The organism is Streptomyces nymphaeiformis (genome assembly GCF_014203895.1).
GTDB lineage: Bacteria > Actinomycetota > Actinomycetes > Streptomycetales > Streptomycetaceae > Streptomyces > Streptomyces nymphaeiformis.
In genome coordinates, this window is the sequence record NZ_JACHJY010000013.1 from 1 (window position 1) to 57,671 (window position 57,671).

The following is a 57,671-nucleotide window of genomic DNA, read 5'->3' on the forward strand; positions in this document are numbered from 1 at the left end:
CTGGGTTTCTGGCGGGGAGCCCTGGAGAGCCTGCCGGAGGAGCACGGGCTGAATCTTGACCGTCCGAGGCCGGCCAGGGCCTCGCATCAGGGCGGTCAGGTCGAGCTCGACCTCGGTGCGGACCTGTTCGAGCGGATCGCGGTCCTGGCTCGCTCGGAGGGGTGCACGCCGTTCATGGTGGTGCACGCGGCGTTGGTCGCGGCGCTGACGCGGCTGGGTGCGGGGTCCGATCTGGCGATCGGTACGCCGGTGGCGGGTCGTGGTGAGCGGTCGTTGCAGGATCTGGTCGGGTTCTTCGTGAACACGCTGGTCCTGAGGACGAGCAGTGCGGGTGACCCGAGCTTCCGCGAGTTGCTGGGACGGGTGCGTACGGCGGACCTGGATGCTTTCGCGCACCAGGAGGCGCCCTTCGATCTGGTCCTCGAAGCGGTCAACCCGACCCGGAGCCTCTCGCGCCACCCCCTCTTCCAGATCTGCCTCGGCCTCGAAGTGGGCGCCGTTCCGGAGCTTCGCCTGCCCGGCGTCCGTACCGCCGAGGTTTCCGGACTGGTGAACGGGGCCGCGAAGTTCGACCTCGAGTTCCTGCTCCGCTCGGACGACAGCCGGCGTCTGCACGGCGCGATCCTCTTCGCGTCCGAGCTGTTCGACGAGGACTCGGTACGCCGCATGGCGTCGGTGCTCGGCCAGGTGCTGGCCCAGGTGCTCGACGATCCCGCCCTTCCGCTCTCCTCCCTGGAGGTCCTTTCGGGCTCGGAACGCGAGCTGCTGACCGGACCCTGGGCGGGGACCGTCGCCGAGGCAGGCGATGCCTCCCTCGTCGAGCGGTTCGAGGAGCAGGTGGCCCTCCGTCCGGAGAAGACGGCCCTGCTCGACGGCGACCGCGAGGTGTCGTACGCGGAGCTGAACGCGATGGCCAACCGGTGGGCCCACCACCTGCGGGCCCACGGCCTGGGCCGAGGCGACATGGCGGGCGTACTGCTGGAGCGCGGGGTGGAGTTCGCGGCGGCGTTGATCGCCGTGGTCAAGGCCGGGGCGGGGTACACACTCCTGGACCCGGACTTCCCGGACGAGCGTCTGCGCTCTGCGGCCGCCGACGCCGGCATCAGCCACCTCGTCACCGCGCCCGCCCTCGCGGGACGCGTCGACGGACCGTGGCAGACGCACACCGAGGCCCCGGGCGAACTCCTGTCCCGCAACCCCGGCAACCTCGGCCTGCCGCTCGGCCCCGACGACCCCGCCTGCTTGATGTTCACGTCGGGTTCGACGGGTCGGCCGAAGGCGATTCTGTCGTCGCACCGGAATCTGGTGTCGACGGTGTCGGGTCAGTCGTACGGTCACTTCGGTCCGGACGAGGTGTTCCTGCAGTGCTCGCCGGTGTCGTGGGATGCGTTCAGCCTGGAGTTCTGGGGTGCGCTGTTGCACGGCGGTGCGACGGTGTTGCAGCCGGGGCAGCGGCCGGAGCCGGTGCTGATCGGTGAGTTGTCCCGTAAGCACGGGGTGACGATGCTTCAGTTGTCGGCGAGTCTGTTCAACTTCCTGGTCGACGAGCACCCGGAGGCCTTCGACTCGGTGACGGTCGCCTTCACCGGCGGCGAGGCGGCCTCCCCGGCGCATGTGCACAAGCTTCAGCAGCTCAAGCCGGGCATCAGGGTCGTCAACGGTTACGGGCCGGCCGAGTCGATGGGATTCACGACCACGCACACGGTCGAGCCCGGTGGCGAGCCCCATGCGGTGATTCCGGTCGGCGCGCCGCTGGTGAACAAGGCCGCCTACGTCCTCGACGCCCACCTCAACCTGTGCGCGCCGGGAGTGACCGGCGAGCTGTATCTGGCGGGTGAGGGTCTGGCTCACGGATACCTGGGCCGCTCGGACCTGACCGCCACCCGGTTCGTACCGAACCCGTTCGCGTCGGATGCCGACCGGCTGTATCGAACGGGGGACCTGGCCCACTTCGACCGGCACGGTCAGCTTCACTACGACGGTCGGGCCGACGATCAGATCAAGATCCGTGGTTTCCGTGTCGAGCCCGGTGAGACCGAGGCCGCGCTTCTGACCCATCCGGCCGTGACCCAGGCCGTCGTCACCGTCCACCACGAGCAGCTCGCCGCCTACGTGGTCACCAGCCGCCAGACGGATTCGGACGAGATCCGCCGGCACGTGGCCGACCGGCTGCCCGATCACCTCGTCCCGACGCACGTGATCGTCCTGGAGCGGCTGCCCCTGACCCCCAACGGCAAGGTCGACAAGCGCGCCCTGCCCACCCCTGGCCCCCTCGTCTCCACCGGCCGTGCCCCGCGCACGCCGCTGGAAGAGACCCTGCTCGCCCTCTTCGCCCGCACCCTCGACACCACCGCCGACCTCACCATCGACGACGACTTCTTCCACCACGGCGGCCACTCCCTCCTGGGTGCCCGCCTCACCAACCACATCGCCGGGGCACTCGACATCCGGCTCACCATCCGCGACGTCTTCCAGCACCCCACCCCGGCCCGGCTCGCCGAGCACATCGAGTCCCTGAAGGCCGCGCCGGCGAAGAAGGCCCGTCCGGCCCTCCGCCGCCGGAGCAGGACCGAGCCGGCCACCAAGACCGAGCCGGTCGCCTAGGCCGAGCCCGGCGCCGACGCCGACGCCGACACCCAGATCATCACCGCCACCGCGACAGAACGGATCAGCTGATGACCACCTCCCCGACCCCCGCCCCCGAGGACGTCGTCTGGGACCTGCCCGGCGACCTGCCGCACCGCCTGTCGCTGCTCGTGCTCCCGCACGCCGGAGGCAACGCGCACGCGTACAGCGCCTGGCGCGAGCACCTCCCGGCCGACGTGCGACTGCTCATCGGGCAGTACCCGGGCCGAGGCGCCCGTTTCAGCGAGGACCTGCCCGAGTCCGTCGACGACCTGGCGCTGCCCGTGGTCGAGGCCCTGCCCGCGGACACGGGTGACCTGGTGGTGCTCGGGCACAGCATGGGCTCCCTGGTCGCCTTCGAGGTGACCCGCGCCCTCCAGGCCGTCGGCCGCGCCCCGCAGGGCCTGATCGCCTCGGCCTGCCGGGCGCCGGTGCTGCCGAACCAGTGCCCGGTGCACCCGGAGCGGCTCGACGACGACGAGCTGGTCGCGGCCATCAAGGAGCGCGGCGGCACCGATGACGGAATCCTCGACGACGAGGAGCTCCGCGAGATCGTCCTGCCGTCCATCCGGGCCGACTTCGCCATCGACGACGCCTACCGGTGCACCGCCCCGGCCGTGCGGCTCGACTGCCCGGTCGCGGTGTTCGGCGGGGACGTCGACCCGATCGTCCCGGTCGACATGCTCGACGGCTGGTCCCTCGTGGCCGGGCACCCGGTCGTGCCCCAGGTGCTGACCGGCGACCACTTCTACTTCCAGCAGGACCTCCCCGGCTTCTTCGCCCGCCTGAACCCGGTCCTGGAGACCCTGCACGCCTCCGCCCCCAGCAACGCCTGACCGACCGTCAACAGACCTGCCCCCCGAGGGATCACGAGGAGAGCCCACCATGACCACGTACGCTCAGCGCCCGGCCGCCGCCGGCCTCACCGTCGTCCGGGAGCCCGGCAAGCCGGCCCTCGTCGAGACGCCCGCCTTCGACACCATGGCGGAGGCCACCGCCTGGCTGTCGGCCCGGCTCCCGGCCATCCAGGCCGAACTGCACCGCTCAGGAGCGGTCATGCTGCGCGGGCTTCCGATGACGGACGCGGCGACGTTCGCCGAGGCGCGTGACGCGCTGATCGCCCAGCGCGCCGGATACAAGGAGAAGGCCACCCCCCGCACCGACTTCGGCGAAGGGGTGTTCTCCTCCACGGACCTTCCGGCCGCCCAGCCGATCCGCCTCCACAACGAGAACAGTTACACCCTCGACTTCCCCGGCGTGCTGCTCTTCGGCTGCGTCACCGCCCCGCAGACCGGCGGCGCGACCACCGTCGGCGACATGCGCAGGGCCCTCGCCATGCTGCCGGAGGACCTGGTCGCCCGCTTCGCCGAGGCCGGCTGGCTCCTCGTGCGCAACTACTCCGACCTCGCGGGCATGCCGTGGCGCAAGGCCTTCTCCTCGGAGGACCCCGCGGGCGCGGAGGAGTACTGCGACGCCCACGCCATCGGCTACGAGTGGCTCGACGAGGACACCCTGCGCACCCGCCAGCGCCGTTCCGCGATCATCACCCACCCGGTGACCGGCGAGCGGTCCTGGTTCAACCACTTCGCCTTCTGGAACGCCCGCAGCCTCGACGAGGACGTCCGCGAGGTCCTCACCGAGACGTTCGGCGCCGACGGACTGCCCTTCGACACCCGCCTGGGCGACGGCACCGCCCTCACCGACGCCGAGGTGGACGCGATCAACGACGTGTACCAGGCGGTCACGCTGCGGGAGAGCTGGCAGGCGGGCGACCTGATGCTCGTCGACAACATCCTCTGCGCGCACGGCCGGGAGTCGTACACCGGCGACCGGAAGATCCTCGTCGCCATGGGCGAGCCGGTACGGCTCGCCGACTGCTCCCCGACCACCGCCCCCTCCACCACCCTGTACGGAAGGTGAGCCCCGCCATGACCGCCGTCCTCCCCGAGCGCACCGCCTCCCCCCTCGCCTGCTCCACGGCAGCCTGCGTCTGCGGCGCCTGCGCCGCCGCCGGTACCGGTCCGGCCGACCTCCTCGCCCGGCTCGCCGCCGCCCCCGGCGGGCGCACCGCCGTCGTCTCCGGCGACGAGCGCCTCACCTTCGACGAGCTGCGTGCCCGGGCCGCCGTGATCGCCGGGCGCCTCGACGCCCTCGGCGTCGGACCGGAGAGCGTCGTGGCGCTCTGCCTGCCGCGCAGCGCCGCCCTCGTCACCGCGATCATCGGCACGCTCACCGCCGGTGCCGCCTACCTGCCGGTCGACCCCGCCCTGCCCGCCGACCGCCGCCGCTACCTCGTCGAGGACTCCGGCGCCGACCTGGTGGTCGTGGACGGCACGGACGGCTCCCCGGCCCCCGGCGCCCGCGCCGTGACCGTCGCCGAGCTGACCGCCGCCGCCCCGGGTGCCCCGGCCCCGTACTCTCCCGTCCCCGTCACCGGGGACACCCTCGCCTACGTCATCTACACCTCGGGCTCCACCGGTCGCCCGAAGGGCGTGGAGATCGGACGCGCCTCCGCCTCCCTGCTCCTGGAGGAGCTGGAGGCGGCGGGCGCCGCCACCGGCGAGGGACGCCGGGTCGGCTGGAACGCCTCCCCGTCGTTCGACGCCTCCGTGCAGCAGTGGACGCGGCTCTGCCGGGGCGACACCCTCGTCATGATCGACGAGGAGACCCGCCGCGACCCGTCCCTGCTCGCCGCCTTCGTCGACGAGCAGGCCCTCACCGACCTGGACATCACGCCCTCGCACGCCGACCCGCTCCTCGACCTGCTGACGGAGGGCGGCGGCCCGCGCCCCCTGACCCTCCTCGTCGGAGGCGAGGCGATCAGCCCGGCGCTGTGGGACCGGTTCGTCGCCGCCCACCGGTCCGGACTGCTGCGCGCGCTCAACGTGTACGGGCCGACCGAGTGCACCGTCGACGCCACCGCCGGCTGGATCGACGAGCCGGGGGAGCCGCACATCGGCACGGTCCTGCCGGGGCTCCGGATGCGCCTGCTCGACGAGAACCTCGCGCCGGTCGGGCCGGGGGAGTCGGGCGAGCTGTACCTCGCGGGGCCGCGCGTCGGCCGCGGCTACCGGCGCCGGCCCGGACTGACGGCCGAGCGGTTCGTCGCCGACGTCGCCGACTCCACGGGCGCGCGGATGTACCGCACCGGCGACCGCTGCCGGCTGCTGCCCGACGGCCGGCTCGTCTACCTCGGCCGCGCCGACGGCCAGGTCAAGCTGCGCGGACACCGCATCGAACTCCCGGAGATCGAGGCCGCCCTCACCCGGATCGACGGTGTCGCCGAGGCGGCGGTCGTCCTCGGCGAGGACGCCGGCGGCACGGCCTGCCTGATCGCCTACCACCGGGGCGGCGACACCGCGGCCCTGCGGGCCGCGCTCTCCGACGGCCTGCCCGCCTACATGGTGCCGAGCGCGTTCGTCGCGGTGGAGCGGTTCGCCACGACGCCCAGCGGCAAGCTCGACCGGTCCGCGCTGCCCACCCGCCTCGAAGCGTCGCCGGATACCGAGCCCCAGACCCCCGGCGGCGAAGGCACCGACGGCCTGAACGGCCGTGCCGAGGAGCTCATCGCCCGCGTCTGGACGCAGGTCCTCGGCACCGCTGCCATCGGCCCGGACGACAACTTCTTCAAGCTCGGCGGCCACTCCCTCCTCGCCATCAAGCTCGTCTCCCGCGTGCGGATCGAGCTGTCCGTGGCACTCCCGGTCAAGGCCGTGTACTCCCACCCGCGGCTGCGCGACCTCGCCGCCCACATCGAGGAGCTGCTGGCCGCGAAGGATGCCTGACCGCGGTCCGCGCCACGAGCACCGCGCGCCACGCCGGCGCCGCCGTCCCCACCACGACCGCCGTGCCTGCCGCCGGTCCACCCGCCCGCCCCCGCCACACACGAGGAGCAGCAACCGTGATCCCCCTGTCCTACGCCCAGCGCCGCCTGTGGTTCATGAACCGGCTCGAGGGTTCCTCCTCGGCCTACAACGCCCCCGTGGTGCTCCGCCTTGCATCGATGCCCGACCCGGTGGCGCTCGAAGCGGCGGTACGGGACGTGGTGGAGCGGCATGAGGTGCTCCGGACCGTGTACCCGGCCCGGGACGAGGAGCCGTACCAGGAGATCCTCGACGACGCCGACGTGCGCTTCGAGGTGGAGGAGTGCGGCGCGGGCGGGGACGTGACGGCCCGGACGACGGTCTTCGCCCGGATCCCCGTGGACGTCACGCGCGAACTGCCCCTCCAGACGCGGTTGTTCAAGGTGGACGACGGGACGGCCGTCCTCGTGCTCCTCGTGCACCACATCGCCACGGACGGCTGGTCGGTGGGCTGCCTGCTCGCCGACCTCGACGCCGCCTACCGTGCCCGCGTCGAGGGCCGCGCCCCCGGCTGGGAGCCGCTGCCCGTCCAGTACGCGGACTACGCCGAGTGGCAGCGGGACATGCTCGGAGACCCCGAGGACCCCGACAGCACCGCGTACGAGCAGCTCGCCCACTGGCGCAAGGCCCTGGACGGCATCCCGGCCGAGACGCGGCTGCCCGCCGACCGGCCCCGGCCCACGGAGCCCGGCCACCGGGGCGCGGTGGTCTCGGCGGAGCTGGACGCCCGGGCCCACCGGGCCCTCACCTCCCTCGCGCGCGCCCGGCGGGGCACGTTCTTCCTGGTGGCCCGGGCCGCCCTGGCCCTCGCCCTGCGGGCGGCGGGCGCGGGCGACGACGTGGTGGTCGGCACACCGGTCGCGGGCCGGCCCGAGGAGGACCTGCACGACCTCGTCGGGTTCTTCGTCAACACCCTGGCCCTGCGCACCGACCTGTCGGGCGACCCCGGCCTCGGCGCGCTCGTGGACCGCGTCCGCGAGACGGACCTGGTCGCGTTCGCGCACGAGGACCTGCCCTTCGACCTCCTCGTCGAGGACCTCAACCCCGAACGCTCCCTCGGCCGCCACCCGTTCTTCCAGGTCATGCTGAGCACGCAGTCGAGGCAGTCGGACGAGGCCGTCCGGCTCGGGCCCGTCCCCGCCGTCCTCGACGACGCGGACCTGGCCACCGCCAAGTTCGACCTGAGCTTCCACTGCCAGGAGACCCCCGACGAGGGCGGCGAGCCCGGCGGGGTGCTGCTCGGGCTGCAGTACGCGACGGACCTGTACGACGAGGACACCGCGCGCCTCCTGCTCACGCTGTTCCGGCGCGCGCTGACGGCCTTCGCCGAAGAACGGGCGGACACCCCCCTCAGCCGGATCCAGCTCCTCACGGACGACGAGCGCACCGCCCTCGACCGCCGGCACCGGGCCCTCTCCGAGGCGGCACGGACCCGCACCGCGAACCGGCAGGAGAGCGCAGGGTCCCGTTCCGTGACGGACCCCCGCGAGGAGATCCTGAACGGCCTGTTCGCCGAGATCCTCGACCGCGACGACGTGCGCTCCGGCGACAACTTCTTCAAGCTCGGCGGGCATTCCCTGCTCGCCGGCAAGCTCACCAACCGCATCCGGGGAGCCCTCGGCCTCCAGGCCGCGATCCGGGACGTCTTCCTCGCCCCGACTCCCCGGCAGCTGCTCCGCCGCCTCGGCGAGTCGGGCGGCGGCCTCCGCCGCCCGGCCCTGCGGCCGGTGCCGGACGCCCACCGCCCCGACCCGGTCCCCCTGTCGTACGCCCAGCGCCGGCTGTGGTTCCTCAACCGGCTCGAAGGCTCCTCGTCGGCGTACAACGCACCCATGGTGCTCACCCTGGACGCCCAGCCCGCGACGGCCGTCCTGGAGGCGGCCGTACGGGATGTGATGCGCCGTCACGAGGTGCTGCGGACGGTCTATCCGGTACGGGACGGAGAGCCGTACCAGTGTGTCCTCGACGCTCCGGAGGTGCGGGTCGAGGTCGAGGAGTGCGCCGCACCGGAGGACGCGCAGGCGCGGGCGACCGAGTTCGCCGGGACTCCGCTGGACGTGACCCGCGAACTGCCCATGAGGGTCAGGCTGTTCAGGGTCGCGGACGGGACGGCGGTGCTCGTCCTCTCGATCCATCACATCGCGACCGACGGCTGGTCCGTGGGCGCCCTGCTCGCCGACCTCGACCGCGCCTACCGCGCCCGCGCCGAGGGCCGCGCACCCGACTGGGAGCCGCTGCCCGTCCAGTACGCCGACTACGCCCTCTGGCAGCGCGAGCTCCTCGACGGCGAACACGGCATCCTGGACGGCCAGTTGGGCTACTGGCGCAAGGCCCTCGACGGGATCCCGGACGAGACCCGACTGCCCGCCGACCGGCCCCGGCTGACCGAACCCAGCCACCGGGGCGCGGTGGTGACGGCCGAGCTCGACGCCCAGGTCCACAAGGCGATCGCCGCGGTCGCCCGCGGCCGGCGGGTCACGTTCTTCATGGTCGTCCGGGCCGCCCTGGCCGTCGCCCTGCGGGCGGCGGGCGCGGGCGACGACGTGGTGGTCGGCACGGCGGTCGCGGGCCGGCCCGAGGAGGACCTGCACGACCTCGTCGGGTTCTTCGTCAACACCCTGGCCCTGCGCACCGACCTGTCCGGGGACCCCACCCTCGCCGAACTGGTGCGGCGCGTGCGGGACGGGGACCTGGCGGCCTTCGCCCACGACGACCTGCCCTTCGACCTCCTCGTCGAGGACCTCAACCCCGAACGCTCCCTCGGCCGCCACCCCTTCTTCCAGGTGATGGTCAGCGCGCAGACCGCCCAGGACACGGCCGTCCGCCTCGGCGGCATCACCGGCACGGCCGACGGCGCCGACCTCGCCGGAGCCAAGTTCGACCTCGCCTTCCACTGCGTCGAGACGCACGACACCGGCGGCGAACCCGGGGGAGTGCTGCTCGGGCTGCAGTACGCGACGGACCTGTACGACGAGGACACCGCGCGCATCCTCCTCGCCCTCTTCCAGCGCGCCCTGACGGCCTTCGCCGAGCGGGCCGACGACACACCGCTGAGCGGGGTCGACCTGCTCACCGTCGAGGAGCGCCGGGGGCTCGACCGCCGCCACGACGCGCTCGCCGGCGCCCTCGCCGAGGGGCGGCGCGCCGCCTCCGGGGACGGGCGGGGGACGGGGGCGGGTGCGGGTGCCGCGGCGGATCCCCGCGAGGAGATCCTCCGCGGCCTGTACGCCGAGGTCCTCGACCGGGACGAGGTGCTGCCCGAGGACAACTTCTTCAAGCTCGGCGGACACTCCCTGCTCGCCGGCAAGCTCACCAACCGCATCCGGGGAGCCCTCGGCCTCCAGGCCGCGATCCGTGACGTCTTCCTCGCCCCGACTCCCCGGCAGCTGCTCCGCCGCCTCGGCGAGCACGGCGACGGGCCCGCCCGGCCCCCGCTGCGGCCCGTCCCCGACGCCCTGCGCCCCGCCCGCGTCCCGCTGTCCGCCGCGCAGCTCCGGCTCTGGTTCGTGGGCCGGCTCGAAGGTCCCAGCGCCACGTACAACATCCCCGTCGTGACCCGGCTGCACCGCCCCGTCGAGCCCGCCGTCCTGGCCGCCGCCCTGGCGGACGTCGCCGACCGGCACGAAGTGCTGCGCACCGTCTACCGGACGGCGGACGGCGAGCCGTACCAGCAGGTGCTGACCGGTGAGGCGCCCGTCCTCCAGGAGGTCACGGCAGACGGCCCGGAGGCCGTGCGCGCGGCCGTCGACGCCGCCGCCGGGTACGTCTTCGACCTCGCCGCCGAGATCCCCTTCCGGGCCTGGCTGGTGACGGACGGCGGCGGCGGGCAGACCATGGTGCTCCTCGTCCACCACATCGCCGGCGACGGCTGGTCCACGAACTGCCTCCTCGCCGACCTGGACACCGCCTACCGCGCCCGCGCCGAGGGCCGCGCACCCGACTGGGAGCCGCTGCCCGTCCAGTACACCGACTACACCCTCTGGCAGAACGACCTCCTCGACGGCGAACACGGCGTCGCCGGCGAACAGCTCGCCCACTGGCGCGAGGCCCTCGACGGGCTGCCGCCGCTCCTCGCCCTGCCCACCGACCGGCCGCGGCCCGCCGAGAGCGACGGAGCCGGCGCCCTCACCGCCTTCGAGGTGAGCGCCGCCACCCACCAGGCCCTGCTGCGCCGCGCCCGGGGCGGCGGCGCCACCCTCTTCATGGTCGTGCAGGCCGCCCTCGCCGCCCTCCTCACCCGGCACGGCGCGGGCACCGACATCGCCATCGGCACCACCGTCGCCGGCCGCGCGGACGACGCCCTGCACCCGCTCGTCGGCTTCTTCGTCAACACGCTCGTCCTGCGCGCCGACACCTCGGGCGACCCCGACTTCACCGAACTGGTCCGCCGGGTCCGCACGTCCGGGCTCGCTGCCTACAGCCACCAGGACCTCCCCTTCGACCGCCTCGTCGAACACCTCAGCCCGCACCGCTCCGCCGCCCACGCGCCGCTCGTCCAGGTGATGCTCCAGGTCCACGCGGCGGCCACCGGGACCGGGGCCCCGTCCGTCCTCGACGGCGAACCGGTCGCGTTCAGCGCGGTGGGCGCCAAGTCCGACCTCACGTTCGCGCTCACCGAACTCGTCGACGCGGACGGTGCGCCGGCCGGTCTGCGGGGGGCCCTGGAGTACGCCACGGCCCTGTACGACGCGGACACCGCGGCGCTCCTGGCCGAGCGTCTGACGGAGACCCTCGACACACTCGCCGCAGACCCGTCGACGGCGATCTCCGCGACGCCGTACGGTCGCCCGGCGGCTCCCGGCAGCCGCGAAGTCGTCCTCGACGAGCGGGGGTTGCCCGCGCCGGTACGGGTACCCGGCGAGGTCCACCGGCGGACCCCCGGCGGCGGCCTGCGTGCCGGCGGGCGCAGGGCCTACGCCTCGGCCGACGGGACGTTGCGCCCCGTCGCCACCCTCACCGCGGGCGGCTACCCGGTGGAGCCCGGCCGGGTCGAGGACGTGCTCGGCCGGCATCCCGACGTGACCGGGGCGGCCGTCGCCGTCCGCGACGACCGGCTGTACGCCTACGTCACCCGGCTGCCCGGCGGCGCCGAGGAGACGACGCTGCGGCGCTGGGCCGCGGAGCGGCTGCCCGAGTACCTGGCGCCCGTCCGCGTCGTCGCCGTGCCGCGGCTGCCGGCGCCCGGCGAGCACGCCGAGGCTCCTGCCGAGGCGGAGGCGGCGGGCCGCCCGGACAGCCGCGAGGAACAGCTCCTCGGGGTCTTCCGGGACGTCCTCGGCGGACGTCCCGTCGGCCGCGACGACAACTTCTTCAAGTCGGGCGGGCACTCGCTGCTCGCGGTCAGGCTCCTCAACCGCATCCGCACCGAGTTCGGCCAGGACCTCACGCTCCGGGACGTCTTCCGCAACCCGACGGCGTCGACCCTCGCCCGCCGCCTGTCCGAGACGGCCGCGCCCGCGGACCGTTCCACGGGGACGCCCCGCCCGTCCGCCGCCCCGACCCTGCGCCGCCGCACGGCAGCGGGAGCCCGCCGCCCCCACTGAGGCCCACGCCTCGCAGCCGTCGCGATGGCCGGCCGCTGCGGTCGCCGCCGTATTCAGTCGTCGGCGGCGACCAGAAGGGTGAGGACGCCTGTGTGGCGGTCGACGAGGACGAGTTCGTGGAACTCGACATGGAGGGGGCCGTAGTCGTGGTGCGCATCGTCGGGGAGGTGCCCCAGCACGTACCGGCTCGTCGCCTGGTGGATCGGTGTGTAGACCGCTTCCTGCAGCCGGTCGGCGAGATCGGCGGGGACGCCGACGCCGGCGGCGGCCCATGAGCGGATCACACCGGTGGCGGTCGCGTCGTCGACGGGCAGGTAGGTGTCCGGGGTGATGCGGTCCGCCCACCACTGTCCATGGCGTGGTTCGGACCAGACGCCGGCCCCGTCGTACGTGTCCCGGAACTCCGGATGCGCGAGCAGGGCGGTCAGCAGGTTCCGGTCATCCGGCGCACCGGCCGACAGGCGGAAGCGCTTCATGTGGACCCATCGGTAGCCGTGCCCCTGCCCGTCGGGGAACGCGAAGTCCCGAAAGTTGACGAAGGGGCTGTCCCAGTGGGTCAACGCGTGTGTCGACGGCATGCCGACCAGCATCGTCCAGCACGCCGGGCGAACGAGATCGCAGCCGGCGGTGCGCAAGGGCGGTCACACGGTCATGGACCCGCACCTGACCGCCGAGTGGGCCCGGCACGTCCCACGAGCCCCTCGCACTGTTCCGACTCCTCGTACTGATCGGCTGGTGTCGAACCATCAGCTGCCTGGCCAACGGGCTCCTCCTGGACGAGGAACCCCGGGGCATCCGGTTCCCGGCGCGGTGACCACGTCCGCCCTCACCCGGGTGCCGATCGACACCGCGGGGCAGGTCTCAGCCACCCCCCCCCGGGAGGAAGAACCGGCCCGCCACCGGCAGCTCCCGGCACCGGGCTTCTGCCGATCCGGCTGCCGGGCCGACTGCCCAGGGGGAGCCCGCCGCGCGCCTAGCGTGAAGGGCACGGAGGCGAGAGGAACCGTTCGCCCCGGTCTCTCGGCCCTTTACCGGAGGAACTCAGCATGCCCCCCAGCAGAACGGAAGACCTGCTCGACGGCGGACCCTCTCCCGCCCCCGCCCCGCCCGTGCTCGACCTGATCGCCCACCAGACCCGTACCCGCCCCGACGCCACCGCCCTGGTCCACGCCGACGCCCGCCTGACCTACGGCGAGCTCGCCGCCGCCGTGGCGGACCGGGCCCGGGAGCTCACCGCGCAGGGCGCGGGCCCCGGGCGGCTCGTCGCGCTCCACCGGCCCCGCGGCATCGACGCGATCGTCGGGCTCCTCGCCGTCCTCACCACCGGCGCCGCCTATCTGCCCCTCGACGTCCAGGCCCCCGACGCCCGCAACGAGGCGATCCTCAAGGACGCCTGCGGCGACCTGGCGCCGGCCCCCGCGGACGTCGCCCGCCACGGCGAACTCGTCCTCTGCGGCCCCGGCGCCGGCGAGGACGCGGCCTACGTCATCTACACCTCCGGATCCACCGGCACCCCCAACGGTGTGGTCGTCGCCCATGACTCGCTCGCCCACTTCATCGCCGGGGCGACCCCCGCGTACGGCATCGGCGCCGACGACGCCGTCCTCCAGTTCAGCCCGCTGCACTTCGACGCCAGCATCCAGGAGATCTTCACGACCCTCGGTGCCGGCGGCACCCTCGTCCTGCGTACCGACGACATGCTCGACGTCGGCGAACTCCTCGCGGGCTGCGCCCGGCACGGCGTCACCTACCTCGACCTGCCCGCCGCCTACTGGCACGAGCTCGTCTACGTCCTCACCACCGGCTCCGCCCGCCTCCCCGACGGCCTGCGCACCGTCATGATCTACGGCGAGGCCGCCCTGCCCGAGCGCGTCGCCCAGTGGCGATCCCTCGTAGGGGACCGGATCCGTCTCCTCAACGGCTACGGGCCGACCGAGACCACCGTCGTGGCCACCGTCGCCGACCTCAGCCGGCACGACGCCGGGCCCATCCCCATCGGCCGGCCGCTGCCCGGCGTCCGCGCCGCCGTCGTCGACGGCGAACTGTGGCTGCTCGGCGGCGGCCTGACCCGCGGCTACCTCCATCGGCCCGAACTCAACGCCCGCCGCTTCACCGCACTCGACGGCGAGCGCGCCTACCGCACCGGCGACCTCGTCACCCTCTCCGAGGACCGGCAGATCCTCTACCACGGGCGCCTCGACGACGAGGTGAAGATCGGCGGCCAGCGCATCGACCCCGCCGCCGTCGACTCCGTCCTCGCCGGGCACCCGCAGGTGCGGGAGGCCGCCGTCGTCGCCCAGCAGGACGCCGACGGCGTCAAGCGCCTCGTCGCCTTCGTCGTGACAGAGGGCGGCACGGGCGCGGAGGAGCTGCGCGACTGGGTACGCGCGTGCATGCCCGCCGCCGCCGTGCCCGCCGTCTCCCTCGTCGTCGCCCTGCCCCGCACCAGCTCCGGCAAGATCAACCGCAAGGCGCTGCGCACCGCCGACCCGCGCCTGCCCGTCGTCGACGAGGAACCCCTCCCCGCCGAGGACCGCGTCCCGCTCTCCCACGCCCAGCGCCGGCTGTGGCTGGTCGGCCAGCTCGACGGACCGTCCGCCGCCTACAACATGCCGATCGTCCTCGACCTGGAGGCCGCCCCCGACCGGGCCGCGCTCGCCGCCGCGGTGACCGACGTCGCCGAACGGCACGAGGTGCTGCGCACCGTCTTCCTCGCGCCCGAGGACGAGCCGTACCAACACGTCCTCGCCCCCACCGCCGTCCGGCTGCGCACCGTCGAGTGCCCGGCGGAGGAACGCGCCGAGCGGGTCGCCCGCTTCACCGCCGAGACCTTCGACCTGTCCCGCGAACTCCCGCTGCGCGTCGCCCTGTTCCTGTCGGACGACGGTTCCGGTGCCACCCTCGCCGTACTGCTCCACCACGTCGCCGGGGACGGCTGGTCGCTCAACCCGCTGATGACCGACCTCGCCCACGCCTACGCCGCCCGCGCCGAGGGCCGGGCCCCCGACCGGGAGCCGCTGCCCGTCCAGTACGCCGACTACACGCTCTGGCAGAACGACCTCCTCGGCGGCGCCGACGACCCCGACTCCGTCACCGCCCGGGGCCTCGCCCACTGGAGTGCCGCCCTCGACGGCCTGCCCGCCGCGACCGACCTGCCCCTCGACCGGCCCCGGCCCGCCGTCCGCGCCCACGACGGCGGCCTGGTCACCGCCGAGGTCGAACCGGCCGTCCACGCGCGCCTCGTCCGCCTCGCCGAACAGCACGACGCCAGCCTCCTCATGGTGCTGCAGTCCGCGCTCGGGCTCGCCCTGCGCGCTGCCGGCGCCGGAGAGCGCACCGTCCTCGGCACCCCCGTCGCCGGACGCGACGACGAGGCCCTCGACGAACTGGTCGGCTTCTTCGTCAACACCCTGGTGCTGCCCACCGACACCTCCGGCGACCCCGCCTTCACCGAGCTCCTGCACCGGGTCCGCGACACCGACCTCGCCGCCTTCGCCCACCAGCGGCTGCCCTTCGACCTCCTCGTCGAGCACCTCAACCCGCCCCGCACGCCCGGCGTCCACCCGCTCTTCCAGGTGATGCTCACCCTGCGGACCACCGGCCCCGACGGCGGCCCCTTCCGCCTCGGCGCCCTCGAGGGCCGCTTCGCCGGCGAGACCGCCGCCACCACCAAGTTCGACCTCACCGCCGCCTTCGAGGAACTCCGCGACGGAGAGGGCGCCCCCGCCGGACTGCGGTTCGGTCTCGAGTACGCGCAGGACGTGCTCGACGAGGACACCGTCCGCATCCTGCTCGCCGCCCTGGAGCGCGCGCTGCGCGCCGCCGCCGCACACCCCGGGGACCGCGTCCCCGACACCGGCCTCGTCGACCCCGCGGCCCGGCACGCCCTGGACGAGCGGCGTGCCCGCACCGCCGAGACCGCCGCAACCGCCGCGGAGGCGACCGCGCCCACCACCACGGAACCGCCCGCCGCCCACACCGACACCCTCCGCGCACTCTTCGCCGAGGTGCTCGGCCTCGACCAGGTCGGCCCCCACGAGGGCTTCTTCACCATCGGCGGCCACTCCATGAGCGGGGTACGCCTCGCCAACCGGATCCGCGCCCGCCTCGGCGCCGACGTACAGGTCCGCGACCTGCTCCTCGCGCCCACCCCCGACGCCCTCGCCCGCCGCATCGCCGACCGCTCCACCACCCCGGGCGCCGACGGCGCGACCGAGCCCACGCGCCCCCGCCCCGTGCCGCGCACGGACCGCCCGGAACGCATCCCCCTGTCGTACGCCCAGCGCAGGCTGTGGTTCATCGACACCCTCGAAGGCCCCAGCGCCTCCTACAACATCCCCCTCGTCCTCCGGCCGGTGGAACCCCTCGACCCCCACGCGGTCGCGGAGGCCCTCACCGACCTCTCCGACCGGCACGAGGTCCTCCGCACCCGCTACCGGACCGTCGACGGCGAACCCCACCAGGAGGTCCTGCCCGCCGTCCGGCCCGCCCTCGACGTACGGTCCGTCCCCGCCGACCGGCTCCAGGACGCCGTCGCCGAAGCCGCCGGACACGTCTTCGACCTCGCCGGGGAGACCCCCCTGCGGGCCACCCTCGTCACCCCCGACGACGGCGGCGGACAGGTCCTCGTCCTGCTCGTCCACCACATCGCCGCCGACGGCTGGTCCACCGGCCCCCTCCTCGCCGACTTCACCGCCGCCTACCGCGCCCGCGCCGAGGACCGCGACCCCACCTGGCGGCCGCTGCCCGTCCAGTACGCCGACTACACCCTCTGGCAGCGCGACCTCATCGACGGCCCGGCCGCCGCCGCCCACCTCGACTTCTGGGAGCGGACCCTCGCCGGCGCGCCCGCCGTCCTCGAACTCCCCTCCGCCCGCCCCCGCCCCGCCGAGGCCACCCACCGCGGTGGACGCGCCCCCGTCACCGTCGACGCCGCCACCCACCAGGCCCTCGAAGCCATCGCCCGGCGCAGCGGCGCCACCCTGTTCATGGTCCTCCAGGCCGCCCTCGCCGCCCTCCTCACCCGGCACGGCGCGGGCACCGATCTCCCCCTCGCCACCATGACCGCCGGACGCGACGACGAGTCGCTCGGCGACCTGGTCGGCTTCTTCGTCAACACCCTGGTGCTGCGCACCGACACCTCCGGCGACCCCACCTTCGCCGAACTCCTCGACCGCGTACGCCAGACCGACCTCGCCGCGTACGGCCACCAGGAGCTCCCCTTCGACCGGGTCGTCGAACACCTCAACCCGCTCCGCACCACCGCCCACCACCCGCTGGCCCAGATCGTCGTCCAGCTCCACCACGACTACACCCGCGACGCCCCCGGCGCGGCCGCCGCGAAGGACCTCTTCCAGGCGGGCGGGCCGGCGCTCCTCGACACCGTCTCCACCAAGTTCGACCTGACCTTCGCCCTCGACGAGCTGCGGGACGAGGAAGGACGGCCCGCCGGGATGACCGGCGGCCTGGAGTACGCGACGGACCTGTTCGACGCCCCCACCGCCGCGCTGCTCGCCGCCCATCTGGAACAGACCCTGCTCGCCGCGGCGGCCGACCCCGGCGTACGGATCGGGGACGTCGGACTGTTCACCGCCGCCGACCGGTTCCGGCTGGTCAGCGAGTACAACGACACCGCCACCGTGCTCCCCGGAGGCCCGGAGACGATCCACGAGCTGATCGCCCGCCGTGCCGTGCGCACCCCCGACGCGCCCGCGCTCGTCACCGATGAGGAGACCCTCGGTTACGGGGTGCTCGACGCCCGTGCCGGCGCGCTGGCCGCCCGCCTCCGCACCGCCGGTGTGGGCAGGGGCGACACCGTCGGTGTCCTTCTCGAGCGCGGTGTGTCCCTCGTCGTGACGGCCCTCGCCGTTCTGAAGTGCGGCGCCGCCTACCTCCCCCTGGACCCGCGGCTGCCGGAAGCCAGGCTCCGGCTGATGCTGGAGGACGCGGGAGTGCGTCTGACGGCGACCGACCGGGACCACGTCACCGCTGTCGCCGCCCCGGCCGTACTGCTCGTCGACGAAGTCGGTGAAGTCGGTGAGGTCGACGCGAGCGTGGCAGCCGGCGAGGAGTCCCGCGCCACCGGGGACGACCTGATGTACGTGATGTTCACGTCCGGGTCGACCGGCCGGCCGAAGGGCGTCGGCGTCACCCACCGCAACGTCGTCGAGCTCGCCCGCGACCGCGACGTCCGCGCCGGCGGGGCGCCCCGCATGCTGGTCCACTCGGCGACCGGCTTCGACGCCTCCGTCTTCGAGATCTGGGTGCCGCTCCTCAACGGCGGCAGCCTCGTCCTCATGCACGGCGACGGCACGGACCTGGCCGAGACCGCCCGCGCCGTACGCGAACACGCCGTCACCACCGCCTACTTCACCGTCGGCCTCTTCCACGTCATGGCCGACGAGGGCCTCGACACCCTCCGGCGGCTCCGCGAGGTGTGGACCGGTGGCGACGTCGCGGGCCCCGCCTCCGTCCAACGGGTCCTCACCCACTGCCCGGACACCGTCCTGGTCCACTCCTACGGCCCCACCGAGACCACCTTCGCCTCCCACAACCAGTGGTTCGGCACCGGCGAACGCGCCCTGCGGGGCGCCGGACTCCACCTCGGACGGCCCATGGACAACACCCGCAGCCACGTCCTCGACGACGCCCTGCGCCCCGTCCCGCCGGGCGTCCCCGGCGAGCTGTACGTCGCCGGCGCGCACGTGGCCCGCGGATACGTCGGCCGGGCCGGTCTCACCGCCGAGCGGTTCGTGCCCGACCCCTTCGAGGGGGACGGCAGCCGCATGTACCGCACGGGCGACCGCGTGATGTGGACCGCGGCCGGTGAACTCCGGTTCCTCGGACGGGCGGACGGCCAGATCAAGCTGCGCGGCGTACGGATCGAACCGGGGGAGGTCGAGCGGGCCCTCGCCGCCCACCCCTCGGTCGGCCAGGCGCTCGTCGTGGTCCGCGAGGACCGGCCCGGCGAGAAGAGCCTCGTCGGATACGTCGTGCCCCGCGCGGACGCCTCGGTGACCTCGGGCCCGTCGGTGACGGGGGCCGAGCTGCTCGACGCGGCGCGCGCCACGCTCCCCGAGCACCTCGTGCCGTCCGCCGTCGTCGTCCTCGACGCCCTGCCGCTGACCGTCAACGGCAAACCCGACCGCGCCGCGCTCCCCGCCCCGCACCGGCCCGTCGCCGCCGAGGGGGGCAGAAAGCCCCGCAGCGCCCGCGAGGAGGTGCTGTGCGGGCTGTTCGCCGAGATCCTCGACGTGCCCGAGGTCGGCATCGACGACAACTTCTTCGCCCTGGGCGGCCATTCGCTGCTCGGCGTCCGCCTGGTCAACCGGATCCGGGGCGTCCTCGGCATCGAGCGCACCGTCCGCGACCTGTTCCGCCTGCCCACCCCCGCCGGACTCCTCGGCCTGCCCGAGGACGACGGCGACGGCACGGCCGCCGCCCTGGGCGTCCTGCTCCCGCTCAGCACCCGCGGCACCCGCCGCCCGCTGTTCTGCGTCCACCCCGGCACCGGCGTCGGCTGGGCGTACGCCGGGCTCGCCCGCCATCTCGGCGACGACCAGCCGCTGTACGCGCTCCAGGCCCGCGCGCTGAGCGAGCCCGGCCACCGGCCGCGCAGCGTCGAGGCGATGGCCGACGACTACCTGGAGCAGATCAGGCAGGTCCAGCCCTGGGGGCCGTACCGGCTGCTCGGCTGGTCGTACGGCGGGCTCGTCGCCCACGCCATGGCCGTACGGCTCCGCGAGGCCGGCGAGCGGGTCGAACTGCTCGCCCTGATGGACGTCCACCAGACCGGGCCCGGCAGCGTCTCCGTGCTCCCGCCCGAGGAGAGGGCCGCGAAGGCGCGGGACCTCGCCGAAGCGCTGAAGGAGATCCGCCGAGAGGACCCCGTCCTCGCCGGGTTCTCCGACGCGGAGCTCCGCGCGGTGCTCCACGCCTCCGAGACCCACGCCGCCCTCATGGCGCAGCACGTGCCGGGCGTCGCCGACACCGACGCCGTGTTCTTCACCGCCCGCCGGCCGGGGGAGAGGGAAGGCGCTCTCGCCGCCACCTGGATTCCCTTCACCGAGGGCGTCATCGACAATCACACGGTCGAATGCGGCCATCTCCAGATGGCTGAACCGGAACCTCTTGAAACGATCGGAAGAATAGTCGCGGAGAAACTCTCCGCGCTTCAGAAGGAAGAAACGAGGAGCCAGTCATGAGCGAGTCCGTCAACCCGTTCGACAACGCCGAGGGTTCGTTCCACGTCGTCGTGAACGACGAGGGCCAGCACTCCCTGTGGCCTGCCTTCGCGGACGTCCCGGCGGGCTGGACCAGCGTCTGGGGTGCCGGTGACCGGGACGGAGCCCTGGAGTACATCACCACCCACTGGACCGACATCCGCCCGCGCAGCCTCGTCGCCCAGTACGCCTGACCTTCACCGGTCGCCGGCGCCGTGCCCCGCATTCCTTGCGGGGCACGGCGCTTTTTCCGTTCCATCGGAAGCGGGAATTCGTCGGCGAAAGTGCCGGTCCTTGCTGCCGGTCGTACTTCCGCTTCCGGAATCCCCGGAAATCTATCCTCGACACATGAAGATACTCCTGAGCGGAACCGCATCGGATTCCCATACATGGAATCTCGTGTACCTCCGTCTCTTCCTCGAGGAACAGGGCCACGAGGTCGTCGGGCTCGGGCCCTGCGCCCCCGCCGAGCTGCTGGTCGCCGGCTGTCTGCGGCACGCGCCCGACGCGGTGGTGCTCAGCAGTGTCAACGGGCACGGCTACCGCGACGGACTCGCCGCCGTCCGCCGGCTGCGCGCCGAACCCGCCCTGGCCGCCCTCCCCGTGGTCCTCGGGGGCAAGCTCGGCGTCGCCGGGCTCCGCCAGGAGGCGGACGTGGCACGGCTCACCGAGGCCGGCTGCGACGCCGTCCTCGGCGAGGACCTGGACGCCCTGCGCGAGTTCCTCGCCGCGCGCGCCCGCAGGGAGGTGCCGGCTTGACCGCCGCTCCCGCCGCCGACTTCGGCCGCTTCGTCGCCGCCTCCGCGGCCGCCGGACGGCTCGTCGTCCAGCCGCGCATGGGCTTCGGCGACCCCGCCCGCATGCGCGCCGGACTCGCCCGGACCAGGGCCGCCACCGCCCACACCGCGGGCACCCTGACCGTCGACAGCTACACCCGCGTCGGCGACCTCGCCGCCGCCCGCGCCGCCGTCGCCGACGGGGCCCGCCTCAACGGCTACCCGATCGCCGCGCACTCCCCGGCCACCACCCGCACCGTCCTCGACGGTCTGTGCGACGCCGACTTCCCCGTACAGGTCCGGCACGGCTCCGCCCGCCCCCTGGCCATCGTCCGGGCCCTCACCGCGGCCGGCCTCGACGCCACCGAGGGCGGCCCCGTCTCGTACTGCCTGCCCTACGGCCGTACCCCCCTGCGGGAGTCCGTCACCGCCTGGGCCCGTGCCTGCGAACTGCTCTCCACCGGCGCCCGCCCCGGCGCCGTGCCCCACCTGGAGAGCTTCGGCGGCTGCCTGCTCGGCCAGCTGTGCCCGCCCGGCCTGCTGGTGGCGACGAGCGTCCTGGAGTGCCTGTTCTTCGCCCGGTTCGGCCTGCGCAGCGTCTCGCTCAGCTACGCCCAGCAGACCGACCCGGCACAGGACGAGGAGGCCCTGCGCGCCCTGCACCGGCTCGCCGCCGAGTTCCTGCCCGCCGACGTCGACCACCACGTCGTCCTCTACACGTACATGGGCGTCTACCCCCGCACCGAACAGGGCGCCACCCGCCTCCTGGAGGCCTCCGCCCGGCTCGCCGTCCGCTCCGGCGCCGGCCGCCTCATCGTCAAGACCACCGCCGAGGCCCACCGCATCCCGACCGTCGAGGAGAACGTCCGCGCCCTGGAGACCGCCGCCGCGGCCGCCGCGCTCGCCGGACCCCCCGCTCCCGGCCCCACGACCGGAGGGGACGGCGAGGTGTACGAGGAGGCCCGCACCCTGATCGAGACGGTCCTCGGCCTCCACCCCGACCTGGCGAGGGCCCTGCCGGCCGCCTTCGAACGCGGGCTGCTCGACGTGCCCTTCTGCCTCCACCCCGACAACGCCGGCCGCTCCCTGGGGTTCGTCGACCCCGGGGGCCGGCTCCGCTGGGCCCGCACCGGCGCCATGCCGATCCGCCCGGACGCGGCGGCCGACGCGGCCCCGCTCACCTCGGCCGGCCTGCTCACCGCCCTCCACCACGTCGCCGACCGCTACGACAGCCCCCGGCACCGCGACGGCGGCGACGACCACGACCGCCCCCAGGCCGCCGCGCTCGCGGTCTGACCCGTACACGGCCCCGCAAGCGGCCTCGTCCACATCCCCGTACTCAGCCGCCCGACGATCCAGAAAAGGAGCCCCCGCCATGGAGCAGCCCCTTCCCGCCGGCGCACCGGCCACCCCGCCCCCGCTGGGCGAACACCTCCGCTCGCCCCGGTTGCGCGCCGCCATGCTCGTCCAGCAGGAAGCCCTCCACGCCGCCCGCGCGTTCCTGCGCGGCGAGGGCTTCACCGAGCTGCTGCCCCCGCTCGTCGGGCCCGTCACCGACCCCGGCGGCCGCGGCGCCAAGGCCCTCGACGTCGACTACTACGGCCACCCGTACAAGCTGATGACCAGCGCCATCCTCTACAAGCAGGCGTCCCTGCGCGGCTTCCCCCGGCTCTTCTACGTCGCCCCCAACGTGCGCGTCGAACCCGAGGAGACCGCCACCACCGGCCGTCACCTCGTCGAGTTCCACCAGATCGACGTGGAGATCGCCGACGGGAGCCGCGAGGACGCCCAGGAGATCGCCGCCGGCCTGCTCACCCACGTCACCGAGCACGTGTGGACCGCCGTCCCCGAGATCCTGAGCGAACTCGGCCGGATGGAAGGCGACTTCGCCGACATCCGCGCCGGCAAGTACGACGTCTGCACCCACGACGACGCCGTGTCCCGCCTGCTCGCCGCCGGTCACCCGCAGAACCCCGACGGCGAGATCGACTGGGCCGGCGAACGGCTCCTCTCCCTGGAGAGCGACCGCCCCTTCTTCGTCAACGACTACCCCAAGGGCTCCCGCGGCTTCTACGACCGGGAGGACCCCGAACGCCCCGGCGTCCTGCGCAACTTCGACCTGATCGCCCCGCACGGCTACGGCGAGCTCGTCTCCGGCAGCGAGCGCGAGGCCGACTACGCCACCATCGTCACCCGCATGCGGGAGAGCGGCGAGAACCCCGCCAAGTACGCCTGGTACCTCAAGGAGGCCCGCGACGGCATGCCGGCCAGCGCCGGGTTCGGCATGGGCCTCCAGCGCCTGGTCCGCTTCCTCACCGGCCTCGACGCCCTCTGGCAGGTCAGCGCCTACCCGAAGCTCCCCGGGGTGGTGGCCCCGTGACCGCCCTCAGCACCCCCGGCTTCCCGGAGCGCGAGATCCGCGCCCGGGCCCGCAACGGCACCGCCGAGGTCTTCCCCGACTCCCGCACGTACGGCACACGGCTGTACGGACCGGGTGCGGGCACCGCCGCCGACGGCCTCGACCGGGCGCGCATCGTCCCGCCCGTCTTCATGCCGCAGCGCCTGGAGAAGCTCATCGACCTCGCCCGGGAACCCGAGTTCACCGACGTCGACCTCGGCGCCCGCGTCGGCGGCTTCACCGCCCGGCTGCCCCTCTACCTGTCCGCGTTCGGCTCCACCCGCGCCGGCAGCGGCGACCTCGCCGTCCACGCCGGCCGGCAGGCCGCCCGCCTCGGGATCCCCATGGTCATCGGGGAGAACATGATCCCCGTCCACGGCTACCGCCGCGCCGGCGACGCCACCCGCTCCGCACTCCTCGCCCGCGTCGAGGCCTACCTCGACGCCGCCCCCGACGGCATCGGCGGCGTCGTCGTCCAGCAGTCCACCGAGGACGCCGACTCCGAGGTCTGGAACCTCCTCTACAGCGACCCCGCCTTCCGGCCCCTCCTGGAGACCGGCCGGCTCGCCTTCGAGCTGAAGACCGGTCAGGGCGCCAAGCCCGGCCTCGGCGGCATGACCGTCGTCGACCGCGCCGAGGCCGAGCAGCTCGCCCGCCGCTTCACCGTCCGCGAGGTCCTCGACCCCGACGGCGAACGCCAGTTGCGCTGCGCCACCCCCGGCACCTTCACCGACGAGATCCTCCGCCAGCAGCTGCGCTTCATGCGGAACAACTTCCCCAAGGCACGGACCTGGGTGAAGTTCCACCCGGGCCGCGACGTCGCCCACGCCGCCCGCACCGCCTGGGCCGCCGGAGCGGACGCCGTCACCGTCGACGGCGCCGAGGGCGGCACCGGCTGGGCCCCCGGCGTCTTCCTCGACCACGTCGGCCTGCCCCTCGGCGAATGCCTGCGCCGCATCGGCCGCCCCGACGGCTGCCTCCTCGCCACCGGCGGCATGTGGGAGGGCGGCCGCGCCGTGCGCGCCCTCGCCCTCGGGGCCACCGCCGTCGGCCTCGGCCGGGCGGCCCTCGTGGCCGTCGACGAGGACCCGGAACACGGGCTGGAGCACCTCGTCGACAGCATCGCCCTCGAACTGCAGCTCCTCATCAGCGCGTTGGGCAAGTACGAGGTCGCCGCCCTGGGACCCGAGGACCTGTGGTGGCCGGACGGCCACCCTTCGTACGGCGCCGACGCGCCGCTCCTCGGCGTCGCCGACCCGGCGGGAGCGGCGCCGTGACCGCGCACGGCCGGCGTGGCGGGGACCGGACAGCCGTGTACCGCCGGCGTGGCGGGGACCGGGCCGCCGTGCAGGCCTGCTTCTCCGTACGGGAGACCCCGGGCATCACCGTGGCGGTCACGCACGGCGGGACGGGCCTCGCCGCCTCCGCCCGGCACACGGCCCAGCGCGCCCTCGCCGAGGCGGGCCGCGGCTACCTCGGCGGGCGCGTCGAACTGCGTACGCCCCGCACCGCCGCCCCGGCCACCTCCCGGCCCAGCGCCTTCGGCACACGCCGGCGGCGCGCCGTGCGCCGCGCCGCCGACCGGGCCGTGGCCCTGGCCGTCGCGGCCACCCTCCGGGGCGAGGCCACCGGAACCCGCGTCCACATCCGCCCACCCGTGTGAGGGACGGCAGCCGCCGGTCCCACCGCCCCCGTCCGCCCCGCCCGAGCGACGGCGCGCCCGCCGCGTCCCGCCCCTCGACCACAGAAAGCCGACCCCATGGGAACGACCCCCACGACCAGCGCACCGGCGGGCAAGGACCCCGTCGTCGACTGGCGTCGCGTCAGCAGTCTCGTCATCGGCCAGGCCGCCGTCCAGGCGGGCAGCTTCGCCCTCCTGATCGCCATGAGCTGGACGGCGGTCCAGCTCGGCGGCCGTGAGGCCGTCACGTACGTGACCCTCTCCGCCACCCTCCCGCGCGCCCTGCTGCTCCTCTTCGGCGGCGCGCTCGCCGACGCGCTCGGCCCCCGCGCCGTCCTGCTCCGCGCGACGAGCGTCCGCGTCCTCGTCCTCGCGGCGGGGACAGCGGTGACCGCCACCACCCACAGCCTGTGGCCGCTGATCGCCGTCGCCCTCGTCGACGGCGTCCTGCTCGGCCTCACGGGCCCCGCCTCCGGCGTCCTGCTGCCGCGCCTCGCCCCGCAGGACCAGCTCGGCCGGGCCAACTCCCTCTTCTCCATGGTGCTGCGGCTCGCCCCCATCGCCGGCTCGCCCCTCGGCGCCTGGCTGGTCGTCGTCGGAGGCCTGCCCGTGGCCATGACGGCCGCGGCCGTCGGCTGCGCCGTCTGGCTGGCCTGCGCCGCCCACGTCACCCACGGCATGCCGCGCCCCGAGCGCGCACCCCAGGGCCCCTCCCTGCTGCGCCGGTCCGGCGACGGCTTCCGCCTCCTCGCCGCGCACCCGCGCCTGCGCTGGATGTTCGTCGCCTGCTTCTGCATGGACCTGGCCTTCCTCTGGCCGGCCGAGGTCGCCCTGCCCCTGCGGGCGGCCGACGAGGGCTGGGGCGTCGGCGCCGTCGCCATGGTCCTGTCCGTGTTCGGCGCCGGCGCGCTCGCGTCGGCCGCCCTGGGCGCGGCGCTCGCCCACCGCATCCCGGCGCACACCAAGCTCGTGGTCACCGGAGCGGGCCTCGCGGCCGGCATGGCCGCCATGGCCCTCGTCCCCTCGGCCGTCGTCCTCGCCGGCACGGCCGGCGTCGTCGGCCTGCTCTCCGGCCTCAACGGGCCGGCCCTGGTCACCGCCTACCAGCAGGCCGTCCCCGAAGGCCGGATGGGCGCCGCGATGTCCACCTTCGCGCTCTCCGGCATCGGCGCGGCACCCCTGTCCCTCGCCGTGTTCACCCCCGTCTCGCTCTACCTCGGCGTGACCGGGACCTGGCTCCTGTGCGCGGGCCTCGCCCTGCTCTCCCCGGTCGCCGCGTCCGTCGCCCTGCACGGCGGGGCGGCCACCGCCGCGCCGCGCGTCGACGCCCCGGCCCGTACCGCACCGGAGCCCACCGCCACTTCCGTGTGAGGCAGACATGATCCCGCTGGTTTCCCCGCCCCTTCCGGCAGCTCTTCCCACCGGCCCCCTGGACTCTCCGCCCCTTCCGGCAGCTCCTCCGGCCGGCCGGACGGATTCCCCGCCGCTCCCGCCGGCTCCTCCGGCCGGCCCGCTGATCCCGACCACGCTCCCGCCCCTGACCACGGCCCTGCCCCGGCTGCCCGGCCTCCGCCCGGTCAGGCCGCAGCTGTGGCTGGTGGCCACCGAGGCCCATCAGGACACCGTCACCCAGTTCGCCCCCCTCGTCCTGGCCACCGAGGAACTGGCCCGCGCCGAGGAGTTCCGCCGCTCCGGCGACCGCGCCACCTACCTGTGCGCGCACGTCGGGCTGCGCCGCCTGCTCGGCGCCCACCTGGGCGTCGCGCCCCGGACCGTTTCGGTGGCCCGGGCGCCCTGCCCCTGCTGCGGGGAGCCGCACGGCCGTCCCGTACTGACCGACGGGCGCCTGCACTTCTCGCTGTCCCACTGCGAGGGGCTGAGCCTGATCGCCGTCGCGTCGACACCGGTCGGCGTGGACATCGAGCGGGTGCCGGCGGCGCACACCGTCAGAGAGGCCTCGGAGGTCCTGCACCCCGCCGAGGCCGCGGAGCTCGCCGCCCTCACCCCCGCCCACCGGCCCGCCGCGTTCGCCCGTGTCTGGACCAGGAAGGAGGCCTACCTCAAGGGGCTCGGCATCGGGCTCGGGGCCGACCCGGCCGCCGAGTACGTCGGTGCGGGACCGGTCCCGTCCGCCCCACCCGGTTGGTTCCTCACCGACGTCACCGTCCCGGACGGCCACCACGCCGCCGTGGCCCTGCGCCGGTGACGAGCGCGCGGCGCCCGACGTGCGATCCCGGCCGGACCGCTCCCCTCAGGACGTGCTGCCGAGCCGGGGCGGCACGTCCCCGCGGCAGCGGTCCGCCGTGGCCCGGCCGATGCACACGACCCTCCGGCATACGCGCCACAACTGCCCATGGGGCACGTTTGCGCAGATAATGCTCGTGCCGCCCTCCGCCGTGCCCGTACGGAGCGGAGCGTCCTGCGGCGAGGCGCGGGAAGCGGCATCCGCAGCAGGAGGAACCATGCTCATCAGGCATCTGGTCGAGGACGGAGTCCTGCACCTCGCGCTCCTGCGCGACCTGGACGTCTCCAGTCGCGCCGCGGCCGCCCTGCAGATCGAGACGCTCCTCCTCGCGCACCGCCCGCGCCTGGTCAGGATGCAGCTGCCCACCACGGAACCCTCGCCCGCGTCGCTCAGCGCGCTCGCCCGCGCCCGCCGGATGTGCGAGGGCCTGGGCATCCCTCTGACGGTCGTCGGCCCGGCGCCGGTCGTCGGCCCGTAGCGCCCGAGGCGGCCCCACCGCGCCCGAAACGGACCGTACGCGGGCTTCGACGCCCCGCGGCGGGGGAACGCTGAGGAGAACGGAAGCGCGGGGGTGGAGCCGATGAGTCGCCGGGAACTGCCGTACCTCACCCACCACGGCAGGCTGTACCCGACCCAGGACGCACGCGATCGAGTCGAGCCGCTCCACGGCAGGGTCCGTGTCCACGAGCACTCCTTCCGCCGGCTGCTCGACGGGGAACGCGCGCCTTCCGTCTTCCTCGTACGGTCCGCGGGTCCCCTGTCCGCCACCGGGGTCCTCGTCGCGAGCACGGCGGAGGAGTGCCACCGCTGGGTACGGGCCGCCCTCGACTACGTCACCGCCGTGGACGGCATCACCACCGAACTGTCCGCGGCCCACCGGCGGGCCGCGGCCGTCCCCTGGTGGCGGCGGCTCGCCGCACGCCGCGCCTTCGACGACTGGGAGACCACCCGGCAGCGTTACGAGGACGCCATGAGGGCGGCCGCCGAGGCGTACGAGCCCGTGGGCCGGGAGATCCGGCGGGCGATCCGGGTGGCGGAGGAGGAGTCCGCCGCGCGGGCGCGGGAGCGGGCCCGGCGGGCGGAGGAGGCCGGGCGACGCAGGGCGCGGCTCGCCGAGCGGGCCGTCTGGGGCTGGTCGGTCGTGACGGACGAGGACCGATCCGCCGTGTACGTCTTCCGGCACGACGTCCCCCGAGGGGAAGCGCCCGCTCCTGCGACTCCGCAGGCGAGCCCGAGCGTGGACCTGGCGAGTCTGCGCCGCGCGCTCAAGGAGCTCGACCTGCCCGACGTCCTGTGGGACGGGCCGGCGCTCGCCGAGACGGAGCGCGAACTGGAGGGAGTCGGCTTCGGGCGCTGGTGGCGGGACCGGTTCTCCGAGGACTACCGCACGTTCACCGCGCCTCCTCCTCCTCCGCGCGGCTCGTCGTACCGGGGCAATCCGTCCGGGGGCACGGCCACCGGAGGCACGGGAGGCTTCAGCGGAGGGCACAGCGGCGGATTCAGCTGCGGCGGGGGTTTCTGACAGGCGGTCAACAGGCCTCTCGCGTACGGCCGACGGGTGCCTCTGCGCCGTGCGGCCTGACGACAGCGTGTTCCATTCCCGACACGGGCGAGTGATCATTCACCGTGATCGCGGCCACGGGGCGGGAACGGCCGCGAACCGCACCTAGACTCCCCGCACATGTCGCTCTGGCTCCTCAACCACTTCAGCACCTTCACCCTCGCCGTGGTCACCGTCGGCGGGACCGTCGTCCTCGCCGTGGCCGGCAGTGTGCTGCTCCGCCGCAGGTATCCGTCGCTGGCCCGGGGCGAGCACAACGACATGGTCGGAGTGACGCTGGGGATGTTCGGCGCGATCTACGGCATCATCCTCGCCTTCGTCATCGTCACCCTCTGGACCCAACTCGACAGCACGCAGACGATCGTCTCCAGCGAGGCCACCGACGCCGCGCTCATCGCCCGTGACGCCGCCGCCTTCCCGCCCGCGGTCCGCGCCGACCTCGACACCGCCCTCAGCGGCTACGTCCACGCGGTCGTCGAGGACCAGTGGCCCCGCATGCGCGCCGGGCAGCCGAGCTACGGGGCCACGGAGGGCCACCTCCGCTCCGCCTTCACCGTCCTCCAGGCGTACGACCCGGCCACCCCGCGCGAAGAGGTCTTCTACCGGGAGGCCGTCACCCACCTCAACGACGTCGCCGCCCAGCGCCGCGCCCGCCTGAACATGGCCGAGCAGGAACTCCCGCCCCTGCTCCAGGTCCTGGCCTTCGGCGGCGCGATCGTCCTCGTCCCGCTCACCTTCCTCTACGGCATGCGCAAGCTGCGGATCCAGCTCCTCTTCGTCGCCTCCGTCGCCGGCCTCATCGGCTTCAGCCTGCTCCTGGTCTTCGTCCTCGACCGTCCGTTCGCCGGCGAACTGAGCGTGAGCCCGGCCCCGTACCGCGAGGGGGCGCTCTCCCAGTACTGGGAGCAGTGAGGGACGGCCTCAGGGGTGGCGGATGACCACTTTGCCGAAGGCGGTGCCGGCGGCGTGGTGGCGGTAGGCGTCGACGGCCTCGTCGAAGGGGAAGACGCGGTCGATGACGGGGCGGAGCCCGTGTGCCCCGATCAGTTCGTTCATCTCGGTGAACTGGGCGCGGCTGCCCACCGCCACGCTGCGGAGGGTGGCACCGGAGGCGAAGAGGGCGTGGGGGTCGAGCGGCGGGGCGGTCCTCCCGGTGAAGCCGACGCAGGCGATGGTACCGGCCAGGGCGATGGCGCGGACGGACTCGTGGAGCAGCCCGGCGACGTCGACGATGCGGTCGGCGCCCCGTCCGCCGGTGAGGGAGCGGACCTCACCGGCCCAGTCGGGGGTCGCCGCGTAGTCGACGACGGCGTCGGCGCCGAGCCGGCGCAGACGCGCGGCCTTGGCGGAGCTGCCGGTCGTGGCGATCACGCGTGCACCGAGCGCTTTGGCGAACTGGAGCGCGAAGAGGGAGACGCCGCCGGAGCCCTGCACGACGACGGTGTCGCCGGGGCGGACGCCGGCTCCGTCGCCGGTCAGGGCGTTCCACGCGGTGACCGCCACGCAGGGCAGGGTGGCGGCCTCCTCGTACGTCAGGTGCGCGGGCACGGTCACGAGCGAGTCCGCGTCGACCAGGGCGAACTCGGTGAGCATGCCGTCCAGGGAGCCGCCGCGCTGGGCGACGTGCTCGACGGCGAACGGGCCGTCCTGCCAGGACGGGAAGAGGGTGGCGGCGACACGGTCCCCTACGCGTACCGCGTCGACGTCCGGACCGACCGCGACGACTTCGCCGGCCCCGTCCGAGACGGGGACGACGTCCGGCTTGACGGGGAGGACGTACGTTCCGTCGAGCACCATGAGCTCACGGAAACTGAGGGACGTCGCCCGCACGGCGACCAGGGCCTGTCCGGGGCCGGGGGCGGGGATGTCGTGCTCGCGGACGGAGAGGCCGGAGAGTCCGGCGCCGCTGTGCGAGAGGTGGTAGCTCCGCATGGGTCGAGCCCTTCGTAAGAGGTGGGGACGGCAGGGGAGTCGGGCGACGTGTCCGGGTGTCATGCGGCGTCCGGCTCCGCGGCCAGCGGTACCTCTCCGGCCGTCTTGCCGAAGCCGAGCGCCTCGACGATCCGGCCGTCCGTCACCCGCATGACGTTGACGCCCTGCACCCACTGGTCGGGGCCGTCGCCGAAGCGGTAGGTCCACACGATCGTCGCGCGGTCGCCCGCCACGATGACCTCCTGAGGGGTGAACTGCGAGGCGAGGTCGTCGACGAGGGCGGTCCACCACTGCGTACAGGCTTCGCGTCCGGAGACCCGCTCCCCGCGCGGAGCGGGCTGGACGCTCTCCATGACGCAGTCGTCGGCGATCAGATCGGCCAGGAGACCGGCCTCGCGGTCGGTGAACGCGCGGTTGAAACGGGCGATGACTTCGGCGGTCGTGCGTACGGACATGACGCCTCCTCAGAAGAGATAGACCGTTCGGTCTACGAGAGATATAGATAGACCGGTTGATCTACCGTGTCAACAGGCGCAGAATCTCTGCATGAACACTTCCGTGAAGCCCGGCCCCCGCGAGCGACTCCTGCTCGCCGCTCAGGAGTTGACCTACAGTCAGGGAGTCGGCGTCGGCGTGGACGCCCTCCTCAAGGGGGCCGGTGTCGCCCGCCGTTCGCTGTACGAGCACTTCGGCGGCAAGGACGGTCTCATCGCCGAGGTGCTGCGCCGCAGCACCGCCGAGGACGTGGAGCGGTACCGCGCCACCATGGACGCCGCGGGGGACGACCCCCGGGCCCGGCTCCTCGCGGTCGTCGACCGGGTCGGCCGGATCGCCGCCGACCCGGACTTCCACGGCTGCCGGTACCTCGCCGCCGACCTCGCGCTCACGGATCCCGCGCACCCCGGTCACGAGGTCACCAGGGAGTACCGGCGCACGGTCCACGGCCTGTTCGCGGACGAGTTCGCCGCCCTCGGGCACGCGCGGCCCGCGTTCGCGGCCGATCAGCTGTTCATCCTCGTCGACGGTCTCCTCGCCGCCGGCGCGACCCGGCCCGACGTCGAGCCCGCCGCAGCGGCCCGCGACCTCGCCGAGCACATCATCGACGCGGGCCTGGCCCGGCCCGGACGGTGACGGGTGGGGCTACGCCTCGTACACCCGGGTCAGGAGCTCCATCAGCTGCCGGGCCTCCGCCTCGCTGAGCGGGGCCAGGAGCGCGGAGTTGGCCCGCTCGGCCAGCTCCGCGCACCGCGCCAGGACCTGTGCGCCCGCCGGTGTCACCGTCACCGCGTTCTTGCGGCGGTCCTTCGGGTCGGGCTCTCGTCGCGCGAGGCCGGCCTTCTCCAGGTGGTTGAGCAGGAGGACCACGTCCTTCGCGTCGAAGCCGAGCCTGCGCACCAGATCGGCCTGGGCGACCGGGCCGTACTCGGACACCGCCGCGAGCACGGCGTGCTGCGGGAGCTTCAGCCCTTCCTCGGCGATCGCCTCGGCGACCAGACCCCGACCGCGTGCCGCCACGCGGCCGACCAGCCAACTGGGCAGGGACTGGATGTGCGCCAGGGCGTGCGGGTCTTCCGTGGGGGCCATGGAGGCAGAGTACCGCGAATTCATTGGACTTCCCAACGGTCTGCCCTTATGGTGAGAATCGTTGGAGATCCCAATGATCTGGGTGGGAGTCCCGCGTCCCCGCGTCCCCGTTTCCCCTGGAGGTGCCCATGCGTCGTGTCCGGTACGAGGTGACCGGCGGTCCCGAGGTCCTCTTCGTCGAGGAGGCTTCCGTGCCGGAGCCCGGCCCCGGTGAGCTGCTGGTCCGTAACGAGGCCGTCGGAGTCACCCTGCCCGCCGTACGGAAGGTGCGCGAGGCCGCCGAGCCCGGCCCGCTCGGCGGTGAGGTGGCCGGCGTCGTCGCCGCCGTCGGCGAAGGCGTCACCGGCTTCTCCGTGGGCGACCGCGTCACCGGCCTCTGCTTCTCCCACGCCTACGCCGAACTCGCCCTCGTCCACGAGGCGATGGCCTCCCGCATCCCCGACCGGGCGACCGCCGTCGACGCCGTCGCCCTGGTCCGCAGTGGACTCGTGGCGCGCGGCGCCTACGAGGCGGGGCGCCCCCGCCCCGGCGACTCCGTCATGGTCACCGCGGCGGCCAGCGCGGTCGGCACCCTCGCCCTGCAGTACGCCGGGGCGGGCGGGGCCTCCCGCGTGGTCGCGGCCGTCGGCAGCGCGGAGAAGGCGGAGTTCGTGCGCGCCCTCGGCGCCGACGAGGTCGTGCTCTACGGGGACGAGTCCTGGGGCGAACCGGTCGACGTCGTCCTCGACGGGGTCGGCGGCGAGCTCCTCGGTCCCGCCGTGCGGGCCCTCGCTCCCGGCGGCCGTCTGGTCGCGTTCAGCTCGGGCGGCGGCACGGTCGACGCGTACGAACTGCTGGTCCGCGGCGCCTCCGTCATCGGTTTCCAGATGGCGGCCATCGCCCGGGGCGAGCCCGAGCTGTACGCGCGCTGGCGCGACGAGCTGTGGGACCTCCACCGCGACGGCGCGCTCCGGCCCCGCGTCTGCGCCGAGATCCCGCTCGCCGAGGCGGCCCGCGCCCATGAACTCGTCGAGTCCCGGCGGAACGCGGGCAAGGTCGTTCTCGTCCCCTGAGCCCGGGAGGCGGAGGCGTGCGAGGGCTCAGTGGCCGTAGCGGCCCGTGTCGATCTCCCAGCGGTGGTAGCCGGCGATCCAGGAGGCGAGGCCGTCGACGTAACGGCGGGCCGCCTCGCGTGCGGTCGGGGAGAGGCCCAGGAGATCGCAGATCTCGGGGACTTCGGAGGACAGCTCCACGAACCGGTCGACCATCGTCTGGGCCTCGCGCATCACCTCGGCGGCCGCCTCCTCGGGGGTGCTGCCGAGCTCCTCACGGACGATCATCACGATGTTGGCGACGTCACCCCGGGCGAGCTCCTGGGCGTACGAGTGCACGTCGTTGGTGAACGACGGTATGTCGGCGGCCAGTTGGCGCATCCGGCGGAAGGCTGGGTGGTGCAGCGCCTCCTGCGGCAGCTCGAACCGGTTGAGCCGCTCGACCATGTCGAAGAGGGTCTCCATGGCGGCAGTTCCCCGCCGGAGCGCCAGATAGCTCTCCCGGTCCGGGAGGCGCCCGGTGAGCCGGCCGGCGGCCTCGGCGGGGTGGCACGCGAAGTACCACTCCCAGTTGTACGCGGAGCGGGCCAGCCACCGTGCCGACATGCCGCGCGCGCTGCGCTCCCAGAGGTCGGCGAAGGCCCGCTCGACCGGGGTGCGGTCGCCGGGTGCGGGCCCGTCGCCGTGCAGAAGGCCCGTCAGACGGGTGCATATCTCGGCCACTTGGGCCGGCGAGCGGCCGAGCTCCGAGTCGAACCGGTCGTCGAAGAGGAAATAGAAGCCGAGCAGGTCCGCGGCGAGGACGAGGTCGTCGTCGGTGGAGTCCGGGCTGGTGAACGCGGCGAGTCGGGGCACGTCCCACTTGTCGTACGCCGGCAGCTCGATGGTGACGGCGAGGCCCTCGTGATGGAGGAGCCAGTCCCGGTGGCGCTGTACGACGGATGCCTGGTTCGGGTTGCTGCGAGGCGGAAACGGCAGGTCGAGCGTGGTGGCTTTGGACACAGGCCCCCCAGGTTCTGATCCCGGGTGATCCCCTGACGCCCCCGGCGCGTTCGAAGAGTACTTGAACTGATCATCAACTGCCAGGAACGTTCGTCAGATCGCTTTCAAGCCAATGGAATTGTGACCTCCGTATCGGTCACGCGTTCTCCCGTTCATTGCGGCGGGTGGTTCGTCCCCCGTCCGCGCCACCCATGGGCGGGGGAGCGCGTTGGGGTTGCCGTGACGCCCGGTGCAGTGACGGTTCTGCATTCGGGACCTGCGGGTTCTGTGTCGACTCCCGATCTTGGTGGGTCGAGGGCGAGAGCGAAGATCTGGAGGGTGCGCGGTGCCGGAGATGTGGAATCGGGGCGAGGGACACGACGCCCGGTTCGTGGACTGCTTCCGGGACGGTGACGCCCTGGTCGGACGCGACGGGGAGCTCGCCGCGCTCCGGGCCGCCGTGTCGGGACACCGGCTGGTCACGGTGACGGGAGCGGCCGGGACGGGGAAGAGCCGGCTGGCCCAGGCCGCCGTCACGCCACCCGTCGACGGCCCCGGGCGGACGGTGGTGCGGGTCCGCTGGCACGACGGCATCCCCGTGGGACGCCGGGCGCTGACCGCGCGGGTGGCGAGGGAGTTGAGCGCCGCCGGACTGCCGTGGGACCCGGCGGGGCCGGACCCCGCCGGGACCTCGTACACCGAACCAGCCGACCCTGCGGGTACGGCCCCCTCAGAGCCCCCGCGCCCCGTCCCCGTCGGAGAGGTGCTGCTCCTCCTCGACGACGTCGACCCCGTGCACACGGAGTGCATCGGTCTGGTGCAGACGCTCCTGATGACCGAGCCTGCGGTACGGGTCCTGGTGACCGCGCGGCGGCCGCTCGGGCTCGGGGACGAGCAGGTGATCAGGCTGGGGCCCCTGCCCGTGGAGCCGGTGCCGGGCCAGGCGGGTGCGTCCCCCGCCGCGGAGCTGCTCGTGTCCCGCGCGCGGGAGCGCGGATGGAGCGAAGAAGCGGACCCGGCCGCCGTGGCCCGGGTCTGCCGTCTGCTCGAAGGCGTTCCCCTGGCGCTCGAACTCGCCGCGGGCCGCCTGGCGGAGTGGACGGTGGAGGAGCTGGTCGCCCACCTCGAAACCGGTCAGTGCCGGCTGTCCGATCCGGCCCCGCTCCTGCTGCGGCACCGCACGATGCGCGCCGCCGTCGGGGCCGTCCACGCGCTGTGCGAACCCGCGCAGCGCAAGGTCTGGCGCCGGCTCAGCGTCTTCGCCGGGCCCTTCACGGAGGCCGCCGCGGTCTTCGTGTGCCTGGGCTCCGACCTCGCACCGCACGACGTGCCGCCCGCCCTGACGATGCTGAGCGCCACGGGTGTGCTCCAGGCGCTCGGCGAGGCCGGTGCGGTGCGCCCGCCCCGCTACCGCATGGCCCGGGCCGCCCGCGACTTCGGTACGGAACGGCTCGCGGCGGCGGGCGAGCGCCCGGTGACGAGGGACCGGCACGCCGCCCACTTCCGCGGCGTCGCGGCCGTCGCCGAGACCCTGTGGAACACCGGCCTCCAGCGGCAGGCGCTCGAGACCGTCCAGGACGAACACGACGACCTGATGGCCCTCGTGCACCGCTCCGAGGAGGGGACCGGTCACGCCGAGACGGCCCTGGAGGCCATGCTGCACCTCTGGTTCTGGTGGGCGGTCCACGACCACGCCCGAGAGGGCAGCGACCGGCTGCGCGTACTCCTGCCCCGGCTGCCCGCCGACAGCCCGCTCCTCGCGCGCGGCCGATGGCTCGCGGCCTGGCTCAGCGCGGCATGGGACCCGCGCACCGCACACCACCTGCTGTCCCTCGCCTGGCCCGCGGCCGTGCTCTCCGGCGACGACGCCCTCCTCGGCCGCATCGCCCATGTGCACGGCACCCTGGCCTGGCAGCGACAGGCCCCCACCGCGGCCGCCCAGTACTACCGGCAGGCGGCGGACACCACCCCCAGCGGCGCACCCGGGGGCCCTTCGCCCGCGGTGAGCCTCGCCGCCCTGGCGGTGGTGCAGGCCCACCACGCCCCCGCGGCGGCGGCCCTCACCGCCCGCCGGGCGCTCGCACAGCCCGACTGCGCCAACGACGCGTGGGCCACGGCCCTCGCCCACTACGCCCGCGCCTTCGCCGACCACCGCGCCGGTCGCACCGGCCGCTCCCGGCACCGCGCCGGACGCGCCCTCGCGGACCTCGAAGCCCGGCTCGACGCCCCGAAGGCCCGCCGTGCCCTGCGCCTCCTCCTCGCCGCCCTCGATCTCGCCGCGACGGCCACCGGCGCACCGACCCCCCATCCGCGCCCCCACGTCCCCGTACCGCGCGACGGAGCGCAGACCCCGTCGGCGACGGCGAGCCTGGCCCAGCGGTGACGCGGGCGGCGCACGGTGCCGCCCCGCCATGACGGCGAGGGCCGCCGACCAGGGGGCGTACCCCGGGGCCGGCGGCCCCTTCCCGGTTCAGCTCGGCCTGGACGCGGCGTACGCCTCGATCGCGTCACGCTGGTACGCGGCGAGGCCGGGGGCGATCGCCTCGTACGCGGCGCGCCACTGCTCGTTGTCCACGCAGGAGCGCCCGATGGCCCGGTACTCCTCGACCGAGACGGCACGCAGCTCCGTCAGGGCCCGGTACCGGGCTTCCGTCTCGGCCCGTACGGGGGCGGCGTCGGCCGGCAGGCCGGCGGCCATCAGTTCGGCGAGCCGGACCATCGAGGCCGTACGCTCGCGCTGCCCGGCCTCGACGTCCCGCGCGGTCATCCCGGTGACCCGGCGGGCGACCGCCTCGGCGTGCTCCGGGAAGTCGCGCAGACTCTCCTCGTACAGAGCGGGCTCGACGCCCTCGAACAGGTTCTCCGGTCGGTTGATCGCGTTCATGGGTGTGCCGTCCTTCCTGGACTGCTCCAGATCGACGATCGTGCGGGAGACGGTGCCGGCCAGCGCGTCGAGCCGGTCCCGCTCGGCGAGCAGCCGCCGGTGGTGACCGCGCAGGGCCTCCACCTCGTCGACCTGCTCGGAGAGGATCCGCCCGATCTCGGGCAGACCCACGCCGAGGGCCCGCAGCACGAGGATCTGCTGCAGGCGCAGGAGCTGCCCCTCCCCGTAGTGGCGGTGGCCGCTGGCGGCGATCCGGGCCGGCGGCAGCAGGCCGATCTCGTCGTAGTGCCGCAGGGTCCGGGCGGTGACGCCCGACATCCGGGCGACCTCCGCGATCGGCCAGTCCATCTCCGCCTCCCGTACGAGTGCGTCGCAGGGCCGGTCTCTCCGGCCCTGGTCAGGACGGTAGAAGCTGCCGCAACGGCAGCTTCAACCCTCAGGACCGGACCGTCACCGGCCCGCTCCCGCGACGAGTTCCTCCGCTACGCGCGTGCGTGCGTACAGTACGTGCCGCCCCGCCCGGTGGGCCGAGACGAGACCGGCCGCGCGGAGGGCGCCGACGTGGCCGGGCGGGGAGCGGGCGGCGCGCTCGTACAGCTCCTCGGAGCACCGCGCGCCATGGTCTGCGCCGCGGCCGGCCACCTCGGCTCGGCGCTCCGACTGCTGCGGATGGGTCGCGTGCGCCGTGCGGACGGGGACGGCCGACGTCCTGGGCGTGAGCCTGCGCCAACGCCTGACCCCGGCCGACCTGCTCGGCCGTATGAACGCCACCTTCCGGTTCCTCCTCACCGGGTCGATGGCCGTCGCGGCCGCCGCGGCCTCCCGGCCGCGCACCTGTGCGGGAGGCCCGTAACCCCGCCGGAAAACAATCTCGCCGACGATGTCGAGAACCCGGGTCCTGCTCCGTCCCCGGTGTGAGAGCGACCAGAATGGCCGCACAAGGACCGAGGAGAACATCATGGCCAAGTACTTGATGCTGAAGCACTACCGTGGCGCCCCGTGCCCGGAGGGCTTCGTGCCCATGGACCAGTGGACGCCGGAGGAGATCTCGGCCCACGTGCAGTACATGCACGACTTCGCCGCCAAGCTGGAGAAGACCGGAGAGTTCGTCGACGCCCAGGGGCTCGCCCCCGAGGGGGTCTGGGTCCGCTACGACGGCGAGGGCCGCCCGCCGGTCACCGACGGCCCGTTCGCCGAGACCAAGGACCTCATCGCCGGCTGGATGGTGATCGACGTCGACAACTACGAGCGCGCCCTCGAGCTCGCCGGGGAGCTCTCGGCCGCCCCCGGGGCCGGCGGGAAGCCGATCCACGAGTGGCTCGAACTGCGCCCCTTCATGGCCGCGCCGCCCACCATCACGGAGTGACCGATCCCATGGACGAGGCCCTGCTCCGGAGCCTCACACCGAGCGTGCTGACCGTCCTCGTCCGCCGCGGAGCCGACTTCGCGGCGGCCGAGGACGCCGTCCAGGACGCGCTGGTGGAGGCCGTACGCGTCTGGCCCGACGACCCTCCCCGCGATGCGAAGGGCTGGCTGGTCACCGTGGCCTGGCGCAAGTTCCTCGACGCGACACGGGCGGACACCGCCCGGCGCCGGCGCGAGGACCTCGTCGAGGAGGAGCCCGCGCCCGGCCCCGCGCCGTCCGTGGACGACACGCTCCAGCTCTACTTCCTCTGCGCCCACCCGTCCCTCACGCCCTCGTCGGCGGTCGCGCTCACGCTGCGCGCCGTCGGCGGGCTGACCACCCGCCAGATCGCCCAGGCCTACCTGGTGCCCGAGGCGACCATGGCGCAGCGCATCAGCCGGGCCAAGCGCACGGTCTCGGGCACACGCCTCGACCGGCCCGGCGACGTCGCCACCGTGCTGCGCGTCCTCTACCTGGTCTTCAACGAGGGCTACTCCGGCGACCTCGACCTCGCGGCCGAGGCCATCCGGCTCACCCGGCAGCTCGCGGCCGTGAGCGACCACCCGGAGGTGGCGGGGCTCCTCGCCCTCATGCTGCTCCACCACGCCCGCCGCGCCGCCCGGATCGCGCCCGACGGCGGTCTGGTGCCGCTCGCCGAGCAGGACCGCGGCCGCTGGGACACCGGCGCGATCGCCGAGGGCGTCCGGATCCTTCAGGCGGCCCTCGCCCGCGACCGCCTCGGCGAGTTCCAGGCCCAGGCCGCCATCGCCGCGCTCCACGCCGACGCCCCCACGGCCGCGGAGACCGACTGGGTGCAGATCGTCGAGTGGTACGACGAGCTCGCCCGCCTCACCGACAGCCCCGTCGTCCGGCTCAACCGGGCGGTCGCGGTGGGCGAGGCCGACGGACCGCGCGCCGGCCTTGCGGCGCTCGCGGAGCTGGACGGGACGCTTCCGCGGTACGCGGCGGTGTCGGCGTACCTCCACGAACGCGCCGGCGATCTCAGGACGGCGGCGCGTCTGTACACGGAGGCGGCGGGGAAGGCGACCGACCTCCTGGAGCGCGACCACCTGACGCGACAGGCCGCCCGCCTCAACACCCGTCTGCACGCGGGCCTCGACGCCTGAACTCCGGCCGGCGACACGGATCGTGTCGCCGGCCCGTGTCGCCGACGGGACACCGTGCTGCGGACCGGCCCCGCCTCGCACGGATCTCCGGTGAACGTGCCCATTTCACGAAGGAGTTCGCGACGCGGCGTGTGCGACGTGGAGGCGATGCGGAGGGCTTATTCAGAAACCTTGTTGAATAACCCGTACCCCCGGTTCGCACTTGATTTGCTCCTGCCAATCCGCACAGGGTTCTCTCGAACGTTTGACGCCCCACACGTCAACACGAGGAGAGAACCTCTTTCATGGCAACTCACAAGCGATCCAAGCGCTTTCGCAATGCGTCCATAGCCGCGGGTGTCGCAGCCGCGGCCGTCACGGCGCTGCTCGCCGGCAACCTCGCCGGGGCGGCCACCCCGGCCGAGGGGACCGTGTACGGACTCGGCGCCCCCGGCGCCGTCGACGGCAGCTTCGTCGTCATCCTCGACGCATCCGCGAACAAGGCGGAGCTCGCGAAGAAGTACGGCGGCACCCTCCAGCGCTCGTACGGCTCCGAGGTCAACGGCTTCTCGGCATCGGGCCTGACGGTCCAGGAGGCCAAGCGGCTCGCCGCCGACCCCGCCGTCGGGACCGTCGTGCAGAACAAGCGCTTCACCATCAACGAGACGCAGGAGAAGCCCCCGTCCTGGGGTCTGGACCGGATCGACCAGACCGAGACGGCCGGCGACGACAAGTACACCTACCCCGACGGCGGGGGAGAGGGCGTCACCGCGTACGTCATCGACACCGGCGTCCGGATCACCCACCAGGACTTCGGCGGACGCGCCACCCACGGCTTCGACGCCGTGGACAAGGACGACTCGGCCGACGACGGCAACGGCCACGGCACCCACGTCGCGGGCACCATCGCGGGCACCGCCCACGGTGTCGCCAAGAAGGCGAAGATCGTCGCCGTCCGGGTGCTCGACGACAACGGCTCCGGCACCACCGAGCAGGTCGTCGCCGGCATCGACTGGGTGACGCAGCACCACTCCGGTCCCTCCGTCGCGAACATGAGCCTCGGCGGCGGCGCCGACGAGGCGCTCGACGCCGCGGTCAAGCGCGCCATCGACTCCGGTGTGACCTTCGCCGTCGCGGCCGGAAACGAGTCCTCGGACGCCGGCCAGGGCTCGCCCTCCCGGGTGCCCGAGGCCCTCACCGTCGCCTCCAGCACCAAGGACGACGAGCAGTCGGACTTCTCCAACTTCGGTGCGGTGGTGGACCTGTACGCCCCCGGCTCGGACATCACGTCGGACTGGAACGACAGCGACACCGGCACCAAGACGATCTCCGGTACGTCCATGGCCACGCCGCACGTGACGGGCGCCGCGGCCCTCTACCTGGCCGCCCACCCGTCGGCGACGCCCGCCGAGACGGCCGAGGCGCTGACCGGGGCGGCCACGCCGGACGCCATCAAGAACGCCACCTCCGGCACGGCGAACAAGCTGCTGAAGGTCACGCCGTAACCGAGTGGTGAGAAGCAGCAAGGATGGCCCCCACGGCGTGGGGGCCATCCCCTTGTCCGTACGCGCTGTTCGCGCGTACCGCCGACAAACACCGACTTCCCCCCTTTCGCCGGGAACCGGCCGTGGCCAGAATCTGTCCCTGTGGAGGAAGGCCGCCACGGCGCCGAGGGGGGACGCGGATGAGCGCATGGGTGGTCCCGGGATACACGGAGACCCGGGAACTGGGCGCGGGCGGCAGCGGACGCGTGACGCTGGCCACCCACGACGCCACCGGCATGCCGGTGGCCGTCAAGTACCTGAGTGAGCGGCTCCGTTCGGACGCGTCGTTCGTCCGCGGCTTCCGCTCCGAGGCCCGGCTCCTCGGTGCCCTCCACACGCCGCACGTCGTCGGCCTCTACGAGTACGTCGAGGCGCCGCAGGGGGCGGCCATCGTCATGGAGCTGGTGGACGGCGTCGCGCTGCGCGCCCTCCTCGCCCGGGAGGGCTCGACCGGCCCCGAGGCCGCCCTCGCGGTCCTCAAGGGCTCGCTCCTCGGCCTCGCCGCCGCACACCGGGCGGGCGTCGTCCACCGCGACTACAAGCCCGAGAACGTCCTCGTCGCCGCCGACGGGTCCTCCAAGCTGGTCGACTTCGGCATCGCGGCCGGACGCGACACCAGGGCCGGCATCGCCGGAACACCCGCCTACATGGCACCCGAGCAGTGGAACGGCGCCCCCGCCTCGCCCGCGGCGGACGTCTACGCGGCGACCGCGACCTTCTTCGAGTGCCTCACCGGACGCAAGCCCTTCGCGGGCGACAACTTCGCCGAACTCGCCCTCCAGCACCTGGAGGCACCCGTACCCGACGGACAGGCCCCGGAGCCGCTGCGCCCGCTCATCCGCCGCGGCCTCGCCAAGTCGCCGTACGAGCGGCCGGAGAACGCGGACGCGTTCGTCAGCGAACTGGAGTCGGTCGCCACCGCCGCGTACGGACCGGACTGGGAGGAGCGGGGACGCGGCCGGCTCGCGGCCCTGGCCGCACTCCTGCCACTGCTCTTCCCCTCCTCGGGAGGTACGGCCCAGGGCACGACCGCGCTCGCCACGACGACCCTGCCCGACCCGCCGCCACGCCTCTGGCGACGCCTCCCCCGGGGGCTGCCGGCGGCTGCGGCGTCGCTCGTCCTGGCGCTCCTCCTCGCTCTCGCGGCGCGGGCGGGGGGAGCGTCGACGACCGGGGACGAGGCCGCCCAGGCCGTGGCGACGACGAACACCTCACCGAGCGCCCGCCCACCGGACCCGAGTGCGACGCCGACGGCGACGGCGATGCCGACGACGGAGGAGCCCCAGGCCTCGACGGAGCCCCCGGAATCCGCACCGACGACCGAGTCGACGACCGGGCCGGCGACCACGTCACCACCGCCGCCCACGACCACGACGACGACCACGGAGCCACCCCCTCCGCCCACGACCCCGCCGACGACGCCGCCGACAACCGCACCGACGACGCCGCCGCCGGTCTCGGTCACGGCGGTCTCCGTCACGAGCCTGCGCCAGATCGGGCCGACGGACGCGGAGGCCACCGTCGAGATCACGACGGACGGACCGGGTCCGGTGACGCTGCTCGTCGAGTGGTTCACCGGCGACGAGAAGGGCGTTCCCGGCACACCCGACGGCTCGGAGACCTTCCGTCGCGAAGGGGCCGACACGTACACCCTCACGCTTCCGCACGTGGTCCGGGGCGCCGGCTGCTACTGGGGAGTGCGCGCGACCACGGACCCTCCCGCCGCGAACGGCGGCTCCCTGCAGCAGACCTTCATCCGACGGTGTGTGATCACGTGAACGACGACGACTACAGCGCCACCGAACTGGGCAGCCACTGGTTCCAGGGCCCGACACAGGACCCGACGCCCGACCGGGTGGAGGGCGAAGTCCTCCGCTTCGGCCCGGGGGTGACCGCAGCCGCCGCCCGACGAGCCGGGAACACCCCGACGGCGGCCCAGATCTGGCACGGCACCCCACCACCACGCCGCCGGCGACGGTCGCTCCGGTACGTGCCGGCGGCCCTGATCCTCCTCGTCGCCCTGGCCCTCCTGGCCTGGCGCGAGTACGGCCCCGGGGTCTCCGTGCGGGACGTCGCGGTCACGGCTCCCGAAGGCCCGCTGGGCTGCGACGGCACGGCGAACGTGCTGGGCGTCGTACGCACCGACGGCCGCAGGGGCACCCTCGCGTACCACTGGGAACGCAGCGACGGCACCCGCTCGGCGCCCCTGCGGGAGACCCTGGCCCGCGGCCAGAAGGAGGCACGACTGCACCTCCTGTGGACCTTCCAGGGGCGAGGAACCCACCACGCCGTGGCTCGCCTGGTGATCACGTCCCCCACCACCCACACGGCGGAGGGCACCTTCACGTACCGCTGCGACTGATCCCGAGAGGCCGACAGGGCAGACCCCGTTCCGTCGCTCCGCCCTCCCCGTCCGACTCCACCCGGTACAACCGAGCCCGCGGGGCCCGGCTGACGGCGTCCGTCAGCACTCCGTCCGTGAAGAGCGCCCCGACGCCGTCCTCCACCGCCCACCCGTCGGGAAGCGCACCGTCCGCCACGGCCGCCCGATAGGACGCGCGCCTCCCCGGCTCGCTGTCGTAGTGCGGACAGACCGAGCCGGTCAGCAGGCCGAGCCCGTCGGACAGATGCCTCAGCGGCCCGAACGAGTCGGTGTGCGAGCCGTCGGCCCAGCAGTTCGCGCCGGCGCTGATCCCGCACAGCAGCGTCCCGCGGTCGTAGGCCTCGCGCAGCAGCCGGTCCACGCCGTGCACCCGCCACACCGCGAGCAGGTTCGCGGTGTTGCCGCCGCCCACGTACACGACGTCCTGAGAGAGCAGGAAGGCCCGCAGGGCGTCGTCGTCGAGTTCGCGCCGGAACAGGGGAAGCACACTGGGCTCACCACCGCGCGGTCGGAACGCCGCGAGGAACTGCTCGGCATAGCCGGGGGCGTCACCACTGGCCGTGGGCACGAAGCAGACTCTGGGCCGAGCGGCCCGCACCTGACCGAGCACCCAGTCGTCGAGCAGCCCGTCGTCGTCGGTGGAGAAACCGCCTCCGAGAAGTGCCAACCGGCGCTCGGTGCGGGAATCCTGGCTCATTCGACGATCCGTTTCATCAGTGTCTCCGGCAGGGCCGGGTTCTCCGCGGCCGCGAGCGCGAGGGTTTCGTCGGGGCCGTGGAGCAACGACTCCAGGACCGTGACCGGGAGGGCCGGGTGGGTGGCCGCGTACCGCCGTACGTCCGGGTCCTCGGCCGCCAGGCAGCGCAGCAGGGTCTCCGCGCGGGAGGCAGGGTGGCGGGCGATGTCCCGCAGGACGCGACGGCCGGTGGTCGGGTGCGCCGCCACGCGGTGCAACACGGTGGCGGGGCAGCCCGGGTGGCGGGCCGCAGCGCTGAAGACCGGCGGGCCGTGGCGCTCCACGAGGTCGGCGAGCTGTTCGGGGGCGAGGTCCGGGCGGGCCGCGATCCGCCGGGCCACCCCGGGGTCCGGGTCGGCGGCGAGCCGCTCGACGAGGTCGCCCGGCAGCCGGGTCCGGTCGGCGACGAGTACCCTGACCTGCGCCACTCGACTGCCGGCGAGGGAGCGGAGCTCGGCTTCCGTGGCCGATTCGACCCGGGGCGCGGGCTCGTCGGGCAGCCGCTCGTGCGCGGCGACGGTGACGAGCAGGTCGAGCGGGACGGCCGGGTTCTCGGCGACGGCCCGGCGGACCTCCGGATCCGGGTCGGCGGCGAGCGTACGCAGCAGGGCTTCACGGACGGCGGGGTTGGCGGCGACCACGGCGCGGACGTCGGCGTCGGGGTGTTCGGCGAGCCGGTCGAGGAACCCGGGCGGGAGGTCGGTGCGGGCCGCGAACGTCCAGGCTTCGGGAGCGTCCAGGAAGGCGGCGAGTCCCGCCGGTGGCACGGCCGGATGTGCGGCCGCCGCCAGCCGGACGCGCCGCACGCCGGGTGCGTGGTCGGGGCAGGCGGCTTCGCGCCGGTGGCAGGCGCCGCAGCGCGTCGGTGCCGGCTGACCGCCGTCGGCGAGGAGCGCGGCGAGCAGCGCGGCGGGCGCGTTCTCGTTGCCGGCGACGGCCTCCCGTACGACGGTGCTGGGGTGACGGGCGAGTCCGGGGAGCAGCGCGGGCGGGAGGCACGGGTTCCCGGCGGCGCCCCGTACGACCCCGGGGTCCGCGTCGTGGGCGAGGGCGGCGAGCACCGCGGCGGGCGCGTCGGCCTCGTACGCGACCTCCTTCCGTACCCCCGGATCGGGATCGGCGGCAGCTTTCCACCAGGTGTCGAGGGGAGCCGTCCCGCCGATCACCGCGTCCAGTGCCCGTCCCGGATGGTCTTCGGGAACGGCGGACCACGGAACGAGACCGGTGCGCACCAGGTACCTCGTGACCGCCGGGTCGCCGACGCCGAGCAGCGCCCTGACCTGAGGGGCGGTCAGCTGTTCACGACCGGCCAGTGCGTACAGGACGTCCTCGTCGCCGTCCGCCACCAGCCGGGCGAACAGCTCGTCGGTGAGGGCCGGATTCCCGGCCAGCCCCAGCAGCGCGTCCCGCACCCGTTCCTCCTCGACGACCCGATCCACCCGGCCCTTCCACGGCCCGATGCAACAGCAGGAGTGACCGCCGGGTCCAGCTCATATCGCCGGGGTACGGGTGCCGGGGAGGTTCGTGTGGGACGGGAGGGAGCGTTCGGCGGTGAGGAGGATCGCCGCGCCCGTCAGGACCAGGAGGGCGAGGACCGTCCACAGGTGCCAGGGGCCCGTGTCGAGGAGGAAGCCCAGGAGCATGGGGGCGATGGTGCGGCAGACCGACCAGGAGAGCTGGTACACCGAGAGGTAGCGGCCCCGGAGGTGGTCGGGGGCGGCTTGGACGGACAGGCTCTGGGAGGGGGCGGAGTGGACGAGTTCGCCGGCGGTGTAGAGCACGGCGACCGCCAGGACGGCGACGAGGGCGTCCGCGCCGCGGGCCAGGTGGGGGAGGGCGGCGAAGGCGGCGAACGAGAGCGCGAAGGTGGCCGCGCCCAGGGCTGCCGTACGGGTGCGTCTGCCGCGTGAGGTGAGGCGGGCGGCGGGTACGCCGAGGAGGGCGACCAGGACGGTGTTGACCGCGAAGACGGCGCCGGCCAGGGCGTCGGGCATCTCGACGTCCCGGGTGAGGAAGACCGGCAGGGCCATGGCCTGGGTCGTGTAGCCGAAGGCGATGAGGAAGTTGGCCGTCGTGATGAGCAGGTACGGGCGGTCGGCGAGGACCTGCCGGTATCCGCCGCGCGTGTCCGCCCGCTTGGCGGCGCTGCGGACCTGGGGGATCCGGGCGACCAGGACGGCGGCGACGGCGAAGACCGCGGCCAGGGACTCGGCGGCGACGATGAAGCCGGTGGTGCCGTTCCACGCGAGCATGCCGGCCGCCGCCAGGCTGCCGCAGCCCATGCCGGCGTTGCGGAGGCTGCGGTCCCAGGCCAGCAGCCTGTCCCGCTCGGCGCCTTGGGCGAGGTCGCCTATGAGGGACTGCTGGCTCGGGGAGGACGCCCACATGCCCACGGCCACCACGAGGGCGATCGCCAGGAAGGCCGGGTAGGAGTCGGCGAACGGGTAGGCGGCGAAGCCGAGCGCGCGCAGGGCGAGCACGGCGATGAGCACGCGACGGCCGCCGAAGCGGTCGATGAGGATGCCCGCGGCGGGCATGAAGGCCAGTGCGCTGAGTCCCGCGATGGTGAGGCCCGCGCCGATCGACGTGAGCGACAGGCCCGTGAGCCCGTGGATGAACAGCATGGTCAGGGGTACGTAGATGCCGTCGCCGATCGACGTCGCGAGGCTTGAGGCGATCAGGCGGCGCCGGGCGGGGACGGCGCCGGGGGAGGTCGGGACCGCCGGCTGCGCGGCCTCGGAAACGCGGGTATCTTCCACGGAAGATAATTTATCATCCGTGGAAGATAGAGTGAAGAGATGGAGTCCGACGCCATCGCCGCCATCGTCGATCAATGGAAACGAGAGCGCCCCGATCTGGACGCGACGCCGATGCTCGTCATCGGCCGGCTCTTCCGGCTCACCCACGCGCTCGACCAGCAACTGCGCCCGCCCTTCGCAGCCGCCGGCCTCGGAAGCGGCGACTTCGACCTGCTCGCCGCACTCCGGCGCGCCGGCGAGCCGTACGCCCTGTCCGCGGGCGACCTCAGCCGCACCGCCCTCGTCACCACCGGCGCCATCACCAAGCGCGTCGACCGGCTCGAAGCCCGCGGCCTCGTCGCCAGGACCGTCGACGAGGCCGACTCCCGCGGACGCCTCATCACCCTCACCGCCGAAGGAGTCGCCCTGACCGACGAACTCATCGCCGTCCACCTCGACAACCAGCGCCGGCTCCTCGCCGGGCTCGGCACGGACGAACAGGCCCACCTCGCTGACCTGTTGGAGCGACTCGCCCTCACGCTGAGGGCGAGCGACGGCTGAGTCCCCCGCCGGCGCCCGTGCTCAGCGTGAGCGGGGTGTCGCGAGGCGGCGGATCAGGTCCGCCTCCGAGCGTTCGACGGCCGGGTCGTGCCAGAAGGCCACGGGTACGCCCCGGATGCGGCGGCCCCGCGGGTCGAGGATCTGGCCGGCCAGCTTGAGGGGCCAGAGCGTCACGGCCCGGTCGGTGACGGTGAGTTCGGGGAAGCGCGCGTACAGCCGGGCCTCGAAGGACGGCAGGTCCTCCACCGAGCGCAGCCAGACCGTCAGCAGCAGGTTGTGCGGGCCGGAGAGCGAGGCGCAGAGGCGCGTCTCGCGCTGCGAGATGAGCTGCGCGGTGATCCGGGCCGTCGCGTCGGGCGGCGTGACGCCCCAGAAGGTGACCGCGACCGGCCAGCCGGACAGGTAACGGGCCACCTCGCAGCGGTAGACGAGGGCGTCCGCGCGGTGGAAGCGGTCGAGCCGCCGCCGTACCGTGCTCGCACTGGCCCCGCTGCTCCGGGCGAGCGCCGCGACCGACTGCCGGCAGTCCTGCGCGAGCAGGTCGAGCAGCTGGAGGTCCAGGTCGTCGGCGGAGGGCAGGCCCCGGCCGATACCGGCGCCGCCACCGGAGGACAGGCCCCGGCCGCTGCTGCCGCCTCCGGAGGACAGGCCCCGGCCTCTGCTGCCGCCTCCGGAGGACGTACCCCGACCGCCGCCGGCGCCGCCGCCCGACGCGTCCCGCGCCAGGTCCTCCCGGCTCCCCGGCGCGAGCCGGTCGAGCCGCCACCGGCTGCCGACGGCGTGCACGGTCGAGGCGATCTGCGAGCGGGTCGCGGCGACACCGGGAAGGGCCTCGAGCCGGAGGCCCACATAGCGGGCCAGCGCCACCTGGTCGGGGAACGCCGCCGTCAGGACCAGGTCCCGGGAGCCGGTGACGTGGTCGATGGTGATCAGATGCGGGTCGTCCACGATGGCGGCGGCCACCTCGTGCAGGCTCCCGGAGACACAGTCGACCTCGATGACGGCCACGGTCGGCGGAGTGGGGCCGATCCCCGCCGGATGGCAGCTCATCCAGGCGTGACCGGCCTCGGTCAGCCGCTTCCAGCGGCGCGCCACCGTCGACGCGTCCACGCCGACGGCCGCGCCGATCCGCTCCCACCGGGCCCTCGGCGAGGTCTGCAGCGCGGTGATCAGCAGGTGGTCGAGCTCGTCGAGAACGTCGGAGGCGGTGGCCGATTCCAGCAGCGGAATGCTCATGAACGGTGGTTTCCTGCGGATGATCTCTGTCATTGAGGCGGATGGCCACGATACCCCCCATGGATCTGCTGCACGACGCACACGCCCTGGCCCCCGTCCTGACCGCACTGCGCCACTCCCTGCACCGGGAACCGGAACTGGGCCTCGACCTCCCCCTCACCCAGGCGAAGGTGATCGCCGCGCTCGACGGGCTGGGCCTGGAGATCACCCCGGGCCGGGCCCTCAGCTCCGTCACGGCCGTCCTGCGCGGCGGAAGCCCCGGACCGGCACTTCCGCGCGGCGGACACCCCGGACAGGCGGCTCCCCGCGGCGGACCCACCCGACCGGCGGTCCTGCTCCGCGGCGACATGGACGCCCTCCCCGTCCAGGAGGACACCGGCGTCCCGTACGCCTCCGTCGTCGACGGTCGGATGCACGCCTGCGGACACGACCTGCACACCGCCGGCCTCGTCGGAGCCGCGCACCTCCTCGCGGCCCGCCGCGAACAGCTCGCCGGAGACGTCGTGTTCATGTTCCAGCCGGGCGAGGAGGGCCAGGGCGGCGCGAAGATCATGATCGACGAGGGAGTGCTCGACGCCGCCGGAGAGCGGGTCGTCGCCGCGTACGCCCTGCACGTCGTCTCCCGGGGCGCCCCGACCGGCTACGCCGCCACCCGGCCGGGACCCATGCTCGCGGCCTCCGACACGGTCCACGTCACCGTCCGCGGCGAGGGCGGCCACGGCTCGTCCCCGCACGCCGCCGTCGACCCCGTGCCCGCGCTGTGCGCGATGGTCACCGCCCTGCAGACCCTGGTCACGCGCGAGATCGACATCTTCGACCCGGCCGTCGTCACCGTCGGCCGCCTGGAGGCCGGCACCGCGCCCAACGTCATCCCCGAGTCGGGCCGCTTCTCCGCCACCGTCCGGACCTTCTCCGACGCCTCGCGCGCCACCGTCCGCGCCGCGTTCGAACGGACCGTGCACGGCCTCGCCGCCGCCCACGGCGTCCGCGCGGACATCGACTACGTCCACCAGTACCCGCCGACCGTCAACCACGACGGCGAGGCCGCGTTCGCCCTCGACACCGCCCGGGACGTCCTCGGCGAGGACCGGGTCCTCCCCGCGCCCACGCCGATGGCCGGCTCGGAGGACTTCTCCTTCGTCCTGCGCGAGGTGCCCGGCGCGTTCCTCGGGCTCGGCGCCTGCCCCGTCGGCACCGACCCCGCGACCGCCCCGATGAACCACTCGCCGCAGGCCGTCTACGACGACGGCGCACTGCCCCACGCCGCGGCCCTCCTGGCAGGGCTCGCCCTCCGCCGCCTCGCCCTCACCGCGCAGGAGTGACCATGACCCCCACCACGACACCGAGAGGGCCGGTCACGGAGCGGCCCGCGCCCGCCGTCACCGCGGTCGTCGGTCTGCTCGTCCTCTTCGAGCTCACCAGCGGATTCGTCCAGGCCGGCATCGCCCCGCTCCTGCCCGACCTCGCCGCACACCTGGGCGTCGACGCCGTCGACACCAACTGGATCGTCTCCGTCCAACTCCTCGCGGCCGCCGTGTGCGTGCCGCTCTTCGGACGCCTCGGCGACCTCCACGGCCACCGCCGCATGCTCCGGATCGCGCTCGCCCTCACCGCCACCGGCACCCTGCTCGTGGCGCTCGCGGACACCTACCAGCTCGTCCTCGCCGGGCGGCTCCTCCAAGGGCCGCTCGCCGCGCTGCTGCCCCTGGAGATCGCGCTCGTACGGGACCGGCTCCCCGTCGCCGGAGCGCGCCGGGCCATCGCCCTCCTCGTCGGCTCGCTGGCCCTCGGCTCCCTCGTGGGCGGCGTGGCGATGGGACTGCTCCACTCCGCCGCGGGCGACCTGCGCCAGGTCCTCCTCGTACCCGCGGTGCTCGCCCTGATCTGCGTACCGGTCTCCTTCGTCGCCGTGCCCGAGTCCACCCGCCGGGCGAGCGGCCGCGTCGACTGGCCCGGGGTGACGCTGCTCAGCACGGCCGTACTCGCCCTGCTCGGCGGTGTCGGCGCCGCGAAGAACGGAGCCCTGAGCAGCCTCGCGGTCCTCGGCCCGGTCCTCCTCGGCGCCGTCCTGCTGACGGCCTGGGCCCTCGTGGAACTGCGCGCCGCGGAACCGCTGGTGGACCTCAGGGCCCTCGCCGGCCGCGACGCGGCCCCCTTCTACCTGGGCGCGTTCCTCTTCGGCATCTTCTACTTCGGCAGCCAGGCCCCCAACGCCACCTTCTTCGCCGCCGATCCGGCGGCCACCGGGTACGGATTCGGGATGTCCGCCCTGGCGATCTCGCTCGTCTCGCTGCCCGGCTACCTCACCGCCGTCCTCGGCTCCTTCGCCACCGCGGCCGTCGCGCGGCGCCTCGGCTACCGCCCCACCCTGGTCACGGCGTTCCTCCTGGTGGCGGCGGCGTTCCTCCAGTACGCCGTGTTCCACGAGGAGGTGTGGCACATGGCGGCGGGGTCCTCCCTCCTCGGCCTCGGCATCGGTCTGGCGCTCGGCGCCATGCCGACCGTGATCGTCGAGGCCTCGGACCTGTCCCGTACCGGCATCGCGGCCGCCCTCTACAACAACATCAAGACCCTCGGAGGCGCGGTCGCCGGAGGTGTCTTCGCCTCGCTCCTGGGCGCGTTCACCTCCCCGGCGACCGGGCATCCCGGCGAGAACGGCTACCGCGCCGTCTGGCTCGCCGGAGCCCTCTGCGCGCTGCTCGCCGCAGGCCTGAGCGCACTGGCCCGCCGCCGCGAGGCACCGGAGCCCCCTCAGCCGGCCGGAGCGTCCGCGATGCGGTAACCCACCCCCGTCGTCGTCGTGATGACCGGCGGGCCGCCCAGCTTCCTGCGCAGCCGCCCGACGGTGACGGTCACCGTGTTCGTGAACGGATCGGCGTTCTCGTCCCACACCTGCTCCAGGAGGTCCTCGGCGCTCAGGAACCCCGGACTGGACCGCAGGAGCACCTCCAGGACGGCGAACTCCTTGACGGACAGGGCGAGCGGGCGGCCGTCCCGGAGGGCGGTGCGGCGCACCGGGTCGAGTTCGACACCGGCGGCGCGCAGCGTACGGGCGCGGGCGGCCGGCCTGCGGCGGGCCAGGGACCGGACGCGCAGCACCAGTTCGGGGAAGTGGAAGGGCTTGGCGAGGTAGTCGTCGGCCCCGAGCGTGAGACCGCTGACCCGGTCGCCGGGCGCCCCGGCGGCGGTCAGCATCAGCACCATCGGACGGTCGTCCCGCCCGGTGATCATCTGGCAGAGCGCGTCACCGTGGATGCCGGGCAGATCCCGGTCGAGAACCACCACGTCGTACGCGTTCACGTCGAGCTTGGCCGCGGCCGCCAGACCGTCGTACGCGAGGTCGACGGCCATCCCCTGGTCCCGCAGCCCCTCCGCGACGACCTCGGCGAGCGACCGCGCGTCCTCCACGACCAGAATCCTCACGCCGTCGCCTCCACCGTCACCGTGCCGTGCTCCGGGGCCGCGGACGGCAGCGTCACCGTGACGCGCAGGCCGCCCTCCGGACGGGCCAGGAGTACGAGGCGGCCGCCGTGCGCGCCGACGATCGCGGCCACGATCGACAGGCCCAGGCCCGAACTCGCCTCCGATCCGGTACGGGCGGCGCCGAGCCGCTCGAACGGCCTTCCCAGCCGGTCGACTTCGTCCTGGTCCAGTACGTGCCCGCCGGTCTCGACGACCAGCCGTGCCCCGGCGCCGCCGTCCCCGTCCGTGGTGACCCGGATCCAGCCGTTCTCCTCGTTGTGCGCGATCGCGTTGTCGACGAGGTTCTGCACCATCCGGGACAGCAGCGCCGCGCTGCCGCGCGTCCGGACCGTCGGCCGTACCTCGGCGTGGACCGCGAGGCCCTTCGCGGAGATGTCGGGGGCGCGGGCGTCCAGTGCCTCCCGCGCGAGCCCGTCCAGCGCCACGAGGGTCCGGTCGGCGAAGGCGCCGTGCTCGGCCCGGGCGAGGAGGAGGAAGCCGTCGAGCAGGTGGTCCACGCGGTCGAGTTCGGTCCGGATGCGGCCGGCGAGAGCGAGGGTCTGCGCGGCGGGGTCGGGTTTGGCCGCGGCCACGTCCAGTGAGGCCCGCATCGTCGCCAGCGGTGTACGCAGCTCGTGCGAGGCGTTGCCGACGAAGCGGCGCTGCGCGACGAACGAGGCCTCCAGACGTTCGAGGAGGCCGTCGACGGTGTCGGCGAGCTCCTTCACCTCGTCGGCCGGCCCGGTCACGGCCAGCCGCTCGTGCAGGTTCTCCGCGGAGATCCGCCGCGTCGCCGCCGTGATGAGCCGGAGCGGGCGCAGGACCCGTCCGGCCAGGAGGCGGCCGAGTACGAGCGAGAGTCCCGCCATCACCACCAGGGCGACGAGCGAGGCGAGGACCCACCGGTGCTCCTGCCGCCCGTGCACGTCCGCGAGCTGCGCCTGCAGATCGCGGATCTGCTCCTGCGCGGTCCGGGGTTCGGCGGACGGGTCCGCGGGTGCGGAGAGCCGGACACCGGACATCAGGTACGTCAGGGCGAGCAGCGCGATCCCGGACCCGAGGAACCCCGCGGCGTACAAGAGGGTGAAGCGCCGTCCGACCGTTCCGCCCCGCAGCATGCCCGCGCTCCTCTTCCCGTGTCCGCCCGGCCGGACCCAGCATGCACCGTCGCACCTAACAGCGAAGTGACAGGCACGGTTCGGACCACGTCATGCCAGCATCCGTAGAACCGTTGTCATGCATTCGACCAACGACATTCTCCACGCGGTCCACCGGGAGTGGACCGCCTTCCGACGCCCCGGCCGGCTGATCGCCATGGCGACCGCCGCCCTCGCCGTCGTCGTCCTCGGCCTGCTGTACGCGTTCGGCAACCACGCCTCCTGCGACGGCCTCTGCGACGCCCCTCCGACCGGGCCCGACGGCGCCCTCGTCCACGACCAGTTCTCCTTCCTGCACCGGGACCTGGGCGAGAACGGCGGCATCACGGTCCGGCTGACGTCCATGCGGGGCACCATCACCTACCCGCCGCCGCACCACGACCAGATCGTCCCGGGCCTCGTGCCCTGGGCGAAGGCCGGGATCATCGTCAAGGACGGCGTGCGCCCCGGATCCTCGTACGCGGCGCTGATGGTCACCGGCAGCCACGGCGTACGCATGCAGTACGACTACCGCCACGACGTCGCGGGCAGCGGCGGCGGGGTCTCGGCCCGGGCACCGCGCTGGCTGCGGCTGACCCGGTCGGGCGACACCGTCACGGGCCACGAGTCCGCCGACGGCGAGCACTGGACGAAGGTCGGCACGGCACGGCTGCCGGGGCTTTCCGGGACCGCGCAGGTCGGGCTGTTCGCCACCTCTCCCGGTGACCTGACCCTGCGGCCCGTCGGGATCGGCGGCACCACGGAGCAGGTGCGCTGGACCCAGACCGGCGGCGTCTTCGACCACGTCGGCGTCGAGGGCGCGGACCCGGCCGCGCGATGGCGGAGCGACACCGTCGGCGAGGCGAACCGGACGGACTGGGAGAAGTACTACACGCCCGCCGGCGCGGTCGTGAAGAACGGCACGATCACCGTCACCGGTTCCGGCGACATCGGCCCGGCGGGCGCCGAGGACGGCGCCCGCCCCGCGGAGAGCACCCTCGGCGGCCTGGCCCTCGCGCTGCTCGTCGTCCTCGTGGTCGCGGTGCGGCTCGCCACCTCCGCGCACCGCCGCGAAGCCACCGGGGGCGCGCCGGTGACCCGCGCGGAACTCGCGGCGAAGGCGATCGTCCTGGCGGCCGTCACGTTCGTCACCGGCCTCCTCGCCCTCGGCGTCGTGATGCCCGTCGGCAGGGGGATCCTGAAGGGGAACGGCATTCCCGTCATCGAGGTGTCCGCGCTCACCGGAGCGCGTGTCGTCGCGGGCACGGCCGCCGCCCTCGCCCTCGCCGCCGTCCTCGCCCTCGCGCTCGGCGCCCTGCTGCGACGGGCCCGGACCGCGACCCCCGTCGCCGTCCTGACGATCCTGCTCCCGTACGTGGCGACCTCGTTCCCGCTGCTCCCCGACGGCCTCTCACAGTGGCTTCTGCGCGTCACCCCGGCCGCCGGCTTCGCCACCCGGCAGACCCTCGTCGCATACCCGCAGGTGACCGCCCACTACGCGCCCTCCGCCGGCTACTACCCCCTTCCCTGGTGGGCGGGCGTCGCCGTCCTGGGCGCGTACGCGGCGCTGCTTCTGGGCCTCGCCCTGCGCCGACGGCAGGCGGGCGGGACGCGGCAAGCGAAGGCGTGGCGATAATCGCTGGTGCGACGGCCGGCGTGCCTTGTACGTTGGCTTCGCGACCGCGCCTCCGATGCGCTCGGCTGCGGCTACTTCCTTCCGAAACCAAGTGACGCCGCCGCCACTTCTGATCTCGGCAGGCGCGGGCGCGTGTTCGCCCCGCCGGGCATGGCGCCCGGGGGCCCGCCCCGCCCGCCGTCGTGGCCGGGGCCGTCCGATCCTTTGAATCCGGGGGGATTCACTGCCTCGTCACACCCCACGCGTCTCCAAGGTCTGGTCCGAGATGCTCGTGGCCCCGCACGTCTCGGCCGCCGCCCGCGCCATGCCCCCGTCGTCACCACGGCTCCACCACAGGCCCGCAGGACCGGAGTTCCGCACCCACGCCTCCGGTCCGGCCTTCGTCCGGGAGCCCCGCGACGAGCTCTTCCTCCTCGCCGTCGGCAACTTCGTCTCGCAGCGGACCTTCTACGAGAGCGGCGAGGAACGGGACTCCCGGTTCACCCGACTCGTCGGTGAACTCGCCGTCGAGGACCCCGAATGGACGGCCGGTCTGCTGCGCTGGCTGCGCGCCGAGGGCAACATGCGGACGGCGTCCCTGGTCGGCGCCGCCGCGTACGTCCGGGCCCGGCTGGAGGCCGGGGCGTGCGGAGGCCCCTCCAACAGGTCCGTGATCGACTCCGTGCTCCAGCGCGCCGACGAGCCCGGCGAACTGCTCGCCCACTGGATCGCGACGTACGGGCGCACCGTGCCGCAGCCCGTGAAGCGGGGCATCGCCGACGGCGTACGCCGCCTCTACACGTCCCGGTCCCTGCTCAAGTACGACACCGCCGCGAAGGGGCTCCGGGAGTTCCGCTTCGGCGACGTCCTCAACCTGGTGCACGCCTCGCCCGACCCGGCCAAGCCCTGGCAGGGCGCGCTCTTCCGGTACGCCCTGGACCGCCGCCACCACCCGGAGCGAGCGCTTCCGCCGGCGTCCGACCACCTCCTGACCGCTCACCGGGCCCTGATGGAGACGCCCGTCGGCGAGCGGCGGGCCGTGGTGACCGGGCCGGGCGGCTCCGAGCGGCTCGCCGCGGCGGGCATGACGTGGGAGGCCCTGGCGGGCTGGCTCCACGGCCCGATGGACGCCGCCGTCTGGGAGGCCGTGATCCCCGCGATGGGGCCGATGGCGCTCCTGAGGAACCTGCGGAACTTCGACGAGGCGGGGGTCTCGGACGAGGTCGCCGCCCTCGTCGCCGGGCGCCTCTCGGACGCCGCCGAGGTCGCCCGCTCGCGGCAGTTCCCCTTCCGCTACCTGGCCGCCCACCGGCACGCGCCGTCGCCGCGCTGGGCGGCCCCGCTGGAACGGGCACTGGCCCACTCCCTGGCCAACGTGCCCTCCCTGCCCGGCCGGACCCTGATCCTCGTGGACCGGTCCGACTCCATGTTCTGGGACACCGTCTCCGAGCGGTCCACGCTCACCCGTGCCGACGCGGCGGCCGTGTTCGGCACCGCGCTGGCCGTGCGGGCCGAGCAGGCGGACCTCGTGGAGTTCGGCTGGGGCAGCGCCGAGGTGCCGTTCACGGCGGACGAGCCGGTGCTCGACGTGCTGAAGCGCTTCCGGAGCCTCGGAGGCACCTACACCACGAAGGCGATCCGGAAGCACTACAAGGAGCACGACCGGGTCCTGATCGTCACCGACGAGCAGGTCGCCGCCCACGAGCCCGTCGGACCGACCGAACCCGTCCCGGCCGACGTCCCGGTCTACACCTGGAACCTGGCGGGTTACCGGCCCGCCCACGGCCCCACGGGCCCCCACCGCCACACCTTCGGCGGCCTCACGGACGCCGCCTTCCGCATGGTCGGTCTCATCGAGGCCCGCCGCGAGGCCGCCTGGCCGTGGACGGCCGATCAGCCCTGATCGGAGGTGCTACGGGTGAACGTGCCCAGGCCCTCGTGGTTCAGGTATTCGACGGTGAAGGACTTTCCGTCCGGGGTGAAGGTGACCCCGGTGGGCCCCACGGCGTTCTCGCCGGCCGTCTGGAAGCTGAACGTGTTGCCGTCGTAGTGCGTGAGCCGGTACGACTGCGGCTTCGGGCCCAGTTGGAGCGTCAGGGTGCCGTCCGTGCCGGCGACGACCTTCGCGCGGCCGTAGTAGGAGTTCTCGAACGTGCCCGCGTACGTGTCCGCGGCCTGCGCGGGCGCCGCGCCGGACGGCGGGTGGGCGTAGTCGGTCTTCGACCGGAGCGCGTCCGTCTGCTGCTGGTACACCGAGTCCACGAGCGGGATCCAGTCACGGCTGACCTTGCCGGTCTGCGCGATGTCGAAGAAGTCGAGGGCGACGGCGTCGGCGACCCCGACCGGTGAGGCGTTGGTCAGGACGACGATGCCGAGCTGCTCGCCGGGCAGCATCGTCACGTTGGTGTGCGCGCCCAGCTCGA

Annotated in this window: 43 protein-coding genes and 1 pseudogene (1 of these 44 running past the window's edge); 31 read left to right on the forward strand and 13 right to left on the reverse strand. The window is 74.1% G+C overall.

Going from position 1 to position 57,671, the window contains the following annotated elements:
• From GGE06_RS36180 to GGE06_RS36200, 5 genes are all read left to right on the forward strand, one after another.
• The coding region (locus GGE06_RS36180; RefSeq protein ID WP_184932771.1) for a non-ribosomal peptide synthetase at positions 1 to 2,604 on the forward strand (2,604 nt) is incomplete at its 5' end.
• A 71-nt stretch (positions 2,605 to 2,675) separates the two neighbouring features.
• Positions 2,676 to 3,461 carry a thioesterase II family protein gene (locus GGE06_RS36185; RefSeq protein WP_184932772.1) on the forward strand — a complete coding sequence of 262 codons (786 nt, stop codon included), beginning with the start codon at positions 2,676 to 2,678 and terminating at the stop codon, positions 3,459 to 3,461.
• Between the two features lie 49 nt (positions 3,462 to 3,510).
• A complete protein-coding gene (locus tag GGE06_RS36190) occupies positions 3,511 to 4,545 on the forward strand; it encodes a TauD/TfdA family dioxygenase (RefSeq protein WP_116163283.1) in 1,035 nt (344 codons plus the stop codon).
• An 8-nt stretch (positions 4,546 to 4,553) separates the two neighbouring features.
• Positions 4,554 to 6,410: a non-ribosomal peptide synthetase gene (locus tag GGE06_RS36195; RefSeq protein ID WP_184932773.1), complete on the forward strand. Its 1,857-nt coding sequence runs from the start codon at positions 4,554 to 4,556 to the stop codon at positions 6,408 to 6,410.
• 116 nt (positions 6,411 to 6,526) lie between these two features.
• Entirely contained in the window at positions 6,527 to 12,031 is a 5,505-nt protein-coding gene (locus GGE06_RS36200) for a condensation domain-containing protein (protein WP_184932774.1), read from the forward strand.
• A 53-nt stretch (positions 12,032 to 12,084) separates the two neighbouring features.
• On the opposite strand, the gene GGE06_RS36205 is transcribed toward GGE06_RS36200, so the two are convergent.
• Positions 12,085 to 12,609, reverse strand: coding sequence for a hypothetical protein (locus GGE06_RS36205; RefSeq protein ID WP_246532954.1), 525 nt, complete (start codon positions 12,607 to 12,609; stop codon positions 12,085 to 12,087).
• Positions 12,610 to 13,077: 468 nt separating this feature from the next.
• Between GGE06_RS36205 and GGE06_RS36210 the strand changes: the two genes are divergently transcribed.
• The 12 genes from GGE06_RS36210 (at position 13,078) to GGE06_RS36265 (ending at position 29,826) form a co-directional block, all read left to right on the forward strand.
• Positions 13,078 to 20,235 carry a non-ribosomal peptide synthetase gene (locus GGE06_RS36210; RefSeq protein ID WP_184932776.1) on the forward strand — a complete coding sequence of 2,386 codons (7,158 nt, stop codon included), beginning with the start codon at positions 13,078 to 13,080 and terminating at the stop codon, positions 20,233 to 20,235.
• Positions 20,232 to 20,447 carry an MbtH family protein gene (locus tag GGE06_RS36215; protein ID WP_116163291.1) on the forward strand — a complete coding sequence of 72 codons (216 nt, stop codon included), beginning with the start codon at positions 20,232 to 20,234 and terminating at the stop codon, positions 20,445 to 20,447. The genes GGE06_RS36210 and GGE06_RS36215 overlap by 4 nt, the downstream gene beginning before the upstream one ends.
• A 154-nt stretch (positions 20,448 to 20,601) precedes the next feature.
• Positions 20,602 to 21,012, forward strand: a complete 411-nt coding sequence (locus tag GGE06_RS36220) for a cobalamin B12-binding domain-containing protein (RefSeq protein WP_116163293.1) — start codon at positions 20,602 to 20,604, stop codon at positions 21,010 to 21,012.
• Positions 21,009 to 22,325 carry a methylaspartate mutase gene (locus GGE06_RS36225; protein WP_184932777.1) on the forward strand — a complete coding sequence of 439 codons (1,317 nt, stop codon included), beginning with the start codon at positions 21,009 to 21,011 and terminating at the stop codon, positions 22,323 to 22,325. Before GGE06_RS36220 ends, GGE06_RS36225 begins: the two co-directional genes overlap by 4 nt.
• A gap of 79 nt (positions 22,326 to 22,404) precedes the next feature.
• The gene (locus GGE06_RS36230) at positions 22,405 to 23,409 is read left to right on the forward strand and encodes an asparagine synthetase A (RefSeq protein WP_184932778.1); all 1,005 of its coding nucleotides are present in this window, start codon (positions 22,405 to 22,407) and stop codon (positions 23,407 to 23,409) included.
• Entirely contained in the window at positions 23,406 to 24,704 is a 1,299-nt protein-coding gene (locus GGE06_RS36235; protein ID WP_184932779.1) for a glutamate synthase-related protein, read from the forward strand. The genes GGE06_RS36230 and GGE06_RS36235 overlap by 4 nt, the downstream gene beginning before the upstream one ends.
• Positions 24,701 to 25,090: a hypothetical protein gene (locus tag GGE06_RS36240; protein ID WP_116163301.1), complete on the forward strand. Its 390-nt coding sequence runs from the start codon at positions 24,701 to 24,703 to the stop codon at positions 25,088 to 25,090. Before GGE06_RS36235 ends, GGE06_RS36240 begins: the two co-directional genes overlap by 4 nt.
• Before the next feature lie 96 nt (positions 25,091 to 25,186).
• Positions 25,187 to 26,479, forward strand: a complete 1,293-nt coding sequence (locus GGE06_RS36245) for an MFS transporter (RefSeq protein ID WP_184932780.1) — start codon at positions 25,187 to 25,189, stop codon at positions 26,477 to 26,479.
• 7 nt (positions 26,480 to 26,486) lie between these two features.
• On the forward strand, positions 26,487 to 27,314 hold the full coding sequence (locus GGE06_RS36250) for a 4'-phosphopantetheinyl transferase family protein (protein WP_116163305.1): 828 nt from the start codon (positions 26,487 to 26,489) through the stop codon (positions 27,312 to 27,314).
• A gap of 256 nt (positions 27,315 to 27,570) precedes the next feature.
• The gene (locus GGE06_RS36255; protein WP_116163307.1) at positions 27,571 to 27,831 is read left to right on the forward strand and encodes a hypothetical protein; all 261 of its coding nucleotides are present in this window, start codon (positions 27,571 to 27,573) and stop codon (positions 27,829 to 27,831) included.
• A gap of 102 nt (positions 27,832 to 27,933) precedes the next feature.
• Positions 27,934 to 28,875 (forward strand): hypothetical protein, encoded by a 942-nt coding sequence (locus GGE06_RS36260; protein ID WP_184932781.1) that lies wholly within the window; start codon positions 27,934 to 27,936, stop codon positions 28,873 to 28,875.
• A 159-nt stretch (positions 28,876 to 29,034) separates the two neighbouring features.
• Positions 29,035 to 29,826, forward strand: a complete 792-nt coding sequence (locus GGE06_RS36265; RefSeq protein WP_116163311.1) for a bestrophin-like domain — start codon at positions 29,035 to 29,037, stop codon at positions 29,824 to 29,826.
• Positions 29,827 to 29,835: 9 nt separating this feature from the next.
• On the opposite strand, the gene GGE06_RS36270 is transcribed toward GGE06_RS36265, so the two are convergent.
• Together GGE06_RS36270 and GGE06_RS36275 are read right to left on the reverse strand one after the other, a co-directional pair.
• The gene (locus GGE06_RS36270; protein ID WP_116163313.1) at positions 29,836 to 30,846 is read right to left on the reverse strand and encodes a zinc-dependent alcohol dehydrogenase family protein; all 1,011 of its coding nucleotides are present in this window, start codon (positions 30,844 to 30,846) and stop codon (positions 29,836 to 29,838) included.
• Positions 30,847 to 30,905: 59 nt separating this feature from the next.
• Entirely contained in the window at positions 30,906 to 31,301 is a 396-nt protein-coding gene (locus GGE06_RS36275; protein WP_116163315.1) for a nuclear transport factor 2 family protein, read from the reverse strand.
• A 91-nt stretch (positions 31,302 to 31,392) separates the two neighbouring features.
• Between GGE06_RS36275 and GGE06_RS36280 the strand changes: the two genes are divergently transcribed.
• Entirely contained in the window at positions 31,393 to 31,977 is a 585-nt protein-coding gene (locus tag GGE06_RS36280) for a TetR/AcrR family transcriptional regulator (protein ID WP_184932782.1), read from the forward strand.
• A 9-nt stretch (positions 31,978 to 31,986) separates the two neighbouring features.
• Here the strand turns inward: GGE06_RS36280 and GGE06_RS36285 are convergent, their stop codons facing one another.
• The gene (locus GGE06_RS36285; RefSeq protein WP_116163319.1) at positions 31,987 to 32,430 is read right to left on the reverse strand and encodes a MarR family winged helix-turn-helix transcriptional regulator; all 444 of its coding nucleotides are present in this window, start codon (positions 32,428 to 32,430) and stop codon (positions 31,987 to 31,989) included.
• A gap of 128 nt (positions 32,431 to 32,558) precedes the next feature.
• On the opposite strand from GGE06_RS36285, the gene GGE06_RS36290 reads away from it, so the two are divergent.
• Positions 32,559 to 33,482, forward strand: coding sequence for a quinone oxidoreductase family protein (locus GGE06_RS36290; RefSeq protein ID WP_116163321.1), 924 nt, complete (start codon positions 32,559 to 32,561; stop codon positions 33,480 to 33,482).
• Between the two features lie 27 nt (positions 33,483 to 33,509).
• On the opposite strand, the gene GGE06_RS36295 is transcribed toward GGE06_RS36290, so the two are convergent.
• On the reverse strand, positions 33,510 to 34,463 hold the full coding sequence (locus GGE06_RS36295; protein WP_116163323.1) for a terpene synthase family protein: 954 nt from the start codon (positions 34,461 to 34,463) through the stop codon (positions 33,510 to 33,512).
• Between the two features lie 334 nt (positions 34,464 to 34,797).
• On the opposite strand from GGE06_RS36295, the gene GGE06_RS36300 reads away from it, so the two are divergent.
• Positions 34,798 to 36,825, forward strand: a complete 2,028-nt coding sequence (locus tag GGE06_RS36300; RefSeq protein WP_246532969.1) for an ATP-binding protein — start codon at positions 34,798 to 34,800, stop codon at positions 36,823 to 36,825.
• An 87-nt stretch (positions 36,826 to 36,912) separates the two neighbouring features.
• Here GGE06_RS36300 and GGE06_RS36305 read toward each other — a convergent pair whose 3' ends face one another.
• A complete protein-coding gene (locus GGE06_RS36305) occupies positions 36,913 to 37,674 on the reverse strand; it encodes a MerR family transcriptional regulator (RefSeq protein WP_116163325.1) in 762 nt (253 codons plus the stop codon).
• Positions 37,675 to 38,011: 337 nt separating this feature from the next.
• Between GGE06_RS36305 and GGE06_RS36310 the strand changes: the two are divergent.
• From GGE06_RS36310 to GGE06_RS36335, 6 genes and pseudogenes are all read left to right on the forward strand, one after another.
• Positions 38,012 to 38,140 (forward strand): annotated as a pseudogene (locus GGE06_RS36310) (MFS transporter); the annotation flags it as partial.
• 144 nt (positions 38,141 to 38,284) lie between these two features.
• A complete protein-coding gene (locus GGE06_RS36315; protein ID WP_116163327.1) occupies positions 38,285 to 38,692 on the forward strand; it encodes a YciI family protein in 408 nt (135 codons plus the stop codon).
• An 8-nt stretch (positions 38,693 to 38,700) separates the two neighbouring features.
• Positions 38,701 to 39,858 (forward strand): RNA polymerase sigma factor, encoded by a 1,158-nt coding sequence (locus tag GGE06_RS36320; protein WP_116163329.1) that lies wholly within the window; start codon positions 38,701 to 38,703, stop codon positions 39,856 to 39,858.
• Between the two features lie 284 nt (positions 39,859 to 40,142).
• A complete protein-coding gene (locus tag GGE06_RS36325) occupies positions 40,143 to 41,342 on the forward strand; it encodes a S8 family peptidase (RefSeq protein ID WP_116163331.1) in 1,200 nt (399 codons plus the stop codon).
• A 179-nt stretch (positions 41,343 to 41,521) separates the two neighbouring features.
• Positions 41,522 to 43,159, forward strand: a complete 1,638-nt coding sequence (locus GGE06_RS36330) for a serine/threonine-protein kinase (protein ID WP_184932785.1) — start codon at positions 41,522 to 41,524, stop codon at positions 43,157 to 43,159.
• On the forward strand, positions 43,156 to 43,743 hold the full coding sequence (locus tag GGE06_RS36335; protein WP_221518926.1) for a hypothetical protein: 588 nt from the start codon (positions 43,156 to 43,158) through the stop codon (positions 43,741 to 43,743). The genes GGE06_RS36330 and GGE06_RS36335 overlap by 4 nt, the downstream gene beginning before the upstream one ends.
• Here GGE06_RS36335 and GGE06_RS36340 read toward each other — a convergent pair.
• Genes GGE06_RS36340 through GGE06_RS36350 form a run of 3 tightly spaced genes read right to left on the reverse strand, consistent with a single transcriptional unit; the run spans position 43,724 to position 47,259 of the window.
• Complete coding sequence (locus GGE06_RS36340; RefSeq protein WP_184932787.1) at positions 43,724 to 44,461, reverse strand: Type 1 glutamine amidotransferase-like domain-containing protein; 738 nt, start codon at positions 44,459 to 44,461, stop codon at positions 43,724 to 43,726. The genes GGE06_RS36335 and GGE06_RS36340 overlap by 20 nt on opposite strands.
• Positions 44,458 to 45,939 carry a hypothetical protein gene (locus GGE06_RS36345; protein WP_116163339.1) on the reverse strand — a complete coding sequence of 494 codons (1,482 nt, stop codon included), beginning with the start codon at positions 45,937 to 45,939 and terminating at the stop codon, positions 44,458 to 44,460. The genes GGE06_RS36340 and GGE06_RS36345 overlap by 4 nt, the downstream gene beginning before the upstream one ends.
• Before the next feature lie 51 nt (positions 45,940 to 45,990).
• The gene (locus GGE06_RS36350) at positions 45,991 to 47,259 is read right to left on the reverse strand and encodes an MFS transporter (RefSeq protein WP_184932788.1); all 1,269 of its coding nucleotides are present in this window, start codon (positions 47,257 to 47,259) and stop codon (positions 45,991 to 45,993) included.
• A 39-nt stretch (positions 47,260 to 47,298) separates the two neighbouring features.
• Between GGE06_RS36350 and GGE06_RS36355 the strand changes: the two genes are divergently transcribed.
• The gene (locus tag GGE06_RS36355; protein ID WP_116163344.1) at positions 47,299 to 47,799 is read left to right on the forward strand and encodes a MarR family winged helix-turn-helix transcriptional regulator; all 501 of its coding nucleotides are present in this window, start codon (positions 47,299 to 47,301) and stop codon (positions 47,797 to 47,799) included.
• A gap of 21 nt (positions 47,800 to 47,820) precedes the next feature.
• Here the strand turns inward: GGE06_RS36355 and GGE06_RS43575 are convergent, their stop codons facing one another.
• Positions 47,821 to 49,035: an Lrp/AsnC family transcriptional regulator gene (locus GGE06_RS43575; RefSeq protein ID WP_281402404.1), complete on the reverse strand. Its 1,215-nt coding sequence runs from the start codon at positions 49,033 to 49,035 to the stop codon at positions 47,821 to 47,823.
• Positions 49,036 to 49,094: 59 nt separating this feature from the next.
• Here GGE06_RS43575 and GGE06_RS36365 point away from each other — a divergent pair, with 59 nt between their 5' ends.
• Both GGE06_RS36365 and GGE06_RS36370 read left to right on the forward strand, forming a co-directional pair.
• Positions 49,095 to 50,357, forward strand: a complete 1,263-nt coding sequence (locus tag GGE06_RS36365; protein ID WP_184932789.1) for a M20 metallopeptidase family protein — start codon at positions 49,095 to 49,097, stop codon at positions 50,355 to 50,357.
• Positions 50,358 to 50,359: 2 nt separating this feature from the next.
• Entirely contained in the window at positions 50,360 to 51,817 is a 1,458-nt protein-coding gene (locus tag GGE06_RS36370; protein ID WP_116163352.1) for an MFS transporter, read from the forward strand.
• Here the strand turns inward: GGE06_RS36370 and GGE06_RS36375 are convergent.
• Together GGE06_RS36375 and GGE06_RS36380 are read right to left on the reverse strand one after the other, a co-directional pair.
• On the reverse strand, positions 51,787 to 52,458 hold the full coding sequence (locus tag GGE06_RS36375; RefSeq protein WP_184932790.1) for a response regulator transcription factor: 672 nt from the start codon (positions 52,456 to 52,458) through the stop codon (positions 51,787 to 51,789). The two genes, GGE06_RS36370 and GGE06_RS36375, sit on opposite strands and share 31 nt — an antisense overlap.
• Positions 52,455 to 53,615, reverse strand: coding sequence for a sensor histidine kinase (locus GGE06_RS36380; protein WP_184932791.1), 1,161 nt, complete (start codon positions 53,613 to 53,615; stop codon positions 52,455 to 52,457). Before GGE06_RS36380 ends, GGE06_RS36375 begins: the two co-directional genes overlap by 4 nt.
• A gap of 118 nt (positions 53,616 to 53,733) precedes the next feature.
• Between GGE06_RS36380 and GGE06_RS36385 the strand changes: the two genes are divergently transcribed.
• Positions 53,734 to 55,269 (forward strand): DUF1349 domain-containing protein, encoded by a 1,536-nt coding sequence (locus tag GGE06_RS36385; protein ID WP_184932792.1) that lies wholly within the window; start codon positions 53,734 to 53,736, stop codon positions 55,267 to 55,269.
• Between the two features lie 265 nt (positions 55,270 to 55,534).
• Positions 55,535 to 57,151 (forward strand): TROVE domain-containing protein, encoded by a 1,617-nt coding sequence (locus tag GGE06_RS36390; RefSeq protein ID WP_184932793.1) that lies wholly within the window; start codon positions 55,535 to 55,537, stop codon positions 57,149 to 57,151.
• Here GGE06_RS36390 and GGE06_RS36395 read toward each other — a convergent pair.
• On the reverse strand, positions 57,142 to 57,671 hold the 3' end of the coding sequence (locus GGE06_RS36395; RefSeq protein ID WP_184932794.1) for a serine hydrolase. 1,027 nt of this gene lie beyond the right edge of the window; 530 of the gene's 1,557 nt are visible here — the last part of the coding sequence; its start codon lies off the right edge, out of view; its stop codon occupies positions 57,142 to 57,144. The genes GGE06_RS36390 and GGE06_RS36395 overlap by 10 nt on opposite strands.

Excerpts from the sequence above, each read along its gene's own strand:
- GGE06_RS36185 (WP_184932772.1), top strand. The coding sequence starts at position 2,676 with ATGACCACCTCCCCGACCCCCGCCCCCGAGGACGTCGTCTGGGACCTG.
- GGE06_RS36190 (WP_116163283.1), top strand. The coding sequence starts at position 3,511 with ATGACCACGTACGCTCAGCGCCCGGCCGCCGCCGGCCTCACCGTCGTC.
- GGE06_RS36195 (WP_184932773.1), top strand. The coding sequence starts at position 4,554 with ATGACCGCCGTCCTCCCCGAGCGCACCGCCTCCCCCCTCGCCTGCTCC.
- GGE06_RS36205 (WP_246532954.1), bottom strand. The coding sequence starts at position 12,609 with ATGCCGTCGACACACGCGTTGACCCACTGGGACAGCCCCTTCGTCAAC.
- GGE06_RS36210 (WP_184932776.1), top strand. The coding sequence starts at position 13,078 with ATGCCCCCCAGCAGAACGGAAGACCTGCTCGACGGCGGACCCTCTCCC.
- GGE06_RS36215 (WP_116163291.1), top strand. The coding sequence starts at position 20,232 with ATGAGCGAGTCCGTCAACCCGTTCGACAACGCCGAGGGTTCGTTCCAC.
- GGE06_RS36220 (WP_116163293.1), top strand. The coding sequence starts at position 20,602 with ATGAAGATACTCCTGAGCGGAACCGCATCGGATTCCCATACATGGAAT.
- GGE06_RS36230 (WP_184932778.1), top strand. The coding sequence starts at position 22,405 with ATGGAGCAGCCCCTTCCCGCCGGCGCACCGGCCACCCCGCCCCCGCTG.
- GGE06_RS36245 (WP_184932780.1), top strand. The coding sequence starts at position 25,187 with ATGGGAACGACCCCCACGACCAGCGCACCGGCGGGCAAGGACCCCGTC.
- GGE06_RS36250 (WP_116163305.1), top strand. The coding sequence starts at position 26,487 with ATGATCCCGCTGGTTTCCCCGCCCCTTCCGGCAGCTCTTCCCACCGGC.
- GGE06_RS36255 (WP_116163307.1), top strand. The coding sequence starts at position 27,571 with ATGCTCATCAGGCATCTGGTCGAGGACGGAGTCCTGCACCTCGCGCTC.
- GGE06_RS36260 (WP_184932781.1), top strand. The coding sequence starts at position 27,934 with ATGAGTCGCCGGGAACTGCCGTACCTCACCCACCACGGCAGGCTGTAC.
- GGE06_RS36265 (WP_116163311.1), top strand. The coding sequence starts at position 29,035 with ATGTCGCTCTGGCTCCTCAACCACTTCAGCACCTTCACCCTCGCCGTG.
- GGE06_RS36270 (WP_116163313.1), bottom strand. The coding sequence starts at position 30,846 with ATGCGGAGCTACCACCTCTCGCACAGCGGCGCCGGACTCTCCGGCCTC.
- GGE06_RS36275 (WP_116163315.1), bottom strand. The coding sequence starts at position 31,301 with ATGTCCGTACGCACGACCGCCGAAGTCATCGCCCGTTTCAACCGCGCG.
- GGE06_RS36280 (WP_184932782.1), top strand. The coding sequence starts at position 31,393 with ATGAACACTTCCGTGAAGCCCGGCCCCCGCGAGCGACTCCTGCTCGCC.
- GGE06_RS36285 (WP_116163319.1), bottom strand. The coding sequence starts at position 32,430 with ATGGCCCCCACGGAAGACCCGCACGCCCTGGCGCACATCCAGTCCCTG.
- GGE06_RS36290 (WP_116163321.1), top strand. The coding sequence starts at position 32,559 with ATGCGTCGTGTCCGGTACGAGGTGACCGGCGGTCCCGAGGTCCTCTTC.
- GGE06_RS36300 (WP_246532969.1), top strand. The coding sequence starts at position 34,798 with ATGTGGAATCGGGGCGAGGGACACGACGCCCGGTTCGTGGACTGCTTC.
- GGE06_RS36305 (WP_116163325.1), bottom strand. The coding sequence starts at position 37,674 with ATGGACTGGCCGATCGCGGAGGTCGCCCGGATGTCGGGCGTCACCGCC.
- GGE06_RS36315 (WP_116163327.1), top strand. The coding sequence starts at position 38,285 with ATGGCCAAGTACTTGATGCTGAAGCACTACCGTGGCGCCCCGTGCCCG.
- GGE06_RS36320 (WP_116163329.1), top strand. The coding sequence starts at position 38,701 with ATGGACGAGGCCCTGCTCCGGAGCCTCACACCGAGCGTGCTGACCGTC.
- GGE06_RS36325 (WP_116163331.1), top strand. The coding sequence starts at position 40,143 with ATGGCAACTCACAAGCGATCCAAGCGCTTTCGCAATGCGTCCATAGCC.
- GGE06_RS36330 (WP_184932785.1), top strand. The coding sequence starts at position 41,522 with ATGAGCGCATGGGTGGTCCCGGGATACACGGAGACCCGGGAACTGGGC.
- GGE06_RS36340 (WP_184932787.1), bottom strand. The coding sequence starts at position 44,461 with ATGAGCCAGGATTCCCGCACCGAGCGCCGGTTGGCACTTCTCGGAGGC.
- GGE06_RS36355 (WP_116163344.1), top strand. The coding sequence starts at position 47,299 with ATGGAGTCCGACGCCATCGCCGCCATCGTCGATCAATGGAAACGAGAG.
- GGE06_RS43575 (WP_281402404.1), bottom strand. The coding sequence starts at position 49,035 with ATGAGCATTCCGCTGCTGGAATCGGCCACCGCCTCCGACGTTCTCGAC.
- GGE06_RS36365 (WP_184932789.1), top strand. The coding sequence starts at position 49,095 with ATGGATCTGCTGCACGACGCACACGCCCTGGCCCCCGTCCTGACCGCA.
- GGE06_RS36370 (WP_116163352.1), top strand. The coding sequence starts at position 50,360 with ATGACCCCCACCACGACACCGAGAGGGCCGGTCACGGAGCGGCCCGCG.
- GGE06_RS36380 (WP_184932791.1), bottom strand. The coding sequence starts at position 53,615 with ATGCTGCGGGGCGGAACGGTCGGACGGCGCTTCACCCTCTTGTACGCC.
- GGE06_RS36385 (WP_184932792.1), top strand. The coding sequence starts at position 53,734 with ATGCATTCGACCAACGACATTCTCCACGCGGTCCACCGGGAGTGGACC.
- GGE06_RS36390 (WP_184932793.1), top strand. The coding sequence starts at position 55,535 with ATGCTCGTGGCCCCGCACGTCTCGGCCGCCGCCCGCGCCATGCCCCCG.